At 68.0% G+C, this 57,671-nt stretch carries 43 protein-coding genes (1 of these 43 running past the window's edge); 30 read left to right on the forward strand and 13 right to left on the reverse strand.

From position 1 onward, the window contains the following. The 3 genes from QH195_RS15355 to cutA all read left to right on the forward strand — a co-directional run. On the forward strand, positions 1-345 hold a 345-nt coding region (locus QH195_RS15355; RefSeq protein ID WP_280435864.1), incomplete at its 5' end, for a hypothetical protein. A 1,024-nt stretch (positions 346-1,369) separates the two neighbouring features. Further along, a complete protein-coding gene (locus QH195_RS15360; RefSeq protein WP_280435865.1) occupies positions 1,370-2,182 on the forward strand; it encodes a sigma factor-like helix-turn-helix DNA-binding protein in 813 nt (270 codons plus the stop codon). A gap of 504 nt (positions 2,183-2,686) precedes the next feature. Continuing rightward, positions 2,687-3,010, forward strand: coding sequence for a divalent-cation tolerance protein CutA (cutA, locus tag QH195_RS15365; protein WP_280435866.1), 324 nt, complete (start codon positions 2,687-2,689; stop codon positions 3,008-3,010). 67 nt (positions 3,011-3,077) lie between these two features. Here cutA and QH195_RS15370 read toward each other — a convergent pair whose 3' ends face one another. The 3 genes from QH195_RS15370 to QH195_RS15380 form a co-directional block, all read right to left on the reverse strand. Next, positions 3,078-3,365 (reverse strand): GNAT family N-acetyltransferase, encoded by a 288-nt coding sequence (locus QH195_RS15370; RefSeq protein WP_280426908.1) that lies wholly within the window; start codon positions 3,363-3,365, stop codon positions 3,078-3,080. 80 nt (positions 3,366-3,445) lie between these two features. After that, positions 3,446-4,804 carry an FAD-binding oxidoreductase gene (locus tag QH195_RS15375; protein ID WP_280426907.1) on the reverse strand — a complete coding sequence of 453 codons (1,359 nt, stop codon included), beginning with the start codon at positions 4,802-4,804 and terminating at the stop codon, positions 3,446-3,448. Between the two features lie 151 nt (positions 4,805-4,955). Further along, complete coding sequence (locus QH195_RS15380; RefSeq protein ID WP_280435867.1) at positions 4,956-5,975, reverse strand: NAD(P)/FAD-dependent oxidoreductase; 1,020 nt, start codon at positions 5,973-5,975, stop codon at positions 4,956-4,958. A 185-nt stretch (positions 5,976-6,160) separates the two neighbouring features. Between QH195_RS15380 and QH195_RS15385 the strand changes: the two genes are divergently transcribed. Continuing rightward, on the forward strand, positions 6,161-6,634 hold the full coding sequence (locus QH195_RS15385) for a GtrA family protein (protein WP_280435868.1): 474 nt from the start codon (positions 6,161-6,163) through the stop codon (positions 6,632-6,634). A 69-nt stretch (positions 6,635-6,703) separates the two neighbouring features. Here QH195_RS15385 and QH195_RS15390 read toward each other — a convergent pair whose 3' ends face one another. From QH195_RS15390 to QH195_RS15400, 3 genes are read right to left on the reverse strand one after another with little or no spacing between them, the layout of a single operon-like run. After that, positions 6,704-7,345: a Type 1 glutamine amidotransferase-like domain-containing protein gene (locus QH195_RS15390; protein WP_280435869.1), complete on the reverse strand. Its 642-nt coding sequence runs from the start codon at positions 7,343-7,345 to the stop codon at positions 6,704-6,706. A 1-nt stretch (position 7,346) separates the two neighbouring features. Then, on the reverse strand, positions 7,347-8,183 hold the full coding sequence (locus QH195_RS15395) for a maleylpyruvate isomerase family mycothiol-dependent enzyme (protein ID WP_280435870.1): 837 nt from the start codon (positions 8,181-8,183) through the stop codon (positions 7,347-7,349). Positions 8,184-8,233: 50 nt separating this feature from the next. Further along, on the reverse strand, positions 8,234-8,692 hold the full coding sequence (locus QH195_RS15400; RefSeq protein WP_280435871.1) for an HIT family protein: 459 nt from the start codon (positions 8,690-8,692) through the stop codon (positions 8,234-8,236). Positions 8,693-8,967: 275 nt separating this feature from the next. Here QH195_RS15400 and QH195_RS15405 point away from each other — a divergent pair, with 275 nt between their 5' ends. From QH195_RS15405 to QH195_RS15445, 9 genes are all read left to right on the forward strand, one after another. Then, positions 8,968-10,101 carry a Re/Si-specific NAD(P)(+) transhydrogenase subunit alpha gene (locus QH195_RS15405; protein WP_280435872.1) on the forward strand — a complete coding sequence of 378 codons (1,134 nt, stop codon included), beginning with the start codon at positions 8,968-8,970 and terminating at the stop codon, positions 10,099-10,101. Further along, on the forward strand, positions 10,101-10,421 hold the full coding sequence (locus QH195_RS15410; RefSeq protein ID WP_280426927.1) for an NAD(P) transhydrogenase subunit alpha: 321 nt from the start codon (positions 10,101-10,103) through the stop codon (positions 10,419-10,421). The genes QH195_RS15405 and QH195_RS15410 overlap by 1 nt, the downstream gene beginning before the upstream one ends. A gap of 3 nt (positions 10,422-10,424) precedes the next feature. After that, positions 10,425-11,843, forward strand: a complete 1,419-nt coding sequence (locus QH195_RS15415) for an NAD(P)(+) transhydrogenase (Re/Si-specific) subunit beta (protein WP_280435873.1) — start codon at positions 10,425-10,427, stop codon at positions 11,841-11,843. Positions 11,844-11,929: 86 nt separating this feature from the next. Continuing rightward, the gene (locus QH195_RS15420) at positions 11,930-12,379 is read left to right on the forward strand and encodes a nitroreductase family deazaflavin-dependent oxidoreductase (RefSeq protein ID WP_280426899.1); all 450 of its coding nucleotides are present in this window, start codon (positions 11,930-11,932) and stop codon (positions 12,377-12,379) included. 45 nt (positions 12,380-12,424) lie between these two features. Continuing rightward, positions 12,425-13,564, forward strand: coding sequence for a DUF5925 domain-containing protein (locus tag QH195_RS15425; RefSeq protein ID WP_280435874.1), 1,140 nt, complete (start codon positions 12,425-12,427; stop codon positions 13,562-13,564). Between the two features lie 76 nt (positions 13,565-13,640). Then, on the forward strand, positions 13,641-14,210 hold the full coding sequence (locus QH195_RS15430) for a TetR/AcrR family transcriptional regulator (protein ID WP_280435875.1): 570 nt from the start codon (positions 13,641-13,643) through the stop codon (positions 14,208-14,210). Further along, on the forward strand, positions 14,207-14,734 hold the full coding sequence (locus tag QH195_RS15435; RefSeq protein WP_280435876.1) for a hypothetical protein: 528 nt from the start codon (positions 14,207-14,209) through the stop codon (positions 14,732-14,734). Before QH195_RS15430 ends, QH195_RS15435 begins: the two co-directional genes overlap by 4 nt. 27 nt (positions 14,735-14,761) lie before the next feature. Then, positions 14,762-15,712, forward strand: a complete 951-nt coding sequence (locus QH195_RS15440; protein ID WP_280435877.1) for an AraC family transcriptional regulator — start codon at positions 14,762-14,764, stop codon at positions 15,710-15,712. A gap of 107 nt (positions 15,713-15,819) precedes the next feature. Beyond that, on the forward strand, positions 15,820-16,254 hold the full coding sequence (locus QH195_RS15445; protein ID WP_280435897.1) for an acyl-CoA thioesterase: 435 nt from the start codon (positions 15,820-15,822) through the stop codon (positions 16,252-16,254). A 24-nt stretch (positions 16,255-16,278) separates the two neighbouring features. Here QH195_RS15445 and QH195_RS15450 read toward each other — a convergent pair whose 3' ends face one another. The 3 genes from QH195_RS15450 to QH195_RS15460 all read right to left on the reverse strand — a co-directional run bounded on the left by QH195_RS15450 (position 16,279) and on the right by QH195_RS15460 (position 18,431). Then, positions 16,279-16,719: a hypothetical protein gene (locus tag QH195_RS15450; protein ID WP_280435878.1), complete on the reverse strand. Its 441-nt coding sequence runs from the start codon at positions 16,717-16,719 to the stop codon at positions 16,279-16,281. 282 nt (positions 16,720-17,001) lie between these two features. Further along, positions 17,002-17,841 (reverse strand): SDR family oxidoreductase, encoded by an 840-nt coding sequence (locus QH195_RS15455; protein ID WP_280435879.1) that lies wholly within the window; start codon positions 17,839-17,841, stop codon positions 17,002-17,004. A gap of 95 nt (positions 17,842-17,936) precedes the next feature. Further along, positions 17,937-18,431: an Lrp/AsnC family transcriptional regulator gene (locus QH195_RS15460; RefSeq protein WP_280435880.1), complete on the reverse strand. Its 495-nt coding sequence runs from the start codon at positions 18,429-18,431 to the stop codon at positions 17,937-17,939. Positions 18,432-18,575: 144 nt separating this feature from the next. Between QH195_RS15460 and pdhA the strand changes: the two genes are divergently transcribed. The 4 genes from pdhA (at position 18,576) to QH195_RS15480 (ending at position 23,173) form a co-directional block, all read left to right on the forward strand. Continuing rightward, positions 18,576-19,691 (forward strand): pyruvate dehydrogenase (acetyl-transferring) E1 component subunit alpha, encoded by a 1,116-nt coding sequence (pdhA, locus tag QH195_RS15465; protein ID WP_280435881.1) that lies wholly within the window; start codon positions 18,576-18,578, stop codon positions 19,689-19,691. Further along, positions 19,688-20,662, forward strand: a complete 975-nt coding sequence (locus tag QH195_RS15470) for an alpha-ketoacid dehydrogenase subunit beta (RefSeq protein ID WP_280435882.1) — start codon at positions 19,688-19,690, stop codon at positions 20,660-20,662. Before pdhA ends, QH195_RS15470 begins: the two co-directional genes overlap by 4 nt. Before the next feature lie 39 nt (positions 20,663-20,701). Next, a complete protein-coding gene (locus QH195_RS15475; RefSeq protein WP_280435883.1) occupies positions 20,702-22,252 on the forward strand; it encodes a dihydrolipoamide acetyltransferase family protein in 1,551 nt (516 codons plus the stop codon). Between the two features lie 105 nt (positions 22,253-22,357). Beyond that, positions 22,358-23,173 carry a sulfurtransferase gene (locus QH195_RS15480; protein ID WP_280426885.1) on the forward strand — a complete coding sequence of 272 codons (816 nt, stop codon included), beginning with the start codon at positions 22,358-22,360 and terminating at the stop codon, positions 23,171-23,173. A gap of 86 nt (positions 23,174-23,259) precedes the next feature. On the opposite strand, the gene QH195_RS15485 is transcribed toward QH195_RS15480, so the two are convergent. Both QH195_RS15485 and QH195_RS15490 read right to left on the reverse strand, forming a co-directional pair. After that, positions 23,260-23,919, reverse strand: a complete 660-nt coding sequence (locus tag QH195_RS15485; protein WP_280435898.1) for an HNH endonuclease family protein — start codon at positions 23,917-23,919, stop codon at positions 23,260-23,262. A gap of 119 nt (positions 23,920-24,038) precedes the next feature. Beyond that, the gene (locus tag QH195_RS15490; protein ID WP_280426883.1) at positions 24,039-24,401 is read right to left on the reverse strand and encodes a hypothetical protein; all 363 of its coding nucleotides are present in this window, start codon (positions 24,399-24,401) and stop codon (positions 24,039-24,041) included. A gap of 292 nt (positions 24,402-24,693) precedes the next feature. Between QH195_RS15490 and QH195_RS15495 the strand changes: the two genes are divergently transcribed. Continuing rightward, positions 24,694-27,498 carry a DEAD/DEAH box helicase gene (locus QH195_RS15495; protein ID WP_280435884.1) on the forward strand — a complete coding sequence of 935 codons (2,805 nt, stop codon included), beginning with the start codon at positions 24,694-24,696 and terminating at the stop codon, positions 27,496-27,498. Continuing rightward, positions 27,498-28,262 (forward strand): SWIM zinc finger family protein, encoded by a 765-nt coding sequence (locus tag QH195_RS15500; RefSeq protein ID WP_280435885.1) that lies wholly within the window; start codon positions 27,498-27,500, stop codon positions 28,260-28,262. Before QH195_RS15495 ends, QH195_RS15500 begins: the two co-directional genes overlap by 1 nt. A 362-nt stretch (positions 28,263-28,624) precedes the next feature. On the opposite strand, the gene QH195_RS15505 is transcribed toward QH195_RS15500, so the two are convergent. Then, positions 28,625-29,683 carry an amidohydrolase family protein gene (locus QH195_RS15505; protein WP_280435886.1) on the reverse strand — a complete coding sequence of 353 codons (1,059 nt, stop codon included), beginning with the start codon at positions 29,681-29,683 and terminating at the stop codon, positions 28,625-28,627. Positions 29,684-30,138: 455 nt separating this feature from the next. On the opposite strand from QH195_RS15505, the gene QH195_RS15510 reads away from it, so the two are divergent. The 7 genes from QH195_RS15510 to QH195_RS15540 all read left to right on the forward strand — a co-directional run bounded on the left by QH195_RS15510 (position 30,139) and on the right by QH195_RS15540 (position 49,336). Then, on the forward strand, positions 30,139-31,182 hold the full coding sequence (locus QH195_RS15510; protein ID WP_280435887.1) for a DUF2157 domain-containing protein: 1,044 nt from the start codon (positions 30,139-30,141) through the stop codon (positions 31,180-31,182). Positions 31,183-31,412: 230 nt separating this feature from the next. Further along, complete coding sequence (locus tag QH195_RS15515) at positions 31,413-32,912, forward strand: CoA-acylating methylmalonate-semialdehyde dehydrogenase (protein WP_280426878.1); 1,500 nt, start codon at positions 31,413-31,415, stop codon at positions 32,910-32,912. Between the two features lie 2 nt (positions 32,913-32,914). After that, a complete protein-coding gene (locus QH195_RS15520) occupies positions 32,915-34,069 on the forward strand; it encodes an acyl-CoA dehydrogenase family protein (protein WP_280426877.1) in 1,155 nt (384 codons plus the stop codon). Between the two features lie 109 nt (positions 34,070-34,178). Beyond that, entirely contained in the window at positions 34,179-35,264 is a 1,086-nt protein-coding gene (locus tag QH195_RS15525) for an enoyl-CoA hydratase/isomerase family protein (protein ID WP_280426876.1), read from the forward strand. Then, positions 35,264-36,166, forward strand: a complete 903-nt coding sequence (gene mmsB, locus QH195_RS15530; protein ID WP_280426875.1) for a 3-hydroxyisobutyrate dehydrogenase — start codon at positions 35,264-35,266, stop codon at positions 36,164-36,166. The genes QH195_RS15525 and mmsB overlap by 1 nt, the downstream gene beginning before the upstream one ends. A gap of 352 nt (positions 36,167-36,518) precedes the next feature. Next, positions 36,519-48,761 (forward strand): toxin glutamine deamidase domain-containing protein, encoded by a 12,243-nt coding sequence (locus QH195_RS15535; protein ID WP_280435888.1) that lies wholly within the window; start codon positions 36,519-36,521, stop codon positions 48,759-48,761. Positions 48,762-48,790: 29 nt separating this feature from the next. Beyond that, positions 48,791-49,336: a hypothetical protein gene (locus tag QH195_RS15540; RefSeq protein ID WP_280435889.1), complete on the forward strand. Its 546-nt coding sequence runs from the start codon at positions 48,791-48,793 to the stop codon at positions 49,334-49,336. A 59-nt stretch (positions 49,337-49,395) separates the two neighbouring features. On the opposite strand, the gene QH195_RS15545 is transcribed toward QH195_RS15540, so the two are convergent. Next, the gene (locus tag QH195_RS15545; protein WP_280435890.1) at positions 49,396-50,082 is read right to left on the reverse strand and encodes a hypothetical protein; all 687 of its coding nucleotides are present in this window, start codon (positions 50,080-50,082) and stop codon (positions 49,396-49,398) included. A 286-nt stretch (positions 50,083-50,368) separates the two neighbouring features. On the opposite strand from QH195_RS15545, the gene QH195_RS15550 reads away from it, so the two are divergent. The 4 genes from QH195_RS15550 to QH195_RS15565 form a co-directional block, all read left to right on the forward strand. Next, positions 50,369-54,565 carry a hypothetical protein gene (locus QH195_RS15550; RefSeq protein ID WP_280435891.1) on the forward strand — a complete coding sequence of 1,399 codons (4,197 nt, stop codon included), beginning with the start codon at positions 50,369-50,371 and terminating at the stop codon, positions 54,563-54,565. Between the two features lie 31 nt (positions 54,566-54,596). Continuing rightward, complete coding sequence (locus tag QH195_RS15555) at positions 54,597-54,917, forward strand: hypothetical protein (RefSeq protein ID WP_280435892.1); 321 nt, start codon at positions 54,597-54,599, stop codon at positions 54,915-54,917. Between the two features lie 133 nt (positions 54,918-55,050). Beyond that, positions 55,051-55,530 (forward strand): YbaB/EbfC family nucleoid-associated protein, encoded by a 480-nt coding sequence (locus QH195_RS15560; protein WP_280424559.1) that lies wholly within the window; start codon positions 55,051-55,053, stop codon positions 55,528-55,530. 92 nt (positions 55,531-55,622) lie between these two features. Then, positions 55,623-57,671, forward strand: partial view of a hypothetical protein gene (locus tag QH195_RS15565; RefSeq protein WP_280435893.1) — the 5' portion only. It continues 612 nt past the right edge of the window; only the first 2,049 of its 2,661 coding nucleotides appear in the window; its start codon is at positions 55,623-55,625; the stop codon falls past the right edge of the window.

Below are 57,671 nucleotides of genomic sequence, written 5' to 3' on the forward strand. Positions count from 1 at the left end.
CCCCCCGTCACCCCGGGGGCGGGGCGCAAATTAATCAAATACCCCCCCCCGGCCCGCGGCCGGCCGCCCCGCCGCCGCACTACGGCGCGCAGCGGTCTTGCTCGTACCTCACCGCCCGGCGCGCCGGTGCGTCGGCTGCACGCTACGCCGTCAACGCCAGATCCGAGATGGCTGATAGTTCTGCCCTGCGTCGAATCGCCCAGCGAGGAGACCTCCGATGCGGCACTGGAGCGGCTGGCACAGGAACGTGATCGCCTCTCGGCGCATATCGACGAGCTGATCCGGACCCGGGACGCGCTCGATCAGCTCATGGTCGTGAACCGGGCGCACCGCGCGACTCTGTAGGCCCGCGACGCATCGTTGTGCCGGTTCGGATCGCTCGGAACGATGGTCTCGACGACCGGGTGTGACGAGCGGACGGGATCTCGGTCCGCTCATCGTTCTTCCGGTGGGCCGATCGGGTTCAGCCGGACCGTGGATCGGAAACGAACAACGGTGGCGCGATGCCCACGGGGGCGATGCGGGTGCCCGACCACGGGCATCGGGTGTGGCTATCGCGCGGGTGGTCGCAGATATGGTGATCGCGAACCGGTACCTGAGGTCCGGGGCACAGACCTGGGCAGGATACCGAAACCACTGGACCCGTAAGGTTTCTGCGAGTGAACAGGCGCAGGTGGCGGAGTTTGATCCACGGGCCCCGCCCGCAAACGCAGCGGGAGTGATCAGTGACTTTCGTTCCGGTCCAGGGGCATTCGCCGGGTACGTTTCGCCAGTGGTCGACTATTCGACCGTCTTCGATGGTGGTGCCGTGCAGGCAATGAAGGGTTTCCGGACACCGGAAACGGCCGGGGGTGGCTGTCGTACGCAGCATTCCGCGGTGAATCCAGGGTTCGTTTCCGCAGCGGCACACCGGTTCTTCCACATATGTCATCGGTTGTCCTGTGTGGTCAGTGGGGGTTGCCGGGTGGGGTGGGCAGACACGTTGCACCGTCCGCCGTTTCGTGCGATGGCGCGACGATGCCGGGGGTTGCGTGATGTGGGTGGCCGGGTAGTGCGCGTAACCCGGCGGCGACGCGGGTCAGAATTCCCGGGTCGGTGCATTCGCCGAGTCGCCACAGCCGCAGTGTGGCGGCGATGGCGCGGTTGGCGGGGGCTCTCGAGGGCAAGCGGGGACGATCATGGTTCATCGGGTGACCTCGTATGTTCGTCGGAGCCCGCATACCACGTATCGGTGTACGGGCGATCATGCCGTGATTTATGCTTCCTAAACCGGTGAAACAGGGTGGGCTGCAGAGTGTTTAGTGGGGGTAAACCGAGATATTACGTCGACCCTCTGATGCGGTCAAGTCGGTATCTCTAGACTCAGGGCGTGGGTGGCACAAACGAGTTCGAACAGGTCCGTTCCGAGCCGGATCCGATACGGCGCGGGCGGCGGGCGACCGAGCTGATCACGCTCTACCAGCAGCGGGCCGCCGAACTGGCGCGGCTGCGCAAAGAGGCGATCGAAGAAGCCCACCGAAAAGGACTGAACTACACCGAGATAGCGAAACTACTCGGCATCACCAAAGGCCGGATCAGCCAGATCAAGTCGGGTGCACCACCGGCCGAACGCGCCTTCTTCGGTGTCGGGCCGGTGGCGGTCGGGATTCCCCGGCGAGATACCGCGACGGACGCTACCGGCTTCGACGCGAGCGACCGAGCAGCCCGGCAACTCGTCGAAAAAGTCCTGGCACGCCTGTCTCTGGCCTCATCACGATTCGAGATCGACCCCGATGCCGAGGAAGTGCCGGCCGGGGACACGGTGGTGATCTGCGACCCCGGCTCCGCCCCGGTGGCGCAGGAACTGCTCGCCGCCGACGAGGCGTTGAGCCTCGAAAAGGTCGACGGCGAATGGTGCCTCGTCGACAAGTCCACCGGGCGCCGGTACACCGCGCAGGGGGAGTCGGGAGCCGATATCGGATTTCTCGGCCGCCGCGAGGAGGACGGTCGCGTCATCGTCCAGATCGCGGGTGTGACGAGCGCCGGGTCGCACGGGGTCGCGCATTGGCTGGACAGCAACGTGGCCGAGCTCTACGAACCGGCGGCGCGATCGATCAGCGCGATTGTCGAATGCGATGTCGATACCGATCTGGCGGTCGCCGACAGCCGCGCGGTCGCGGGGCCCTACACGACCAGAGGTTGACCGCTCCCACACCGCGGCAGTCCGGACGACCGGCTCCGGGTTACCCCACCGGGTCGCGAACATCCGAGGCCGCATCACGGGAGAATACACGGTGAGCCGTGTATTCTGGTGCAGTCACGTCAGTGATGCTGGCGGTGGGACGCGGCTACGACGCCCCACCTGGTGGGTTACTATCAGGCCCGCATCCAGCGGACCAGTACGAGTGCCCCGGCGATTACGGCAGCTACGGCAAGGCAGATGCCATAGTCGACCGGGGCCTCACACTTTTTCCGGCGATGTTTCGCCACCCCCACCACCTCCTTCCTGGGCGCGGAGTGAGGACCTGGTCCTCCGCCCCTCGGAAAGAGGTGGGCTCACAGTACATCAGCGCTCCGGCGGGCTGTAAATCGCTGGTGCCAGGCTGTTTTGGCTGGAGTCCGGTTCGGTGCGGCAGTGGGGCAGGGTGCCGTCGTCCAGAGTGGGCTGACCGCGCGGGACCCGCTGCGCTGGTGGATCATGGACCCCGTGAGCGATAGCGATCTTGTGGACGTCACCATCAGCGGACCCGACGAAGAATGGCTGGCGGAGTTCACCCGGCGGCTCGTGACCGACCGGTTGGCGGCGTGCGGGAACATCCACCCGGAAGTCCGGTCGATCTACCGATGGGAGGGTGAGGTGGAGGATGCGCCGGAAGCCCTGGTGGTGCTGCACACCCGGGCATCGCACGTTGCCGCAATCATCGAACGCGCCAACACCGAGCACCCCGACGAGGTTCCGCAGGTTGTCGCCGTGCCGATCGCCGGCGTGAACCCGGCATATGGGGAATGGATACTGGACGAAACCAGCTGATTGATCAGCTGTCGGCACCCGCCCGGCTGTACCGGGCGGGTGCATCGGCCGACCGGGCCGGTACCGCTCAGCGGTGCACGAGATCGGCGTACTCGGGATGCTTGCCGATGTACTCGTCCACGTACCAGCAGGTGGCGGCGACCGAATAGCCTGCTTCCCGGCTCTCGTCGAGCGCGTACTTCACCACCTGGGCGGCCACCCCGCGTCCCCGGAACTCCGGGAAGGTGATCGTGTGGTGGAAGTTGCGAACCTTCGGGCTCTCGGTTTCCGCGTAGTCGGCATAGCCGGCCAGGGACCCGTCGAGATAGATCTCGAATCGGGTATCTGCGGCATTGTGTCGGAGTTCGGTGCTCACCTCTATTGGAACGGCCGCCCGTACCGGGTTTGTTCCGGACGGAGCCGATCCGGCCGCGTGCGCCGGGCGACCAGGGTTGTTCAGAGGACGGCGCCGGGATTGAGGATGCCGTGCGGGTCGAGTGCATCCTTGATCCGGCGGGTCAACGCCATCACATCGGGACCGAGCTGATCCGGTAGCCAGGCCTTCTTCAACCGCCCGACCCCGTGCTCGCCGGTGATGGTGCCGCCGAGGGTGATGGCCAGGTTCATGATCTCGCCGAAGGCGCGATGCGCGCGTTCGGTTTCGTCGGGGTCGTCGGGGTTGTGAACGATCAGCGGATGGGTGTTGCCGTCGCCGGCGTGCGCGATTACCGATACCGTCACATCATTGCGCCGGGCGATCTCGGCGACACCGGTGACGAGGTCACCGAGCCGGGGGAGCGGTACCCCGACATCCTCGAGCAGTAGCCGGCCGATCCGCTCCACCGCCGGGATCGCGAAACGGCGGGCCGCGGTGAACGCCTCGCCCTCCTCGGCGTCGGCGGTTTCGAAGACCTCGGTCGCGCCCGCGGCCCGGCATGCCTCCAGCATCACCCGCGCCTCCTGGGCGGCGTGTTCGCCGGGGGCGTCGGAACGGGCGACCAGCAGCGCCGCGGCGTCGCGATCCAGTCCCATCCGCATTTCGTCCTCCACCGCGTTGATCGCGACCGAGTCCATGAACTCCAGCATGGCGGGCCGCAGGGCGCCGGTGATGCCGAGAATGGCCTCGGTGGCGGCGGTGAGCGTCGCGAACGACGCGACGACCGTGCATTGCGCGGGTTGCGCCGGCAGCAGACGCAGGGTCAGTTCGGTGATCACGCCCAGCGTGCCCTCACTACCGACGAACATCTTGGTCAGCGACAGCCCGGCAGAATCCTTCAATCGCGGCCCGCCCAGCCGCACCGGGGTGCCGTCGGCCAGCACGACCTCCATGCCGAGTATGTAGTCGGTCGTCACACCGTATTTCACACAGCACAGTCCGCCCGCGTTGGTGGCGGCGTTACCGCCGATGGAACAGATCTCGAACGAAGAAGGGTCCGGCGGATACCACAGTCCGTGCTCTGCCGCCGCCCGCTTCACCTCCGCGTTGAGGAGCCCGGGCTGGACGACGGCGGTCCGGGTGACCGGGTCGATCCGGATATCGCGCATCCGCTCGGTACTCAGTACGATCCCGCCGTCCAGCGCCGTCGCCCCACCCGAGAGACCCGAGCCGGCCCCCCGCGGCACCACCGGAACCCGGTGTTCATCGGCCCAGAGCAGGGTTTCGCGCACATCCGCGGTGCCGGTGGCCCGGACGACCGCGATCGGAGTGCCGGCGCCGGGGTCAAGGGCCCGGTCCTGCCGATACCCGGCGACGATATCGGGGTCGGTGATCACGGCGCCGGCGGGCAGCCGGTCGGTCAATGCGCGCAAGTCCACGCTGCCAACGGTAGCGCCCGGACGGGTGGCCCCGTCCGAGCTTCCGGCAGCGAGGTACCCGGCAGCCGCACCCGACCCTCCTGCCGCCGAGCGTGCCTTCCGATCATCTCGGCCGAACTCGGCAAGGGCGGCGTTTCGCGTGATCTCCGATTCAGCGGCCGGTAACGCTTTCCGTCAGGGGGATATCGCCGAGGCTGTCTTCGCCGGAGACCCGGGCGGCCACTGCTGTGCGAACTTCCTCTTCGACCAGGTCCGCATTGATCTGCGCGCCGGCCATCGCGCCCGCCGCGGCCGCGGCGCCGACCTGTGCGGAGATATCGGTGACATTGCCTGCCGCCCATACACCGGGCACTTCGGTACGGCCGGTCGGGTCGGCCGGAACATAGCGGCCCGCCCCGGTCGGATGGTCGATCGCGGGCAGGCCCAGTTCGTCCAGGAAGCCGGCCCGGGCGGCCATACGTGTCCCGACGGCGACCACCTCCCGGGCGACCACGGTGCCGTCGGCGAGACGCAGCCCGGTGATCCCGTCGTTGCCCGTCTCGACAGCGGTGACCTTCCCGGTCACCACGCGGATACCGCGTGCCGCCAGCCGTTCGGCGTCTTCGGCGCCGAGTTCGGGGCCCTCGTGGGTGAAGAACACGATATCGTCGCTGAGCTGGCGGAACAGTTGCACTTGGTGCATCGCCATCGGGCCGGTGGCCAGGAGACCGATCGCGCGATCGCGGACCTCCCAGCCGTGGCAGTAAGGGCAGTGCACGACATCGCGGCCCCAGCGTTCGCGCAATCCGGCGATATCCGGGAGTTCATCGGTCAGTCCGGTGGTGACCAGCAGGCGCCGGGCCCGCACGCTGCGCCCGTCGGCGAGGCCGATCGTGAATCCGTTCTCCGTCCGCGTGGCCCGGGTGATCTCTCCGGACACCACATGCCCGCCGTAGCTACGTACTTCCGCCCGGCCGCGCGCCAGCAATTCCGCCGGCGGCATTCCGTCGCGGGCCAGCAGCCCGTGCACTCCTTCGGCGGGGGCATTGCGGGGTGTGCCCGCGTCGATCACCGCCACTGTGCGCCGGGAGCGCGCCAGCATCAGTGCACCGTTCAGTCCGGCCGCGCCGCCGCCGGCCACCACCACGTCATAGTCGTTGTCCAGCCGGTCGTTCTCCGGTTGCTCGGTCATCTCGACCACCTCCTCGGCACCGACTATCCAGAACAGTGAACGAATCGGCAAGTAAATTTGCTGAAGCGGCAAAGAATGGCTGCTACGCCGAGTGGAACTCCCGCAGGCTCCTGCCGCCGTAGCCATGAGCTCGTGGTTTGCCCCGTGCTCACCTCCCCGTCACCTGTCCCTGCGACGCTGGCCGCGTGCAGGAGCCGGCGACGAAAGCTGAAACGTGGGCGAGCCGGTTCGCCCGGTGGTGTGCGGCGGTGGTCGCGCGCCTGCCCTGGGGGCTGGACCGAATCGTCCCACCGACCTTCCTGGGCTTCGCGTTGATCAACAGCTTCACCTTCGGCGTCGATCTGCTGATCCTGACCGGTATGCGCAGCGGACTCGGCCTCCCGGGCTGGTTGTCGGTGACGGTCGGCTACGTCTGCGCTTTCGCGCTGGCCTTCTACCTCAATCGCACCCTCAACTTCCGGTCCCACGCACCGGCCGGGCGGCAAGCGGTGATCTACACCGTCGTGGTGGTGATCAACTACCTGGCGTTCATCCTGGGTGTGGGGGCGGGGCTCGCGGCGCTGGGTGTGCAGTACCACCTCTCGCGACTGCTGGCGGGTGCGTGCGAAGCCGTGTACATGTACTCCGCCATGCGCTGGGTCGTCTTCCGCCGCAACTGAGCCCGTGCCTCCGGCCGGACGTGGACGCCCCGGCTCGTCCGGTCACCGGCCTGAATCGTGCAGGTCGGATCAGTTCGCGTAGAGGCGTATTTCGTTACCGTCGCGGACGACGACATCGGTGTCGGTGAGCGCCCAGTGCGGGATGCCGTCCGCGCGGAAGCGGGCAGCCAGGGCATTGCCCGTGTGCTCGGGGTCGGTGGGGGAATCGAGGTGCGGGACGATCGGCCGGTCGATCAATCCGAGCCCCGCCCAGACCGGGGCGATTCCGCAGGCCGGCAGTACTTCTCCAGGATCGTCGGAGGCTTCCAGGCCGCGCAGGTGCGGTCCCAGCAGGCAAGCGCCCGCGCTGTAGCCCGCGTACAGCAACGAATCCGCGGCGAGTAGTTCCGGGATCACGGTGTCCGCGCCGCTGCGCGCGAATTGGGCGCGCAGGACGAAGGTGTTACCGCCGCGCACCCACAGGGCCGGGAACCGGGACAGGGTCCGGCGTAATTCAACCGGGCGCCCGGCGTATTCGCGCAGGTCCACCTCCTGCGGTGTGAAACCCAGTTTCCGTAGCGGCACCAGTTCGCTGGTCACCGCCGCCGCGCGGGCACCGGGCCAGGAATCGCAGGCATTGGCGATCACCGCGATCGGGCCCGGGGGACCGGCGAGTTCGGCGAACACGTCGTAGTGTTCGCCGAACCGGTAACTGGCCAGGAACAGTCGCATCTCAGATGGTGAAGGCCAGGTTCCGGGCCAGCTGCCGGCCCAGTTCGCCATCGCCCCGGACATCGATGCGGTCCAGTACCGTTTCGGGGTCGACGCGCCCGCCGCCGAGCCGCACCAGCAGGCCCGAATCCAGCTCCAGTGTCACCGTGGCATCCCGATCGGGCGTGGTCACATAGGCCGCCCGGTCGCCGACCTCGATATGCAGTGTCCGCGCGAGGGGGCCGGTCAACCGGAGGGTGATCAGTGAACCGGCCGGTGCCTTACCGCGTTTCGCGAGTACCCGCGGCAGCGACTGCGCGAACTCCGCGAACGCCACCTCGCCGCGGGTACCGCCCTCGTCGATTCGCTCGCCGAGCGCGTCGGCGATATCGAGTTCGTGCATCCAGCAGTCGAACAAGCGGACCCGCATGAACCGCGCGTAGGGCACCTCGCCGACCGGGGACCGGGACGGCGCCAGCCACGCCTGATCGTCCATGGCGGACAATGCTTTCCGGCGCCGATCGATCACCTCGTGATACATCCGCAGCAGTTCCGCACCGGACCGCGGCCGCAACCGCTGTACCCAGATCTCGTTCAGCACTCCGATGTCGTTGCGGACGTGCGGCAGCGTTTCGACATCGATATCGGTGGCCTGTGCGGCAGGGGCCGGCGGCTCATCGCCCAGCAGCAGCGATTCGGTGCCGATGACATGGCCGATCACATCGAAAACCGTCCAGCCGGGCAGGGGCGACGGTGTCCGCCACCGGTCCTCGTCGAGACCGCCGACCAGCTCGGCCAAGGCATCGAACTGGCCGGACAGCAGCCGGACGAGTTCGGGGCGGTCGGGGAGATCGGACATGGGCGGTGCCTTCCGTGGGCTGGGCGTGGGCAGTTCGGTGCGGAAACGGATCAGCCGGGATCGGTATCGGTTTCGGTGGCCGGGGTGTCGAGGGCGGCCAGACCTGCGCGCAACTCGGCCGCGACCCGCTCGGGTTCGTGCGAGCGGCGCAGTACCAGCCCGGACGCGAAACGGAACTTGTCCCCGTGTTTGCGGGGGAGTACGTGCAGGTGCACGTGGCCGACCGTCTGGAATGCCGCCTTGCCGTCGTTGACCAGCAGATTCGCGCCGTCGGCGGCGAAGGCCGGACCCTGTACCGCCCGCGCGATCCGATGCCCGGCCCGGAACAGTTCGGCACCGGTTTCGGCATCGAGTTCGGACAGATCCGTGGCGTGGCTCTTGGGGATCACCAGGGTATGCCCGCGGGTGATCGGCCGGATATCGAGGAAGGCGCAGACGATGTCGTCCTCGTAGACCCGGTGGGCCGGCGCGGTACCGGCCACGATCCGGCAGAAAACGCATTCGCTCACAGGGTGACTCTACGGCGTACGGCCCGGCCGGACCCGGCGGCCGGGTGGAATTAGCAAACTTTTCAGACCCGTGGGCACGGTTCTGCCGTTAACGGTTCTGATCAGCATTTACCGCTGCGAAGGTTGTGTGCCCTGCCGTGTGGATGTGACGGGCATCTCAGCTAATCTCACTCACGCCGATGTACGGTGGCGAGGATTTCGGGCGGGGTGTTCACGAACACCCCGCCCGGCGCCGTAATCGGCGGCCGGAAACGTAGGAGAGGGAAGACAGACAAGTGGAGACAACGCAGACCGTGAGCGATTCGTCGCCGCGCGGGGCGCGTGTCGGTGTCGTTCGCGAAACCGCCGCGGGCGAGCGGCGGGTCGCCCTGGTGCCGAAGATCATTCCGGCCCTGGTGAAGCAGGGTGTGGAGGTCGTGGTCGAAGCCGGAGCCGGACAGGGCGCGCTCATTCCCGATACCGCCTACACCGACGCCGGTGCCACCATCGGCGATGCCTGGTCGGCCGATGTGATCGTGAAGGTCGCGCCGCCCACCGATGCCGAGGTGGCGAAACTGGCCGCGGGCCAGACGCTGATCGGATTCCTGGCGCCGCGCAATGCCGACAACCAGATCGATGCGCTGAAGAAGAAGCAGGTGCAGGCGTTCGCCGTCGAAGCGATCCCGCGCATCTCGCGGGCGCAGGTGATGGACGCGCTGTCGTCGCAGGCGAATGTCGCCGGATACAAGGCGGTACTGCTGGCGGCTTCGGAATCGACCCGCTTCTTCCCGATGCTGACCACCGCGGCGGGCACCGTGAAACCGGCGACCGTGCTGGTGCTCGGTGTCGGTGTCGCGGGGTTGCAGGCGCTGGCCACGGCCAAACGGCTCGGCGGGCGGACCACCGGCTACGACGTGCGGCCCGAGGTCGCCGACCAGGTGCGTTCGGTCGGCGCGCAGTGGCTCGATCTCGGTATCGACGCCGCCGGCGAGGGCGGATACGCCCGCGAACTCACCGACGAGGAGAAGGCGACACAGCAGCAGGCCCTCGAGGATGCGATCAAGGGCTTCGATGTGGTGATCACGACCGCGCTGGTACCGGGTCGGCCCGCGCCGCGCCTGGTGACCGCCGCCGCGGTCGCCGGGATGAAACCGGGCAGCGTGATCGTGGACCTGGCCGGCGAAACCGGTGGCAACTGTGAACTCACCGAACCCGGCGAAACCGTGGTCAAGCACGAGGTGACGATTTGTTCGCCGCTGAACCTGCCGGCCACCATGCCCGAACACGCCAGTGAGCTGTATTCGAAGAATATTTCGGCGCTGCTGGAACTGATGCTCGCCGACGGCGAACTGAAACCGGACTTCTCCGATCAGGTGCTGGCCGATTCCTGCGTCACCCGTGACGCCGAACCGACAACGAAAGCCGAATGATGTACAGCGAGCTGCTGGCGAATATCGCCATTCTGGTGCTCTCCGGATTCGTGGGTTTCGCGGTGATCTCCAAGGTCCCCAATACCCTGCACACCCCGCTGATGTCGGGAACCAACGCCATCCACGGCATCGTCGTGCTCGGCGCGCTGGTGACCCTCGGACGGATGGAGGACCCCTCCGTCGGGGTGCAGATCATCCTGTTCGTGGCCCTGGTGTTCGGAACGCTGAACGTGGTCGGCGGTTTCGTGGTGACCGACCGGATGCTGGGCATGTTCAAAGGTAAGAAGCCCGGCGCGGGTGCCGAGAAGGCAGGTCAGTGATCCATGGACAATCTGGTCGATATCCTCTACATCCTGTCCTTCGCCCTCTTCATCTACGGCCTGATGGGTCTCACCGGCCCGAAGACCGCGGTCCGGGGTAACTGGATCGCCGCGGCCGGTATGGCCATCGCGGTGATCGCCACACTCATCGCCGTACGCGATACCAGCAACTGGATTCTCATCGTTGCGGGCCTGGTGGTCGGTGTGGCGCTGGGTGTGCCGCCCGCCCTGCGTACCAAGATGACCGCCATGCCGCAGTTGGTGGCGGCGTTCAACGGTGTCGGCGGCGGTACGGTCGCGCTGATCGCGTGGGCCGAATTCGTCGACACCTCCGGGTTCTCCACCTTCCATCACGGTGAGGAACCGACGGTGCACATCATCGTCGGCTCGCTGTTCGCCGCGATCATCGGTTCCATCTCGTTCTGGGGATCGCTCATCGCGTTCGGCAAACTCCAGGAGATCTTGCCCGGTAAACCCATCGGCCTGGGCAAACTGCAGCAGCCGGTGAACCTGCTGCTGCTGCTGGCCGCGGTCGCCGCGGCGGTCGTGATCGGTCTCGGCGCCTCCGACGGTGGTGTCGCGCAGTGGTGGATGGTCGGGCTGCTGCTGGCCGCGGGTGTGCTCGGCCTCATGGTCGTGCTGCCCATCGGCGGCGCCGATATGCCGGTGGTCATCTCGCTGCTGAACGCCCTCACCGGGCTTTCGGCCGCGGCGGCCGGTCTCGCGCTGAACAACACCGCCATGATCGTGGCCGGCATGATCGTCGGCGCGTCCGGCACCATCCTCACCAACCTGATGGCCAAGGCGATGAACCGTTCCATCCCGGCCATCGTCGCCGGTGGATTCGGTGGCGGCGGCACGGTCGCCACTGCCGGTGACGGTGAGCAGAAGCAGGCCAAGGCGACCTCCGCCGCCGACGCCGCGATCCAGATGGCCTACGCCAACCAGGTGATCGTGGTGCCCGGCTACGGTATGGCCGTGGCCCAGGCGCAGCACGCGGTGAAGGAGATGGCGGGACTGCTCGAAGCCAAGGGCGTGGAGGTCAAATACGCCATCCACCCGGTGGCCGGCCGGATGCCCGGGCATATGAACGTGCTGCTCGCCGAGGCCGAGGTGTCCTACGACGCCATGAAGGAAATGGACGATATCAACGGCGAATTCAGTCGTACCGATGTCGCCCTGGTGATCGGCGCCAACGATGTCACCAATCCGGCCGCGCGCGAGGATTCGTCCAGCCCGATCTACGGGATGCCGGTCCTCAATGTCGATCAGGCGAAATCGGTGATCGTGTTGAAGCGTTCGATGAACAGCGGGTTCGCCGGTATCGACAATCCGCTCTTCTACGCCGATCACACCGCCATGCTGTTCGGTGACGCGAAGAAATCGGTGGGTGCGGTCACTGAGGAACTCAAGGCACTGTAAGCGCGGGAATCCGCTCCGGCGGCCCCGGTGCGCGCCCGGCCGCATTGCCGAGCGGGTACCGGGGCCGTTGCTGTTACCGTCGACGCATGGCGGATCTGGGTGTAAAGCTCTTGCGCACTAGGTGGTTCGTCCGGGCTCCGATCTGGGCGTTCCGTGCCCGGCTCGGCTTTCTCTTCGGGGGCCGGCTGCTCCTACTGGAGCACACCGGCCGCACCTCCGGGAGAACCCGGTATGTCGCATTGGAAACGGTGGACCGCCCCGGCCCCGACACGGTGATCATCGCCTCGGGCTTCGGCGAAGGGGCGCAGTGGTACCGGAACTTGCTGGCCGACCCGCGCTGCCGGGTGAGCATCGGCACTCGCCACCGGGTGCCCGCGGTGGCTCGTCCGCTCGAGCCCCAGGAGACGGCCGCGGTGCTGGTGGATTACCGGGTCCGCCATCCGAAGGCCTACCGGAAGTTGAGTGGCATCATCGAGCAGGCCACGGGCCGGGATATCGAGACGGTGCCGATGGTCGAGTTGTCCATCCGGGCCTGAAATTGGGTGGACGGTGCGGTATGTGTGGGCAGATCATGGTCGGCGATGCCCGAACGCAACGAACCACTTCGCCTGATCGAATTCGATCCCGCCACCGCAGACCCCGCCGACGCGCTGCCGTGGTCGGCCGTACTCGATTCCTATTCCACACCGCGGGACCTGCTCGATATGCTCACCCTGAGCCTTTTCGGCCGGGGTGTGCAGCCGTACTACCGCAAGAAACAGCTGGACCGAGTGCGACCGGACGCCCTGCTGCGGCCGCCGGGTTCGCAGATCTCGCGTTCGGTCGTGGAATCGGATTCCCAGTCGATTCTGGTGCTCGGCGAGGGCTGGACCCTGCGCGCCGACCGGTGGGCCGATAAATCGGCCAAGCTGGAAGTGGTCGCGGTGAGTGACGAGCTGGCCGAACGTATCGTGACCGAATCGGTTCGCGATGCCGAACAGCCCACCCCCACCGACCTGACCGCGGTGAAAATGGGCTTCTGGCATCAGGGCGACCGTGGGGCCACTCGGCGCGCGCTGGCCGTCACCACGCCCGAGTGGCCGGAGATCCGGGGTAACTACAGCGAGCCCGTCGCGGGCGCGCTCGACCGGTTGATGGCAATGCGTCCGGCCGATATCCGCGGCAGGTTGCTGCTCCTGCACGGCCCGCCGGGCACGGGGAAGACCACGGCCCTGCGTTCCCTGGCCCGGGCCTGGTCGCCCTGGTGCCAGGCCGACTGCGTGCTCGACCCGGAGATGCTGTTCGCCAAACCCGGCTATCTGATGCGTGCGGCGATGGGCGCCGAAGGCGAGGACGACGAATCGGATCGCTGGCGGCTGCTGATCCTCGAGGACTGCGACGAGTTGATCCACGCCGAGGCCAAATCCTCTTCGGGACAGGGTCTTTCCCGGCTGCTCAACCTCACCGACGGAATGCTGGGGCAGGGTCGTGACGTGCTGGTCGCCATCAGTACCAACGAGGACCTGTCCCGGCTGCACCCCGCTGTGACCCGGCCCGGGAGGTGCCTGGCGCAAGTCGAGATCGGCAAGCTGACCGCCACCGAGGCGCGGACGTGGCTGGACGACACCCCAGCCGATATTCCCGCCGCGGGCGCCACACTCGCCGAACTCGTCGCACTCCGGGACCGTGCCGAAAGTATCGCGGTGCGCACGGAATACACCGAGGGCGGTATGTACCTCTAGTAGCTTCCGGCCGGGCTCGTGGCCGGTGCCGGATACCGGGATTGATTATGACCGACTGGTCAGTCATTATTGGCCTATGCCGAAGCGAGTGGATCAGGACAGCCGGCGCGCCGAGATAGTCGAGGCTGCGGTGCGGGTTTTCGCCCGCAAGGGATTCGCGGCCTCCCGGATCGAGGACGTGGCGGCGGAGGCGGGCGTGGCGAAGGGCAGCGTCTATCTTGTGGTGCGCAGCCGCGACGAACTGTTGACGGCAGCCTTCCAGCATTACCGGGCGCGATCGGCGGAAGTCGTGAACGAGCTCGGTCGAGGGCCCGCTCTGGATCGCCTCGCGCGGCTGATCCGGTCGACCGTCGCGATGCTGGCGACACACCCCGACTATGCGCGAGTACTGCTCGACGTATGGTCGGCGCGCGCACCGATGAATATGGCAGAGGTGTACAGCGAGTACCGGGCTGCTGTCGGAAGTCTCCTGCGGGAGGCCGCGGACGAAGGACAACTGCGGGCGGGAATCGGCGCCGAACACGCTGCCGTGATCGTGGGTGCGATCGAAGGCTGCCTTGTGCAATGGCTGGCCGACGATCGAATCTCGCTGCCCGATCTGACCGAGCCCATCCTTGCGATCTGTGTCGACGGGATCCGTCGATGACTGTCACCGACCGTTTGATCGCACCCGGAGCAACGAGAGCCGAGATCACCCTCGGCTACTGTGCGGGGGCCGGTGGTGCCGCTGCGGCCGGCGCACTCGCGTGGCAGGCAGGCCAAATGTGGCTGGTGGTCGTGGTGACTGCCCTCGTCGGCTTCGACATGTTCGGCGGCGCCGTCGTCAACGCGACCGCTTCGGCCACGCGCTGGTACCACCGGCAGGGCCGGCCGGCACACGGTCATCTCCTGTTCGTTGTCGTCCACATCCAGCCATTCGTGCTTGCGCTCGCGGTGCCCGGGTACGGGTGGACTGCGGCGGCGGTGACCTATGGCCTGGCTCTGGTGTCGGCTGTCGCGGTGATCCGATCGCCGTGGGCGATCCGCACACCTGTGGCGTTCGTCGCGGTTGTCGCCGGAATACTGGTGACCACCACGCTGGTGACGGTCCCGCCTTTCCTGATGTGGTTTGCGCCGGTGCTGCTGATCAAACTACTGCTCGGGCACCTCCTTCCTCATCCTGTTCGGTGAACAACGCGCCGCGGTTATCGTTGATGGATGGATGCATTGGCGGCGCTGCTCGAAGGCCCACGGGCCCGGGGCGCGTTCGTACTGCGGTCGAAGCTCAGCCCACCGTGGTCACTGCGGATCCAGGACGAATCACCGCTGACGCTCGTGGCGGTGGTCCGGGGGTGGGCGTGGGTGCTCACCGCCGACGGCGAGCAGCGTCGAGTCGAGGCCGGTGACGTCGCGGTGATCCGGGGACCGCAGCCCTATACCGTCGCCGACGATCCCGCGACCGAACCTCAGATCCTGATCAATCCGGGGCAGGTCACCACGACTCTGGACGGTGAAGTGCTCTGCGAGACCATGAGTCTCGGGGTACGGCAATGGGGTAACGATTCGGACGGGGAAACGGTGTTCGTCACCGGCTCCTACGAATACGTCGGCGCGGTGAGCAGGCGCCTACTGCGTGCACTACCGCCCATGCTGGTACTGCCGCGCGGACGTTCCGACGATCGGCTGCTCGACCTGCTGACCGACGAAACCGTCAAGGATCTGCCCGCCCAAGGCGTGGTGCTGGACCGCCTACTGGACCTGCTGCTCATCTCGACCCTGCGCTCCTGGTTCTCCGGCACCGAGGCAGCACCGTGGTACCACGCCTACGGCGACCCGCTGGTGGGGAAGGCGCTGCGGCTACTGCAGCACAACCCCGCCCATCCTTGGACCGTCGCTGCGCTGGCTCAGGAAGTCGGGGCGTCGCGGGCAGCGCTGGCCCGCCGGTTCACCGAGCTGGTCGGGGAACCACCCATGGCCTTCCTCACCGAATGGCGTCTCGATCTGGCCGCCGACCTGTTGCAGGGCACCGAGGACACGGTCGAGGCGATCGCCCGTCGAGTCGGATACGGCAGCGCGTTCGCCTTGAGCACGGCGTTCAAACGACACTTCGGCGTCAGTCCGCGGGAACACCGGGCCGGCAGCACGGGGGCGGTCTCCTCGGCCAGTTGATTCGGATCCGCGTAGCGGTGCGGGCCTGGGCGGCGCAGTGTCGCGCCTTCGACCGCAGCGTCGTCTCGGCGGCACTGCCCGCCGACCGACCCGGTATCGTCGCCCGGGTGACGACGCAGTATCCGGTGCTCTGGCCGGTGCCCACTCGATGGGCCGACAACGACCACTACGGGCACGTGAACAACGTGACCTATTACGCGTACTTCGATACCGCGGTCAATGCGTGGTTGATGGACGCGACGGGCACCGACATCCGTGAACTGCCCGCGATCGGGATCGTCGCGGAGACGTCCTGCCGGTTCCACGCCTCGCTCAGCTTTCCGGACAAGCTGCAGGTCGGTCTGCGAATCTCCCGCCTCGGCCGCTCCAGCATCACCTACGACCTGGCGATCTTCCGGGAAGCCGGACAGGACCTGGAACTCGCTGCCACCGGCACCTTCGTCCATGTCTATGTGGACGAGACGACCCGGAAACCGGTCGAGATCCCCGAGGTCATCCGCACCGCTGCGCGGACACTGGTCACCGAGGACCCGGGAACCTAACGCGCGCCGTGCGGTTTCGCGGGTTCAGGTGCGGCGGACATCGCAGCGACGTACGGCTACGATATCGGGCACACCATCCCGCCCCTGCCCGTGTCCGGACAACAGATCGCGCCAACCGGGCCACGCGCCGTCGCTACCGCGGATCTCCACCAGTCCGAAGATCAACTCGCCGATGCTCGAATGCACAGTTTTCGGCAGCAGAATCCGGTTACCTACGATGACGACAACGGGTATCAGCATCGCCGACGAGCCGACGCCCGGTGAGAGCCCCAACTTCGCCACCAGTATGAGCAGTACCACGAGAGCTGCGAAGAAAGAGCCGAACTGCAGGACGAAGTCGATCAACCCGGCAAACGTACTGCGTAGATTCCGTGGCGACGGGTATCGCGTATCCCCGTCGGTCCCGTGATGTCTCGACAGGAAATCCGGCGAATTGGTCAACCCGAAGGCATCCCCCGAACTCATCCATCGATGATGGCACAATTCGTCGCAATCGAGCACATTTGCGGCCACGGTAGGACCGTGGCCGGACCACTCACCGATCCGGACCCACGAATGTGGAACGAAGCCAACAGAATTGACCGGTCCTGCCGCCAGGGATACGCGCACTCTTGAATCGTCGGCCGACCGACCTCGAACGACCGGTGGGCCGCACGCGGGCCTGCGGCGAAGTGCGGAGTCTTCCTGCCGCACACAGCTGAAGGCCGCGTGTCGGATCTGGTGCTCTGACTGCGGCGGGTTGCCGGTTCAGGAGTCCGGATTCTCGAGGGCATGCTGGAAGCGGCGCATGCCGCGGATCCAGCGGTCGTAGTCCGATCCTTTGTTCCGGTACATCTGGAGGACCTCGGGGTGCGGGAGGATGAGGAACTCACCGGCCGCCACGCCGGTCAGAACCGTGTCGGCGACCTCTTCGGGACTGAGTACCGCGCCCGCGGATTTCACAGCGGTGATCGCCAACCGGCCCGCTTCGGCGTTGTTCTCCGGGATCATCCCTTCCCGGAGCAGTGCCGTATCCACTCCCATCGGGCAAACGCAGCTGACACCGATTCCCTTGTCGCCGTAGGTGATCGACAGCCATTCCGCAAAGCCGACGGCGGCGTGTTTGGAGACCGAGTACGGTGCGGAGCCGAGTTGGGTGAGCAGGCCCGCCGCGGAAGCGGTGCTGACGAAGTAGCCGCTGCCGCGTTCGAGCCAGCCGGGGACGAGCAGGCGCGCGGCGCGGATATGTGCCAGGGTGTTGACCTCGAGGGCGGCCGACCATTGCGCGTCGGTGCTGTCCAGGCCCGCGCCGCCGCCGATACCGGCGTTCGCGAAATAGAAGTCGACCGGGCCGAAGGCGGATTCCGCCGCTGTGATCAGCTGCCCGATCACCTCGGGATCGGCGGCGTCACCGCCCGCGGATACCGCGGCGTCCCCGATATCGTCCGCGACCTTCGCCGCGGTGGCGGGGTCGAGATCGGCGACGACGACCTTCGCGCCGTGCTCGGCCAGCCGGCGGGCCAGTGCCGCGCCGATGCCCGAACCGCCGCCGGTGACAATGGCGGTGCGGTCCGCGAAGGTGTCCGTTACTGTGCCTGGGGTCTCCATATCGGCACCCTATCCCGTATTGCGACACAAGACTATATATGTCGCTTAATCCATGCTCGGCGGCAGTTCGGAGTGGGTAACGCCGTGCCGGCTCGTCAATCGGGTTCGGCCAGGCGTTCCAGTAGCGGTGCGGTGCGTGGGCCCACCAGTTCCTGCATCACCAGGGCCATATTGGTGCGCACCACGCCGGGGACCTTCAATATCTGACCGGTGATCCGATAGAGGTCGTCGGCGTCGCGGGCGACCACCCGGACGGTGAGGTCGGTGGGGCCGGTCATACCGCAGACCTCGGTCACCTCCGGAATTTCCGCCAGTTCGCCGACCACCGCATCGAGGCGGTGCTGATCCACCACGACCGCCACGAAGGCGGAGAGTCGATAGCCCAGGGCGCGCGGCTGCACCCGGAGTTCGAAACTGCCCAGGACCCCCGCGGCTTCCCAGCGGGCGAGCCGGGCTTGCACCGTATTGCGGGAGAGTCCGAGCCGGGCGGCCAGTTCCACACCGGTGGCCCGGGGGCTGGCGGTCAGCTCGAGTAGTAGCCGCGCGTCCGTGGCGTCCAGTACCGGGCTGGTGGTTTCTCGACTGGTCATAAAGCGCAGTATGACAGCAGAACCGCCCCCTATTCTGCGCACACTGCTCAGTTTCCGGATCGAGACTTGCGCAGTTCGCCTAAGCGTGGATGCTGTGTGTTGTAGGCCACATCAGCGCGTGACCCGCGTGAGGAGGCGAGGCCGATGCCCGGCACAACCGAGTATCCGGTGCAACTGATCCAGCCCGACGGCGCTCGGGTGCACAACCCGGAATATCAGGCCTTGGTCGCCGATATCGGGCCGGATGAACTATGGCAGCTCTACGAAGATCTGGTGGTGAGCCGCCGGATCGATACCGAGGCCGTCGCCCTGGCCCGGCAGGGGCAGCTCGGTCTGTGGGCGCCCGGCGAAGGGCAGGAAGCCGCACAGGTCGGTTCGGCACACGCGCTGCAGCCCGACGACTATGTGTTCAGCAGCTACCGCGAAGCGGCGGTCGCGTACTGCCGCGGAGTGGACCCGGGCGTCATCACCACGATGTGGCGCGGGGTCGCACACTCGTCGTGGGATCCGGAAGAGATCAATATGACCAATCCGGCGATCGTGGTGGGCGCACAGGGTCTGCACGCCACCGGATACGCCTATGCCGCCCACCTCGACGGGGCGGAGATCGCCACCATTGCCTATTTCGGTGACGGCGCCACCAGTCAGGGCGATATTGCCGAGGCCCTCACCTTCGCTTCCACCTGGAGTGCCCCGGTGGTGTTCTTCTGCCAGAACAACCATTGGGCGATCAGCGAACCCGTTCATCTGCAGAGCGCGACCCCGATCGCGCAGCGGGCGGTCGGGCACGGGATCCCGGCGAGCCGGGTGGACGGTAACGATGTGCTGGCCGTACTGGCCGTCACCCGCCGGGCGGCCGCCCGTGCCCGCACCGGGGGTGGGCCCTCCTTCGTCGAGGCCATCACCTACCGAATGGGTCCGCACACCACCGCCGACGACCCCACCCGCTACCGCACCGCCGCGGAAACCGGGGAATGGGCCCGCCGCGACCCGATCCTGCGGATGCGGCGGCTACTCGACCGCGAGGGCCTGTTCGATCCGGCGACACAGCAGCGGGTGGACGACCGCGCGGACGAGGTGGCGCACCGGATCCGGTCGGCCACGCTGACCATGCCCGATCCCGACCCGCTGGAACTGTTCGACCACGTCTACGCGACCCCGCATCCTGTCGTCGCGGCCCAGCGCCGGGACTACGCCGACTACCTGGCCGCCGGCGATTACGTCGCGCCCACCCGGCGCGAGGAAGGAGTCCGCTCATGATCACCACATTCGCCGCGGCGCTCAACGCCGGGTTGCGTACCGCGCTGGAGGACGACCCCAAGGTGGTGCTGATGGGTGAGGACATCGGCCGGCTGGGTGGTGTGTTCCGGGTGACCGATACGCTGCAGAAGGATTTCGGCGACCGCCGCGTGATCGATACGCCCCTGGCCGAATCCGGCATCGTGGGCACGGCGTTCGGGATGGCGTTGCGCGGTTATCGGCCGGTGTGCGAAATCCAGTTCGACGGTTTCGTCTACCCCGCCTTCGATCAGATCGTCTCGCAGGTGGCCAAGATCCACTACCGGACGCGGGGAAGGGTGGCCGCTCCGCTGACCATCCGCATCCCCTTCGGGGGCGGGATCGGTTCGGTGGAGCATCATTCCGAATCGCCGGAGGCGTATTTCGCGCATACCGCGGGTCTGCGGGTGGTTTCGCCGAGTAACCCGGCGGACGCCTACACGATGATCCGCCAGGCGATCGCACTCGACGATCCGGTGATCTTCTTCGAACCCAAACGCCGCTACTGGGACAAGGCCGAATTCGACCCCGCGGCAATCGATTCGCTTCCCCTGGACCGGGCGCGGGTCTGCGTACCGGGTTCGGATGCCACACTGGTCGCGTACGGGGGTACGGTCGCCACCGCGTTGGCCGCGGCGGAAATCGCTACGGAAGAGGGCCTTTCGCTCGAGGTGATCGATCTGCGCAGTCTGGCGCCGCTGGATATCGACACCATCGCCGAATCGGTGGACCGGACCGGCCGGCTGATCGTGGTGCACGAAGCGCCGGTCACCGGCGGAATCGGCGGGGAGATCGCGGCCCGGATCACCGAACGCTGTTTCTATCGCCTCGAGGCCCCGGTCCGGCGGGTCGGCGGATTCGATATTCCCTACCCTCCGGCTAAGCTCGAAAAGCATCACCTGCCCGACCCGGACCGCATCCTGGCGGCGGTCGACAGCACACTTGCCGCCTGAGTGCCCCGCCACCCTGACGCCCAGCCGGAGGTGCCCACCGTGGACGATGCCGCAACCGCCGAATCCGGTGAGATCCTGGAATTCCGGCTGCCCGACCTCGGCGAGGGACTCACCGACGCCGAACTACAGAACTGGACCGTCGCGGTGGGCGACGAGGTCGAACTGAACCAGACCATCGCCGAGGTGGAAACGGCGAAGGCGGTGGTCGCGCTGCCCTCGCCGTTCGCCGGCACCGTGGTGGAACTGCTCGCCGAACCGGGTTCGACGGTCGAGGTGGGGGCGCCGTTGCTGCGTATCCGCACCACCGCGCCCGCGCCGGGTGGGAACGGCCGTACCTCGGTACTCGTCGGCTATGGGCCGGAGACCGGGAATCAACCGTCGCGCCGGCGTCGGATGCGTGCCGCGGCGTCCGCGCCGCCGGCGGAGACGAAGCCCGCCGGGGTCGATTACGAGGGCGGCGTCATCGGCGCGGATCCGGGCGCCGCGACCGGGGACGAGACAGCCGCGGCGCGTGCGGAAGGGGTAGAACACGCGGAGGATCTTGCCGGCCCCGGGGCATACTCCGGCGGTCGTTCGCCGGCCGAGAACGAACGGGGTACGCGGCCCGATGAGCCAGGTGGGAGCCGCATCACGGCGGCACCGCCCGGTGCACAACACGGTGGGGACCTTCTCGGCGCGGGGCTCGGCGGTGGCCGGGTCGCCGCCACTCCCGGTGCGCGAAAGCTGGCGCGGGAGCTGGGGATCGACCTCTGGCATGTGGCCGGTTCGGGGCCGGAAGGCGCGGTCACCGTCGCGGACGTTCGCGGTGCGGTGCCGGTATCGGAACCCCAACCGCGCGAGCACACCGCCGAGGAGGTCCCGCGTATCGAGCAGCGGGCCGACGGGTCGGCTCGGGAGGTGCGCACACCGATCTCCGGTATCCGGAAGCGGACCGCGGCCGCCATGGTCGCCAGCGCCCGCACGATCCCGCAGGCGTCGACCTCCAGCTCGGTCGATATCACGGCGTCGCTGGAACTGCTCGATCATCTGCGCGCCACCAAGACCTTCGAGGGACTGACTCCCACACCGCTGGCCTTGGTCGCGAAATCGGTTCTCGCCGCGCTGGCCGAGTACCCCGGAATCAACACCTACTGGGACGAGGCGAAATCGGAGATCGTCACCAGGTACTACGTCAACCTGGGTATCGCGGTGGCCACCGAACGCGGACTGCTCGTACCCAACATCAAAGACGCGCAGACGCTGAGCCTGCGGGAACTGTGCCGCGAGATCGGCTGGCTGGCGCAGACCGCCCGCGACGGCCGGGCGGGCCTGTCCGATCTGCGGGGCGGGACATTCACCATTTCCAACGTCGGCGTGTTCGGGGTCGAGTCGGGAACACCGCTGGTCAACCCGGGCGAGGCCGCGATTCTGTGTGTCGGCGCGGTGGCCTCGCGGCCATGGGTCTTCCGCGGTGAGCTGGCCGTGCGCTCGGTGGTCACACTGACGCTGAGTTTCGACCACCGCATGATCGATGGTGAACTGGCGGCCCGGTTCCTGGCCACGGTCGCCGGCGCGCTGGAAGATCCGCTGACTCTGCTCGCGCGTATCTGAGCAGCCTCGCCGACAGGTGAATTTTCGGGTAGTCGCGTGGACTTCGCCCGCCACGCGCGCGTACGGTGACGAAATCTGTTCCAGACTCTTGGACGAGGAGCTGCGGTGCACGCGGTACTGATCTCGGCTGAAGAACTCCGGGAATCGACGGAAGAAAACCTGCGCCTGCTGGACGTCCGCTGGCAGCTGGGTGACCCCGAGGGGCCACAGCAGTACCAGAACGGCCACATCCCGGGCGCGGTGTTCGTGGACCTCGATACCGAACTCGCCGCCTTACCCACCCCGGCCCTGGGCCGGCACCCGCTGCCGGACCCCGAGCAGCTCCAGAAATGCGCGCGCAGCTGGGGTCTGTGCGCGGGGGATCCGGTCGTGGTCTACGACGCACTCGGCGGTATGTCGGCCGCGCGGGCGTGGTGGCTGCTGCGCTGGGCCGGGATCACCGATGTGCGCATCCTCGACGGCGGGCTGCCCGCATGGCTGCGCAGTGGTGGTGAGCTGGCGACCGGGGTGGAACCGGACCCCGAACTCGGCGATATCGAACTCCGGCCGGGCCGGCTACCGGTGATCGACGCCGATGCCGCCGCCCGCTGGGAGGGCGTGCTGATCGATGCCCGCGCCGCCGAACGGTATCGCGGCGAACAAGAACCGGTGGACCCCCGCGCCGGGCACATTCCCGGCGCGATCAGCGTCCCGACCAGCGAGAACCTCGACGAGGACGGCTGCTTCCTGCCGCCGGAACTGCTGCGCCGGCGATACCGGGATCTCGGCGACGAGCCGGTCGCGGTGTACTGCGGATCGGGAATCACCGCCGCGCATGCCATCGCGGCGCTGGCGGTGGTGGGTGTGGAGGCGGCCCTGTATCCGGGGTCGTGGTCGCAGTGGGCGCACGATTCCAAACGGCCCGTGGCGACGGGTGCCTGACCAGGGCGATGCCCAACGGCAGTGCCGCCGGGGATGCCCGAATATCGGTTCGCTCTGCGGGCGAAGGTGTCTCGCGGAATCGCATATCAGCCGCACCGTGCCGCGATATCGCGCAATACCGTGTGGTCTGCCCCGGTGACCGGGAGCTGATAGCGCACGGCGACGGTGAGGTATCTGCCCGCGTAGTAACAGTGCCCCGGGCGCGACGGTGGCAACCACTCGGCGGGTGTGCTGTCGCTTTTATCGGTATTGGTCGCGCGGTCGGTGACCTGCAAGTTGTAGTCGATATCGTTCGCGAAGCGGATGCGCTGCGCGGATGGCCACGCGGCGGCTCCCATATCCCAGGCGGCAGCCAGCGGATAGATATGGTCGACGGGCAGCTGCCGGGCGTTCTCCTTGCTGAACACCATCCGGTTACCGGTGTACGGATCCGCCAGGATGCCGGACTCGACGACGCAGCCCCCGGTGCCCGGCCGGTATGCGATATCCACCAGTTGACGGGCGAGCACATTGTTGCGGGTATCGCATCCGTCGTGACCGCCCGGGCCGTCGTGATCATCGGACCAGGCGGGCCCGAAAACGCAACCCTGCCCGGCCCCGCAGTCACGCTCGTACCCGGCGATGTCCGGGCGTTCGGAAACCACCCGGACCACGGCGAGGAGCTGTTCCAACTGGGCGCGCCCGGGACTCCCGGGTGCCGGCCGAAGACCCGGCGGGACCGCGCAGGCGGCGACCAGGCCGAACATGCAGGCGGTGAGCAATGCGGAAACCGTGTGAATCTTCCCCCATGTCGTCACGGTCACCGGTATACCCGAGGCCACCGACAGTTTCCGCCGGCGCCCGATGGATCAGCGCAGGCGCGGGATCACAGCCAGGCGCGGGCCAGCAGGTCGTCGTTGTCGACCCCGCTGCTACGCGGTGGGAAACGCGTGGCGGCCAGGGATTCGATATGTACTCCGTCGTGGCCGATCACCCAGGAACCGCCGCTGTCCAGACATTCGGCGATCTTGGCGAAGGCCGTGAGCAGGAAGGTGATGGCCTCCTCGGGCCGTTCGGTGTGGGCGAGCCGCTGCGATTCGCCGGGCCGGGACAGATCCAGCCAGATACCGCACTGGCCGTCCAACCGCATGCCGACGATCTTGCCGGCATCCACGAAGGTGAACTTCCGCCGCTCCCATGGTGTGGTCGGCGTGTAGCTCTGCTCGAGAACCTGGAGCAGAATTGTCATGCTGCTGCCCTCCGCTGTTCGATGACGCCGCTGTGTGCTGTGGGGACCGCTGCTTCCGGGCCGGTGTGCGCCGCCTGCCGCGTGCCGTCGCCGGTGCAGGACAGCTCGCCCGGCGTGGGCTCCGCCCGGCGGGCGTGGATGGCGGATAACAGCGGTGACCAGCGGATATTTCCCAGTATGTGCCGTCGTGGCGGATAAATCCAGAAATGGCCCGGCGTGCCGGGGCGGGCGCCGGGCGGGTGCAGGCGGGGACGGTTCACGGCGTGTCGGACCCGGCTGATTGGATGGGAACATGCTGCACGGACTGTGGTCGCCCGGAGCCGGGCTGCTGCTGTGGCGTGCCCCGGGCGAGGAGGGCGAGCCGGTCGGGGGCCTGCTCGGCTCGGTACTGGCGGAGTCGCGGTTCCGGCACCGTGCCGAAGTGCTCCTGGTGGACCAGACCGAGGCCAGGCGGGAAACCGTCCGGGCTCATGCGCTCGCGCCCGCCGCCGCGGCCGCGGCGTTGCGGCAGCGGTTGCCGTCCGCGGCCGTCGCCGGTGATCTGCGGTTCCTCGCGCACCTCGCGCTCGGCTTGGAACGGTGGATACGTGCCGGTGCGGTGGTTCCGGAACTGCGGCGCGAGGACGGCCAGTGGTGGGCGCGCTGGCGGCCGGCCGGGGGATCCGGTCAGCGCGCGTGGCTCGCCGAGCTCGCGGCGCTGGCACCACCGGCGCTGCGCGTCGCGGGCGAGCCGGCCGATGTGCTCGGCGATATGGTCACCGAGCTCACCGATCCGATGGTGCGCGAACTACTCGCCGCGGACACCCACCCACATCCACTGGTTCACGCGTTGTCCGCGGACGTGCCGGTGGAGACGGGCAGCCATCAGGCGGCCGAGGTACTGCGGCGATGGCGGGAGACGCGGTCGTCCGACGAACCGGAACTGGTGTTGCGGCTGCGCGAGCCGGACGGCGAATTCGCCGAAGTACCCGGGGATTCCGCGTTGTGGCGGCTGGAGGTCTGCCTGCGTGCCGACGGCGTCGCACCGCGGCCGATCCCGGTGCCGGGAATCGCGGACGAGGTACGGACCGGCCTGGAATGGCTGGGGAAAGCCCAGCGCGCCTACCCCCGGCTCCGCGATGTCCCCGCCGATTCACACAGCCTCGACCTGTTGCTGCCCACCGAAGTGGTGGCCGATCTGGTCGCGCACGGAGCGCAGGCGCTGTCTGCCGCCGGGATCCCGCTGCTGTTGCCGCGGGCGTGGAATATCACCGAACCGACCCTGCGGCTGCGGGTGAGCGGCGCCGCGGTGCCCGCCGCCGAGAGCACGGTCGGCCTGGACGGGCTGGTGTCCTACCGCTGGGAACTGGCCCTCGGCGATACCGTGCTCTCCGAGCCGGAGATGCGGCAGCTGATCACCGTGCAATCGGATCTGGTGCGGTTACGCGGGGAATGGGTGCAGGCCGATCACGGTGTCCTCGCCGCCGCCGCGAAATTCGTCGCGTTGCACACCGGCGACAACGAGATCACCCTCGCCGATCTGATCGGGGAGATCGCCGCGAGCCAGGTCGGGCGGGTACCGCTCACCGAAGTCACCGCCGAGGGGTGGCCCGCGGATCTCTTCGATCCCGGCCGCGCGCAGGAACCGGTGGTCACACCGGCCCGGCTGAAGGCACAGTTGCGCCCGTACCAGGAACGGGGGCTGGCCTGGCTGGCCACGATGAACCGGCTGAACTGCGGGGCCATCCTCGCCGACGATATGGGGCTCGGGAAAACGATCCAGGTGCTCGCGCTGCTGCTGCACGAACGCGAAGGCGATACCACGCCGCGGCCGACGGTGCTGGTGTCCCCGATGTCGGTGGTGGGCAACTGGCAGCGTGAAGCCGCCCGCTTCGCCCCGGACCTGCGGGTTCTGGTGCACCACGGGCCGGGCCGGGCCCAGGGCGGCGATCTGGATACCGCCGTGGCCGGAGCCGATCTGGTGATCACCACCTACGCACTGCTCGCCCGCGATATCGCCGACCTGTCCCGGCAGCAGTGGGAGCGCGTGGTTCTCGACGAAGCGCAGCACGTCAAGAACGCCGCCACCCGGCAGGCGCGGGCGGCGCGGGCGTTACCGGCCCGGCATCGGCTCGCGCTCACCGGTACTCCGGTGGAGAACCGGCTGGAGGAACTGCGCTCTCTTTTCGATTTCGCGGTCCCGAAGTTACTGGGTAGCCCGCAGACCTTCCGTGCCCGGTTCGCCGTGCCGATCGAACGGGAGAACGATCTGAACGCCGTCACCCGGCTGCGCGCCGTCACCTCGCCGTTCCTGTTGCGCCGGGTGAAAACCGACCCGGCGGTGATCGATGATCTTCCGGAGAAGTTCGAGATGACCGTCCGGGCCAATCTCACCGCCGAACAGGCCGCGCTGTACCAGGCCGTTGTCGAGGATATGCTCGAAAAACTGCGTGACGCCAAGGGAATGGCCCGGAAAGGGGCCGTACTCGGTGCTCTCACCAGGTTGAAACAGGTGTGCAACCATCCCGCCCACTTCCTCGGCGATTCCTCCGCCGTACTGCGCCGGGGCGCGCATCGCTCCGGCAAACTCGCGCTGATGGAGGATGTACTCGATGCGGTGCTGGCCGAAGGGGAGAAGGCGCTGCTGTTCACCCAGTTCCGGGAATTCGGTGAGCTCATCGTCCCGTACCTCACCGAGCGTTTCGGCAGCTCGATCCCGTTCCTGCACGGCGGGGTCGCCAAGAAACGCCGTGACGGCATGGTGGAGGAATTCCAGCGGTCCGACGGGCCGCCGCTCATGCTGCTCTCGCTCAAGGCGGGCGGAACGGGACTGAACTTGACCGCCGCGAATCATGTGGTGCATCTCGACCGCTGGTGGAACCCCGCGGTGGAGAACCAGGCCACCGATCGCGCATTCCGGATCGGGCAGCAGCGCACAGTGCAGGTGCGGAAACTGGTCTGCGTCGACACGATCGAGGAGCGGATCGACGAAATGATCACCGGTAAACGCGAACTCGCCGATCTCGCCATCGGAGTGGGGGAGAACTGGATCACCGAACTGGGTGACGACGATCTGGTCCGCCTGTTCAGCCTGGGTGCCGAGGCGGTGGGCGAGTAGTGGCCGATTTCGCCGAGTACGGGAAACGCCGACCGGTGTCCGGCGGGGTCTCGACCCGCAACCGTCGCGGCGGATTCGCCCGCAACTTCTGGGGCAAGGCGCTGCTCGAGGTGATGGAACGGCTCGCCGACCCCGGCCGGCTCGCGCGCGGTCGCACCTACGCGCGGGCGGGGCAGGTGGTGAGTTATCGCATCGAACCGGGGCTCGTGACCGCCGAGGTGCAGGGTAGTCAGCCGCGCCCGTTCACCACCACCTGCGAGATCCGCCGGTTGCGGCCCGAGGAAGTGGAACTGGTGGTGGAGCTGATCCGGTCCGCGCCGGGGATGCTGGCGCGAATCGTATCCGGGGATCTGCCCCGCGAACTCGCCCCGCATCTGGTCCCGGAAACCGCCGCCGATATCGACTTCGGCTGTAGCTGTCCCGACCCGGGGTGGCCGTGCAAACATGCGATCGCGGTCGTCTGCCTGCTGGCCGAACGGCTGGACGAACATCCCCGCGATCTGCTCGCCGTGCGTGGGCTGAGTATCGATCGGCTGATCGGCGGCGTCGAAACCACCATCGAGCAGGTGGACGAAACCGCCGACCCCTACGGCAACGCACTCGAACTGCCCGAGCTACCCGTACCGCGCGGCGGACCCGCGCTGGACGAGCTGGATCCGGCCCTGCTGCGGCGGGCGCTGCGGATGCTCTGTGCCGACGAGACCACTGCGGCCGCCGCGAACCGTGCCCTGATCACGATGTATTCGTCCATCACCCAGAGATAGAGTTCGCTGATATCCGATTGCCATCGAGGCCGAGCCAACGCCGGTCGCGATGCTCTCTACACCACGATCGACACGGACGATGTGGGCAACGCAGCAGCGCCGGGCCGGCAGCGCGGTGATGCGACGGCACGAGGAGACCGCGCCGGCGGCAGAGCATCGAGATAGTTGCCCTGGGCTCCGAGCGCTCCCGGGTCGTCGGCCTCTGAGCAGGAACCGGTAAAGGCCGCGGGACGGTGGAATCCCATCCGCGCCTCTCCGGATACCCGATCCGCGGCTGCCGGAGTGCCCGGTCCCAGGCCGCTGGTCGACCACAGCGCCCGGTGCCGATGCGGTGGACAATCGCTCCCGGCTGTTGCCGCGGCTCAATCCAGCCGGTAGACCCGCTGTGCGTTGGTGCGGAAGACCTTCTCCAGCGGCGCGGAGTCACCGAGGTGCTCGGCCAGGACGGTCGCGACAGCCTCCGCGCTGCCGGGGATCGAAGTGATCGGCCGGTCGACGGGGAAGTTGGATCCCCAGATGAGGCGGTCGGTGCCGAAGGTGTCGGCGGCGTGCCGCAGCAGCGGGCCGATCCGGTCGGTGAGTTCGGGTACCGGTGTCGGGGTGCCGGCGCGCGGTACCGGATGCCCGAGGATCGGCATCATCAGGCCGCTGACCTTCGCCACGACATTCGGGGATTCGGCCAGATCGGCGATATCGGTGCGCCAGCGTTCGAGGATGCCGGCGCGTGCATCGGTATCGCGGCCGGTGTGCTTGCCGACCGGGCCGAACAGACCGGCGGGGGTGCCCAGGTGGTTCAGGATGATCGTCGCCTCCGGGTAGCGCTGGGCGAGCGCGGTCACCTCCGGGATCTGATGCGAGTACACCCAGGCCTCGAAGGCGAGGCCGCGCTCGGCGACGGCGGCGAAACCGTCGAGGAACGCCCGGCTGCGCAGCACATTCGGACCGTCGGCGAAACTGCGGATCCCGGTATCCGGGTGGTGGGCGACCCTACTGCGGATACCGCGCACCAGTGGCGAGGCCGACAGGTGGGCTTCGAGAAGTTCGGCGAACCCCGGATCGGCGGGTGAACCGCCACCGCTGACCGCCGCGAGGGCGGGGGTGTCCACACCGAACGGCAGGGCGGTGACCCAGCGGGTTTCCTCGGCTTTCGGCCCGGCCCACTCGACCTCGATATGCACCACCGATTCGACCCGTAGCGCCCCGGTGTCGGCCCGGTAGTCGGCGGGCAGGTACGGACCCAGATATGCCGATGGATCCCCGATGAACTCGCGGTCCCGCCGAGGTGCCAGCCGTACGGCCAGCCCGAGGGGCAGCGGGAGGGTGCGCAGCAGTTTCGCCGTACGGCTGAACTCGCGCGGGTTGCCGAAAGGGTCCCACTGATGGATATGTGCGTCGATGATCCGGATATCGCCGATGTCCATAGCGCTGCCGGCACCTTCCTGCGATGGTCGTCGGTTCGCGGGCCCGAGCGTAGCGCGTGACCAGCGCCGGTGGGCAGGTTTGATCTCGCGCCGCGAAAGTCGGGGTGCGGGGCGGCATACTGGGTGCTGTGGCCGAACAGGATTCGGCGCCGGAAGCGTCGCAGCAGGGTTCCCGGGCCGTAGCCGGTCACGGCCGGGCATCCACGGACACCACCGCAGGCAAGTCCGGGCCCGGACCCCGGGCAGGCGGGCAGCCGGCTGTCTCCGGCTCCGGTGAATCCGGGGCCACGGGAGAAGCGGGCCGGGCCGAAATCCGCGGTGGTGCGTCACCGGTCGCAGCCGCGGGCAGCAAGGCTCTCTCGAGGCGCGGCGCGCGGGGTGCGGACGTGGCGCCCGCCGCCGGTGACGGCACCGATACCGGTCGTGGACGATCGAAGCCTGGAACGGATAGCGGAATGACATCCGACGGTAACGGCAGCGACAACCCGGTCGCAGAGGCCGCCGCGGTACCGGCCGAGCCGGTAGCCGAGCGGGCCCCGGCGGCCCTGGTCGACCTGGTACGCCGGGGCGTTCTGGACGAAACCCAGCTGGGTGCGGTGGTGACGGCGCTGGCGAAGGAGGAGCCGCGGACCACGCCGGCGCGGTTGCTCGCCGAGATCGCGGCCTACGCCGGGGCCGGCTTGCTGCTGAGTGGTCTCGTACTGGTCCTCGCCGAATCCTGGGACGATATGGCGAAGCTCGGCCGATTCGTTTTGTTCGTGCTGGTCGCGGCGGGTTTGGCGGTGGCCGGTGTGGCGACGGCGGGCGGATGGCCGGTGCTCTTCCGGCCGGCGTGGCGCCGGTCCGCCGGCCATACCACCCGCACTCGACTGGCGGCCGTGTTCTTCGCGCTGGCGGCGGTGAGTATCGCGGCCGCGGCCGGGTCGATTCTGGACGACGGGAACGACACCACCGATCTCACCTGGGTGTATGCCGCCGCGGCGGGGCTCGTGGCCGCGGTTGCGGGATACGCCGCACTGCCGTCGTTGCTCGGATTGCTGCTGTGCGCCGGGTTCAGCGCGGCCTCGGTCACGGGGTTGCTGGACGAAGTACTGGGGGTCGACGACCTGGCCGGGCTCGGGTTGCTCGTTCTCGGTTTCGGCTGGCTCGGCGTGACCCGGTTCGGTGCCGTTCTCGAGCGGTGGGCAGGCTATGCGGCCGGGGTGGTGCTGGCGGTCGCCGGGGCTCAGACCGTCGATATGTTCGAGCGGATGTGGCCGGCGTATGTGCTCACGGCGGTGGTCGCGGTGGTGTGTTTCGCCCTCTACGCCACTGATCGCTCCTGGGTGCTGAGTCTCGGTGGCGCGGCCGCGCTGACGATGGCGGCGGTGGAGGCAGTCGTGGACTGGACGGGAGAGTCGGCGGGGGCGTCCGGGGCGATTCTGGTGGTCGGCGCGGTGGTGCTCGGGATCGGTAGCTTTCTGCTGACCAGATCGGCGAAGAAGTCCGCCGCGGGATAGTTCCGCCGGGCGCGGCCCGTGGATAGGCTTCGACCGACCACACCGGCCGGATGGCGGAGCGGGTGTTTGCGCAGTTGGCGGATATCTTGCGGGGAAGTCTGGTTTGCCGGACGGCCCGGGTGTATCGTTTTGCTTGGACGTCCAACTATTGGACGCCCGCAAGAATGATCTTCGTGTGACGGACGGCCGCAGAGCCGCGCCCGCCACCCCCGACACGAGGCAGGAATCGCATGGTTCGAGAACTCACACATTTCATCGGCGGGCAGCAGGTCCCCGGCGCGTCCGGCCGGTTCGGCGATGTCTACGACCCCAACCTCGGCGAGGTGCAGGCCCGGGTGCCGCTGGCGAGCAAATCCGAGGTCGAGCAGGCCATCGCGAATGCCGAAGCCGCGCAGCCGGGCTGGGCCGCGATGAACCCGCAGCGCCGGGCGCGGATCCTGATGAAGTTCCTGACTCTGGTGAACGACGAGATGGATTCGCTCGCCGCGCTGCTGTCCAGCGAGCACGGTAAGACCATCCCCGACGCCAAGGGCGATATCCAGCGCGGGCTCGAGGTCATCGAATTCGCCGTCGGTATCCCGCACCTGCTCAAGGGCGAATACACCGAGAGTGCCGGCACCGGGATCGACGTGTACTCGATGCGCCAGCCGCTGGGTGTGGTCGCCGGGATCACCCCGTTCAACTTCCCCGCGATGATTCCGCTGTGGAAGGCCGGCCCGGCGCTGGCCTGCGGTAACGCCTTCGTGCTCAAGCCCTCCGAACGCGACCCCTCGGTCCCGCTGCGGCTCGCCGAACTGTTCCTCGAGGCCGGATTGCCCGAGGGTGTGTTCAATGTGGTCAACGGCGACAAAGAAGCCGTCGACACCATCCTGCACGACCCCCGGATCAAGGCCGTCGGCTTCGTCGGCTCCACCCCGATCGCGCAGTACATCTACGAAACCGCCACGGCCAACGGCAAACGCGCCCAGTGCTTCGGCGGAGCGAAGAACCATGCCGTCGTCATGCCGGACGCCGACCTCGACGATGTCGCCGACCAGCTGATCGGCGCCGGTTACGGTTCGGCCGGCGAGCGCTGCATGGCGATCTCGGTGGCCGTACCGGTCGGTGAGGAGACCGCGAACCGGCTGGTCGAGAAGCTCACCGAACGGGTGCACAAGCTCAATGTCGGTAAGTCCGACGATCCCGGCGCGGATTACGGGCCGCTGGTGGGTCTCGACGGTGTGGACCGGGTGAAGAAGTACATCCAGCAGGGCATCGACGAGGGCGCCGAACTGGTGGTCGACGGACGCGGGCTCACTGTGGAGGGCGCTGAGAACGGCTACTTCGTCGGCGCGACCCTGTTCGACCGGGTCGGTAAGGAGATGTCGATCTACACCGACGAGATTTTCGGCCCGGTACTGAGCGTGGTGCGCGCGGGCGACTACCAGGAGGCGCTGGCGCTGGCCAACGACCACGAATACGGCAACGGCGTCGCCATCTTCACCCGCGACGGCGATACCGCTCGTGATTTCGCGGCCAAGGTGCAGGTGGGCATGGTCGGGATCAATGTTCCGATCCCCGTGCCGATCGCGTACTACACCTTCGGCGGCTGGAAGCGCTCCGGGTTCGGCGATCTGAACCAGCACGGCCCCGATTCCATCCGCTTCTACACCAAGACCAAGACGGTGACGCAGCGCTGGCCGGCCGGGCTCAAGGAAAGCAACAGCTTCGTCATCCCGACGATGGAATGACCATGTTCACTCTCGACGCCGACGAGCGGGCCATCCGCGACACCGCCCGGGAGTTCGCCGACGAATACCTGGCCCCGCATGCCGTGGAATGGGACCAGCAGAAGCATTTCCCGGTGGACGTCCTGCGGAAATCGGGTGCGGTCGGGCTGGGCGGTATCTATGTGCGCGAGGAGTTCGGCGGGTCCGGGTTGCGCCGGTTGGACGCGGTGCGGATCTTCGAAGAACTCGCCACCGGCTGCCCGGCCGTGGCCGCCTATATCTCCATCCACAACATGGCGACCTGGATGATCGACGCCTACGGTGACGACGAACAGCGCCGCCGGTGGCTGCCCGGGCTCACCGCGATGGACCTGTTGGCCAGCTATGCGCTCACCGAACCGGGGGTGGGGTCGGATGCCGCGGCCATCACCACCCGGGCGGTGCGCGACGGTGACGACTACATCGTCAACGGCGCCAAACAGTTCATTTCGGCTGCCGGCAGCAACGATGTGTACGTGATGATGGTCCGCACCCAGGACACCGGGGCACGCGGCATCTCGACCCTGGTGATCCCGGCCGACACCCCCGGCCTGGAGGTCGGCCCGAACGAGAAGAAGATGGGCTGGAACGCCCAGCCCACCCGGCAGGTGATCCTCACCGACGCCCGCGTTCCGGTGGCCAACCGGCTCGGTGCCGAGGGGGACGGCTTCCGGATCGCCATGAACGGGCTCAACGGCGGCCGGCTGAATATCGCGGCGTGCTCGATGGGCGGGGCGCAGGCCGCGCTCGACAAAACCGTGCCCTACCTGGCCCAGCGCACCGCGTTCGGCGCACCATTGTTGAACAACCAGGCGCTGCAGTTCGAACTGGCCGATATGCGGACCAAACTGGAAGCCGCCCGGACTCTGCTGTGGCGGGCCGCGGCGGCCTTGGATGCGGACGCGCCGGACAAGGTCGAACTGTGTGCGATGGCCAAACGATTCGCCACCGACTCCGGATTCGAGGTCGCCAACGCCGCCCTGCAACTGCACGGCGGTTACGGTTACCTGGCCGAATACGGTCTGGAGAAGATCGTCCGGGACCTGCGGGTGCATCAGATCCTGGAGGGCACCAACGAGATCATGCGCCTGGTCGTGGCCCGGTCGATGACGGCGTCCGCGGTGGGCCGCCCGGCATGATCGGTCAGCGCCCGGAGGCGGTAGCGGAGTGTAACCACGGAGGGCGCCCGATCATGCCAGATAGACACAGCGAACGCACCGGGTGGCCGGTGCGCGCGGAAGGAACTGTATGAGCGACGAACCCGAAGTCCTGGTCGAACAGCGTGACGGCCTGGGACTTCTCACCCTGAACCGGCCCAAGGCCATCAACGCGCTGAACCATGCGATGACGCTCACCATCACCGAGCAGTTGCGGGCCTGGGCCACCGACGATTCGGTGCGTACCGTCGCGATCACCGGTGCGGGTGAGCGGGGACTGTGTGCGGGGGGCGATATCGTCGCGATCCATCACGACGCCAAGGAACAGCAGGCGGCCGGGCACGTCGGGTCGGCGGCGGATTCGGCGACCGGCAAGTTCTGGCGCGACGAGTACATTCTCAACGCGCTCATCGGCCGCTATCCGAAACCGTATGTCGCGGTGATGGACGGAATCGTGATGGGCGGTGGGGTCGGGCTGTCCGCGCACGGCAGCCACCGGATCGTCACCGAGAAGTCGACCATCGGGATGCCCGAGGTCGGGATCGGCTTCATCCCCGATGTCGGCGGCACCTACCTGCTCTCCCGGGCGCCGGGCGAACTGGGTACCCATATCGCGCTCACCACGGCGCGGATGAAGGCCGGTGACGCGATCGCCACCGGCTTCGCGGACTACTACGTTCCCGCCGAACAGATTCCGGCTCTGCTCACGACACTGCAGACCGAATCCGCGGACATCGCGATCGCCAAATATGCGGCCGAGGCGCCGGAATCGGCGTTGCTCGGGCAGCGGGACTGGATCGACTCCTGCTACGGCGCGGAGACGGTCGCCGAGATCGTCGCCCATCTGCAGGAGCACGCCGATACCGAGGCGAATGCGGCGGCAACCGCGATACTCGGTAAATCGCCGGTGGCGCTGCAGGTCACCCTGCGGTCGCTGCGGTCGGCCCGCACGGCCACGAGCCTGGAGGCGGTGCTGAACGAGGAGTACCGCGTTTCGATCGCCTCGCTGGCCTCGCACGATCTGGTCGAGGGGATCCGCGCGCAGGTGGTCGACAAGGACCGCAACCCGCAATGGTCGCCCGCCACTCTGACCGATGTCACCACCGACCAGGTCGACGCGTACTTCGCCGAACTGGGCGCGCGGGAACTGGGTTTGACGACTCCGGAGGACAAGTAATGAGTAAGACGATCGGTTTCCTCGGCCTCGGCCACATGGGCGGTCCGATGGCCGCGAACCTGGTGCGGGCCGGGTACGAAGTACACGCGTACGACCCGTCGGCCGCGGCACAGGAACAGGCCCGCAAAGACGGTGTGGCGCTGGTGGATACCGGGGTCGCCGCCGCCACCGACCGCGATATCGTCATCACGATGCTCACCAACGGCAAGCTGGTGCGTGACGTGTACGCCGAACTGCTGCCGGTGGCACGGCCGAACACCTTGTTCGTGGACTGCTCGACCATCGACGTCGCCGATGCGAAGGCGGCCGCGGAGGCGGCGACGGCGGCCGGGCACCGCGCGCTGGACGCGCCGGTCTCCGGGGGCGTTTCGGGTGCGGCCGCCGGCACACTCACCTTCATGGTCGGCGGGGCGGAAGCCGATTTCGCCGAGGCGCTGCCGGTACTCGAGGTGATGGGCGCCAAGGTCGTCCACTGCGGTGCGTCCGGGGTCGGGCAGGCCGCCAAGATCTGCAACAACATGCTGCTGGGGATCTCCATGATCGGGCTGTCCGAGGCGCTGGTCCTGGGGGAGAAGCTGGGGCTGAGCCACCAGGCGTTCTTCGATGTGGTTTCCCAGGCCTCCGGGCAGAGCTGGGCGCTCACCACCTACTGTCCGGTGCCGGGGCCGGTGCCGACCAGTCCGGCGAACAACGATTACCAGCCGGGGTTCGCGACAGCACTGATGAACAAGGATCTGGGCCTGGCCGTGGAAGCCCTGCGGGCCAACGGGGTGCAGGGTCGCATCGGCGAGTTGGCAGCGGAGATCTACCGCGAGTTCAACGAGACCTCCGGGGGCCGGGACTTCTCGGCGATCATCACCGAGGTGCGGGAACGCAGCGGCGGGTCGCCGGCCGCCGGCTGAAGCTCGCTGGCACGGTCGCGTGGTGTGCTCCGGCGCACCGCGTGACCGGGCCGATCGAGCACGCCGGCACGCGTCCGGCACGCTGAAAGTCCTTCACGATTCGGGCCTCGGGCCATGGAAGGTAACGTTCGCCCGACTCGGCCGAGACGTGTATGTCTCGGGTGGATCGTCGCGATGTGAAGTGATACTGCCTCGGGGCGCGCCGTGTGCCGATCGGCCCGGAGGCGTTGTTCTTCCCCGAATTATCCTGTGCGACATCGTGTGTTCACCCGTCTCCGTTGTAATCGGGCTATCGGATTCCCGATGAGGAGGTTGCGGTGCGAAGCCCGGCAGCAGCCGCCGCCATACCACCGTGAGTCTGTATCTGCCGCCGGAGATGCGGTGGCTCGGCTGGATCGCCGGCGCGGAATGGCCGGACGGCGACGAGGACAACGCCTGGGCTGTCTCCGATGTGTGGAAAGAGGCCGCCGCAGAACTACTCGCGCTGATCGCCGCTGTCGATGAGGCCAAAGCGGCGACCATGGCCGCCTATTCGGACGGTGCCGCGCGGGCCGAGATGGGTGCGTTGTACGACCAGATGCGCAGCGGCGAATCCTCGATCGAGGCGCTCGCGAAGTACATGCAGCAAACCTCGGACTCCACCTTCGATATGGGTACCGAGCTGCAGGCCGAGAAGATCACCATTATTGTCACGCTCTGCTGGCTGGCCATCGAAATCGCACTGGCCTGGCTTTTCCCGCCGACGGCCCCCGCCGTCGAGGCCGCGGCGGTCGGTACGAGCCGGGCGATTCTGCAATCGGTGCGGACGGCGACCCAGAAAGCCATCCAGCAGTTGGCCGCCAAGCTGGGTGCCCCCACCGTGAAACGAAGCTTCTGGCGGAGTTTGCTGGCCGGGAAACCGGCACTGCCCACCGCCAAGGGGTGGGGCGTGGTCGGTAGCGAGGTGATCCAGGGCGCCGCCGAGGAAGCGCTGATCAGCGGCGCCGTCCAGGCGGGCCAGGTCGCCGACGACAAGCGCCGGGAAATGGATTGGTCGGAAATCGGCTACAGCGCGGCGGCCGGCGGTTTCGCTGAACCGATCGGCGGGGCGGTGGCCAAGGGGCTGAACAAAGGTTTCGCCGGCGGTTTCGGATTCAACAAGAATCTCGGCGGCCAACTCGATAATTGGTGGGGGCGGGCCGGGCAGAACACGGTGGTCGGGGCCGTATCGGACGGGCTCGCAGGGATCGCCGGAAGTCTTTTCGTCGCCGGGATATCCGGGCAGAGCGTATCGGACACCCTCACCGGAGTAGGGGTCGCCGGTGGTTTCATCCAGGGCGGGATCGTCGGTCTGGCGGACCCGTCGACCTTCGGCCGATCGGGGTTCGCCGGCTCGGCCGCCGGCGACTGGGGCGCCGGCGGGGGAAACCTGTTCGGGCGCAGCGGCGGAGAAGGTGGATTCGACAACGGTTCCGGTGACGGATCCGGAACGGGTGACCAGGTCGGGCAGTCACCCCCGCCGGGCAGCGGAACTCCGGGCGACGGCGACTCGCCCCGGACGCGCGGCGGTAACTCCGAACGCGCGGGTGAGTCCGAGGCACAACGACCGGGTGGATCACGCGGTGGTCCTGCGGATTCGCCGGAATCCTCGCGGGCCGGGCCGCCGGGGTTCACGCAGCCACAGAGCTTCGCCGGCGCGGAGCAGGTACCGGCGGATGGGCCGCAAGTCTCGAATCGGTGGCCGGGCTCCGGCTTCGCGGGCAGCGACTCGGATTCGACGGGTACCGGGCCGTTCTCGTCGCCCGGGGATACGAGTTCGGGGCTTACACCTTCCGGCGGACAGTCACCGCCGAGCGAACCCGATACAGGTGGCGGGCCGTCACACGCCTCGGAGGCACTTGCCGGCAACGGGGCAGCCCCCGGTGCCTTGCGTAATAGTTCGGCCGGGCCGCAAGGGGATACGGCCTCCTTGCCGGGCGCCGGTGATGAAAGCGGTGCGGCCGGCGCGAGTGGGGGTGCGGGCTCCGCGTCGGGCGGCGGCGGTGTTGCGGACGGCGATGGTCATGGCGGGTCGGCCGGTGGCGAAGGTGGTGTCGGCGGATCGAACGGTGCCGGCGGTACAGCCGGCGAATCGCCGTCCGCGGGGGTGGGGACACAGGCCGGGGAATCGGCTTCGGTGGCCGGTGAGCAAGCCCCGGATACGACAACGGACCAGGATTTCCACCAGAACCAGCCGGGCGGACCGGGTGGTCCCGAGGGCCACGATCAGCCGGGTACGGGCGCACAGCAGTCGGATGAGCCGGGCTCGCGTCCGGGTGCTACCGCGACCCCCGGGGACACGGGTGACCGAGTCGGGGGCGCTTCGGTCCCTGCCGCGCAGTCGTTCCAGGCCGGTGGGCCGCCGGTCCCCGGGGCATCCGGCCCGGCTCCTACTTCCGGCGCGATCCAGAATCCTGGAGCGGGTCAAACACCCGCTGTGACACAGAACCCGGGTCCGGCGTCGGCTGCCGGTGGCCCCCCGCCGAATTCCCGCCCCACACAAGTTGCCGGACCGGGGCAGTCCTCCGGACCCGCGCCGTCCGGTCGCACGGAAACGCCTACCGGCCAGTCGAGTCCCGCCGTGCGTCCGGGAATCACCACCGGGCTATTTGATCCCGCTGCTGGCGCGCCGGAAGTCCAGGGGAACCGCCCGATAACGGAATCGGGAACCACGCCGCCGGCGTCGACCGGCGTACCCGGCCGGCCCGAGTATCCGATGAGTGATTCACCGGACACGGACAGTGATATCGAATGGGCGGACCTGGTCGGCGGGGATCTCCCGGACGACCTGGAATCGAGGTGGACACCGCAGGCTTTCGAGGCCATGATCTCGATGAACGCGGCCGGGATCACCGCGTCGCCGACCGGCCTCGGGGCCGGATCAACCGGTTCGGTGCCCGCGGGCCCGGGCTCACTCCCGGGCACCCCGGCGCCTGCAACCACGACCCAACTCGGCCCGCATCCGAGTCCCCCTGCACAGACCCCGAACTCCCCGGGTTCGCCCGCGCCGAACTCGAGTTCACCGCATACGCCGAATCCGGTTTCGGGCTCAGCGCAGCCCGGTACGACTTCGCCGAATCAGCCGCAAGCCGGATCGGGCCAGCCGCAAGCCGGACCGGCTCAGTCGCACTCCGGGCCGGCCCAGCTACCGGCCGGGACGGCTCAGCCACAGGCTGGACCGGCTCAGTCGCAGCCCGGGCCGAATCAGAGCGGCGCGCAGTCGGCCGCCGAGGGCGACCCGGGTCGGCCCAAACGGGGGCATTCCGAGACCGGGCCGAGCCCGGAACCGCCGCTCAAGCGGGCGCGCGCCGGAGAACCGGCGCCGGGCAGCCCGCAGCCGGACGGATCGGAAACCGGCTCGGAAGACGCGCAGCCGGTGCCGGTATTCGTCCCGGTCGACAACAGGCCGCAGCACCAGTCGCCCGCACCGCAGAGTCCGCGGACTCCCCGGCCGCCGCGTGATTCCGAGGCGGAGCTGTCCGCGGACGAGGAATCGGACTGGGAGGGCTGGACGGATCCGGAATCGGAAGCGGACACCGCGCCGGAGCCGCCGCTGTTCGGCCGGCCGGAACCGCCGATGGTGCTGGGTAACCCCAGGCAATCCCGGGTGTACGGGCCGGGTCTGCTGGCGCCCCTCGAAGATCCGCAGCTGCAGCAGGACCTCGAGGGCGCGTTGCGTGGTGCGGACGGGAACTTCGTGCGGTATGCCGATCCGCGGACGCACCCGGCCGGCGGGACTCCATACGGCCGGTTGATCAACCCCGGTATGTCGGGTAGCGCCTCTCGCGGCAACAACTGTGCCGAGGCCGCGCTGGCCGGGCTGGCCAGTTTTTATGGGGTGCCGATGGTCGCCGCCCCCCGCTTTCCGGATGTGGTGAACGGTGTCATCGACCGACGTGGCGGCGAGCGGGGAAGTCCGCAGCGGGTTTTCCAGATGCTGCGCACCGGGCAGGAGAGCTACGAAGACGGCCGGCCGGTCCCGGAGCAGTACACCGCGATGGACAACTGGGTACGACACCTCGGCCCGGGTTCGGCTGCCTACGTGACCAGCATGTGGAAACAGATCGATCCCGCCACCGGCCGGCCGTTTCCGGACGACGGCTCGGTGATCTTCGAAGCGCACACCACGCTGATCGTTTACCCCGAAGGTGCCGAGGGACCGGTCTGGTGGGACCCGCAGTCGGGGGAGATGACCCTGGGACCGTCACCGGATATGGTCGACCGCAGTGCGGGGGTCGCATTCATTCCGATTCCGGGGAATCGGGTCATCGCCGCTGATCCGGACCCCGCTGCCGGGCCGGCGGCTCCGGTTCCGTACCAGCCGCCGGCTGGGCCGGTGGTGGTGCCGGCGGCACAGTCGGCCGATCGGTCGCCGTTGCAGTTGCCGGATCCGGCGACGAGCCGCACGTTCGGCCCGGGCAATTCGAATCCGGATCTGCATCCCGGCCTGCAGCAGGTGCTCGAGAGCGCGCTACGGGACGGCTCCGGCGGTTTCGTAACGGGTGCTCATCCGGGTACTCATCCCTCGGCCGCGGCGCCGTACGGGTTGCTGGTCAATGGCGGTGGCCCGGATGTCCCCGGACGCCGGTCCAATAATTTCGATGCCGCGCTATCGGCGCTTTCGTCGTTCCTCGGCACACCGCGGGTCGCCGCGGCCCGGTATCCCGACAGTGCCGCCGGTCCCGGTGACAGGGCCGCGGAAGCCGACAGTGCCCGGCGGGCGGCGCGGTGGGCCGGCGGCAACCTGCACCGGTTCCCGGCCGAACAGCCGATGACGCAGCAGTTCGCGAATCTGCACACCTGGGTGCACCATCTCGGACCGGGTTCGGCCGCATTGGTTTTCAGTGCTGTCCCGGAGCGGGACCCGGCGACCGGGTCGATTCTGCGTGACCCGCAGGGTGAACCGGTGATCCGGGTCCATCCCACAGTTGTCGTCTACCCTCCGGCCGCCTCCGGTCCGGTGTGGTGGAACGCGGTGACCGGCGAGACCTGGGACCACCCGCCCGCCGACCTGGTCGCGATAACCGGCAGGCTGCGTTTCATCCCGATCCCGGCCGGCAGCACCGTCGTGGAATCCGCTCCGCTCCCGGCCGGTTCGGCCGCCCAACCTCCACCACAGGACTCCGCCGACGGGCGTGATCCACAGGGTATTCCGGACCCGACCGGTCCTCCGTACCATCTGCGAGAACGAACCCGCCGATTCCTCGAGAGATCCGGCCGGCCCACCTCGACGGGTACCCCGCCGCACGCGGCATCACCGGCAATCGAGTACACCCCGATTCCAGAGGTTGTCCAGGCTCCGGAGAGCGCGACCCAACCCATTGCCGCCCAGCCGTCACCCGCCGAAGCGGTGCCGTCCGGAACCGAGGCGTTTGTGCCGGAGCGGGAACTCGCGGAATTGCCGCAGACGCAGACGCTGCCGTCCGAACGGGAGTTGTCGTCGCGGGAACCGGCTCCCGCTCCCGCCGGGGCACCGGTGCCGGATCTCACCGCAGCGGCGGAACTGCCGGCGTCCGAGGTGGTTCCGGACGGGAGGACGGCGACGCACCCGGGAACACTCCCGGTGTCGGCGCAGACCGGGCCGGTGCGGTCCCCGGAACTCGACGAGGGCTATATCGGGGCCGACGGGTACCGGCAGTTCTCGTCCGACGAGGCGGGCGACCGGTACGGCGAGAACCACCTGGGGGGTGAATTCCGCCGGCTCTCGCCCGAGCAGCAGACCGCGGTCCGCAAGTATGTCGCCGAATCGTTCACGGTGAACAATGTGCTGCGCGACGGCGCTCCGGACCGGGAACCGTTCTTCGCCCGCGTGCGCGCTTCCGCGCCGGCTCTGGCCACGCTCTACGAACTGACCGGCGGCGCGCTACCGACCCGTGCCGACCTGGAGCGCATCAGGCAGAATCCGGAGCTCACCCCGGGGCAGCGGACAGCGGTCGACACCGCGCTCGCCGAGCCGGACCTCGATTCCTACGTGGAGCAGCTGACCGCCGATCAGGACACGCTGTCCCGGCTGACCGCCTACCTCGGTACCGAGCCGTCGCAGGCAGCGTTCGACCAGCGGATCACCGACCTGAACGCCGCGCTGGAACGGCCGATCCCGGGCGGTCCCGTGCGGGCGGTTCGCGGGGTCAACGATCTCTCGTTCATGGTCACCGCCGACGACACCCCACTGGGCGGGCGGGATCCGCGATTGCTGGCCGGTACCACGCAGCAGGAACCGGCGTATCTGTCCACCTCTCTCGGCGTGGTTCCGGCTTTCCCGGGCGTCGTCCGGATCGAACTCGATCTACCGGAGGGTGCGCACGGGCTGTGGCTGGGACGCAACGGTCGATACGGCTATGAGCGGGAACTGCTGCTACCCCGGGGAACCAGATACCGGATCACCGAGGTCGTTGCGGACCCGGCCGGTGACTACGGCAATATTCGGCCGAAATATCTGATCCGCGCGACGGTACTGCCGCCGGAATCTGCGGCGGGCCTGTCTTCGGGGGATCAGCGCGCGGATTCGCGGCGTCCGCCGATCGCCGGCGACCGGCCGGCGGATCCGCCGGTGGATGAGGACTCCGACGGGTTGATTCCGGTGCGATCACAGACCGCGGAGTCGAGTGGGTTGATCCCGGTGGTGTCGCGGGGTCCGGTGGAGCCCGAGTCGAGTGGTCCGGTTCCGGCCGGCTCCACGGCAACCGAGGAAGGTTCGACCGGTCTGATCCCGGCGGAATTGTCGCGGCCCGAACCCTCCCGGCAGTATGTCCAGGATCCGGAGCACGAGCTGCCCGGTGAGGATTGGCGGTACCGGCCGCCGGCGAACAGGCTGCCGCACGAACTGTCCGCGGGAAACGAGCGATACGAGCTCTCCGGTGGGGATTCACGGCACGAGCTACCCGGGAGCGAGCTGCGCCACGAGCTGCCCGGAGACGGCTTGCGGCACGAGCTCCCCGCGGGTGAACAGCGGCAGGAACTTCCCGGGCCGGAATCGGTTACCGATGAATCGCCCCCGGATGGGAACCGCGGCGGTGGTGACCGGCCGCCGACACCGGCCGAACTCGGCCCTCGCTCCGGCGAACCGGACGATACTCCGGTCGAAGCTCCGCCGGCCGATGCTCCGGCCACGAAGAGACCGCGGCTGGAGGAGCCGACAACGGATTCGTCCGCTCCCGAGTCGGGCCCCGCAGAGTCGACCTCTGCCGAGACGAGTACGGAGGAGCCGGATCCGGCCGAGCGGCCTCCGGGTTCGCAGCAGGATATCGTTCCGCGGCCGCGGTTGGATCGCCCGTGGCCACCGCTGGTGCTCTCGAACGGTACCGATGCCCGCGCCTACGGGCCCGGATGGCTGGCCCCGCTGGAGGATCCGGCAGCGCAGACACGACTCGAGAACACCATGCGCGATACCGGCGGCGATTTCGTCCGGTACGCCGACCCGCGCAGCTTCCCGGCAAACGCGACCCCCTGGGGTGAGCTGATCAATCCCGGGGGTACGGCGGCGCCCGGTCGGAACAAGAATTGCCTCGAATGTGCGTTGACGGGTCTGATGACCTTCCTGGGCCGGCCGCAGGTAGCGCTGCCCAGGTTCACTCGGATCGTCGATGGCGTGGCCGATTCCGGCGGATCCGACGGCCTGGACCAGACTCGGCTCTACGAGATGCTCGGCAACCAGCCCAACGATTTCGACGACGGTACCCGCACGATCACCGAACAGTTCCTCGCCATCCACGAGTACATCAAGAATCTGGGGCCGGGTTCGGCGGCCTACGTCCCTTTCCACTGGCAGCCGATAGATCCCCGGACCGGACGTGGGATGCACCGGAACGGTCGTCCGGTGCTGAGTGGGCACGCGACCCTGGTCGTCTACCCGGTGGGCGCGAAAGGCCCGGTGTGGTGGGATCCGCAGGGCAATATCGCCACGGACAAACCCTCGCTCCGATTGGTCCACAGCACACGGTGGGTCGGTTTCGTTCCGGTCCCGCCGGGCCGATCGGTGCAGGAGAGTTTCGCCTCCGCCGGGCCGATGCGGCCACAACCGGCCGCCCTGGTTCCGGTTCCGGTTCCGGACGCGGTGCTCGCGCCGGAGCACGACCGGCCGGAGCCACCGCAGCGACTACCCGACCCCGCCGCCGGGCGCCGAGTCGGTCCGGGCGAATTGCGTGCGGTCGAACATCCCGGATTCCAGAAGGCGCTCGAGAACGCCCTGCGCGCCGACGACGGCAGCTTTGTGGTCGGTGCGGACCCGCATACCTATCCGCGGCCGGAGCGTCCGTACGGGAAACTGGTCAATCCCGGTGGCGGCGCGCTCAAAGGCCGCGGCACCAATCGGTTCGATGCCGCCCTCTCGGGACTGGCGACATTCCTCGGTAAACCGGAGGTCGCCGCGCCGCGGCAGACCGATCCGGCCGCGCCCGGGAACGATCGTGCGGACGAACGGAACGGTCCGGCCCGGGCGGTGCAGTGGCTGGGCAGCGAGCCCACGGGTTTCGACACCTCTCTTCCGATGGACGAGCAGTACACGGCGCTGCACAAATGGGTGGGGTTCCTCGGACCCGGTTCGGCGGCCCTGGTGCTCAGTACGAAACCCGAGGTGGATCCGCGGACCGGCGGGCCGGTGCGGACCCCGGACGGCGAAACCGTGGCGGGGGAGCCCGAACCTTCGCTGGTCGTGTACCCGCGCAACGGCTCCGGCCCCGTCTGGTGGGATCCGCTCACCGGGAAGACCTCGGTGGCGCCACCGCAATCTCTGGTCGGTGAAACCACCGCGCTGACGTTTGTCTCCATACCGCCGGGGCGGACGATCGGCCCGGTGTCGAGCGCCACCGCGGACCCCTTCAGTACCGACAACTCAGCAGGAGTGACAGATGGAGCCGCCGCTACAGACCGAGGACCAGGTGCGCACGCACCTGCGGGAGGCGCTCCCGGGCGCCAACCGGTACCTGATCGGCCGGATGCCGGTGGGCGCCTGGCTGCTCCAACCGGTGCCGACCCCGGAGGAGGAGGCGACGGGCGCGGCGATCGGGATGTCGTGCCTGGTGGTGAACGCGGACACGGGAGTGATCCTGGAGTATCCGAGCTGGGCGGGTTCGATGGTGATGGACGACTACACCGAAGCGGTGACGAACGACCGGAAACCGTCGGCCCGGCAGATCTATCCTCGGCAGACCCGGATCGAACTACTCCGGATGGCGGAGAATCCGGATCGGATCGAATACCGCGTCGACGTCCGCTCGGAGCTGAAACCACCCGAGCAGTTCTCGATGGTGATCGACAAGAAAACGCGGCTACCGCAGCCGACGACCAGCGACGCGATGGTGGGCGCGGCCTGGGCGGGGTGGCGGCAGGAACAGGACGGGGCGTGGCCGGAGATGGGAGCGACGGAGTACTGAATCCGGCGGGGCCGCCGCCGACGACGGCGCAGTACACCCCGGAGCAGTTGGCTCTGATTCCGCAGCCCGCGCACGATCGCAATCCCGCGCGCTGGGGCCGGCCGGAAACGGCCGCATATCAGGCAGATCTGGAGGCCGCCGTCGGCGACGGCAAGGGCGGTTTCGTGCAGTTCGCCCACCCCGCGACGACTGCGGTGCCGGGCGGTAAACCGTTGATCGAACTGATCAACGGTCCCGGTCCCTCGGCTCGCGGCCGGGACGACAATTGCGAGGACTGCGTCCTGTCGTTGCTGGCGACCTTCCTCGGTAAACCGCAGGTCGCCGCCCCCGCCATCGGCCCGCACGAACGCGATATGGGAAACCGCGGGCAGGCGCGGGCCGAGCGGTTACTGGGTTCCCAGCTGGTGCGCTACGCCGACGGCCATCGGACGATCGAGGAGCAATACCGGTTGGCGCACGACCGGATCGCCGCCCTGGGGCCCGGCTCGATGGCGTTCGTCGTCGCTGTCTGGCACGAGCGTGACAACAACGGGGACAAGGTCTACGACAAGCGCGGAGAGCCCCGGTTCGCCGGGTCTCATTCGTTCGCCGTGGTGTTCCCGGCCGGCGCGGACGGGCCGGTGTGGTGTGACCCGCAGGTGGGTCGCACCGCGGATGCGCCGATAGCCAGGTATGTCCGCGATACGGCGCTGGTCGGGTTCGTTATTTCCACCCCGCAACGGGTGCTCGCGGCTGCGGAAACGCGAACGAATCTGGAGTCGGCGCTCAGCGACGGAAACGGTGGTTTCGTCAAATACGCGGACCCGCGGTTGTATCGGAAACTGGTGACGGACAACCACTTCGGAACCGAAGGCCGTATCAGCATGTACCGTGCCGGTATCGCGGGTACCGCCACTTTTCTGGGCTGCCCGCGCTTCGCCCCGCCGGCCTGGAACGATATCGAAGCGGACGGCGGGCCGCGGACACTGCATCGGCTGCACGAAGAAGGCCGCACCGAAGTAGAGCATTTCTTCCAGAAGAGTATGCGTACGCTCGACGACGGCCGGCGCACGATAACGCGCCAACTCGACCTCATCTACCAGCGGGTCCTCGATCTGGGGCCCGAATCGGTGGCGCTGGTCGAGGTGACGCATCGGCGGGGCGCCGACGTGGTCGCCGACGAATGTCTGCTGCTGGTCTATCCGGCCGGCCCGTCGTCGGCACCGGTGTGGTGGAATCCGGCGAAGGGCGCGACCTACCGGCACGCGAGCGTGACGATGCTTCTCGACGAACCCGCGACGGACAGCATCCTGTACGTCACAGCCGCGGCCGGTGATCTGGTCGCCGGAAACCTCGCAGCGTTGCTGGCGGCGCCCGCACAATACGGGTTCTCCGGAACCGTCGGCACGGATCCGCAGACCTGGGCCGCCGACGCCTCATCGAGTGGATCGGCCGATACCGCGGATACGTCACAGGCCCACCCCGCGACCGGCCCGGTTTCGAACCGGCTACTCGCACCCGCGCAGTCGATCGCGATATCGGAGTCCGCGCTCGAACGCGTATCCGGCCGCTGGGGGGAACTCGAAAACTTCCAGTACCAGCTCGATCTCGAGACCGCGATCAGCGACGACGACGACAACTTCGTCGCCTTCCGGCATCCGGGCGACGCGTCGGTCCCCGGTGGATATCCGTACATCGAGCTGATCAACGGTCCGGGTATGGCCGCGCCCGGCCGTAACGAGAACTGTGAGGATTGTGTCGCCGCACTGCTGTCCACCTTCCTGGGTAAGCCGCAGGTCGCGCTCCCCGCGATCGGTCCGCCGGGACGCGACCGGGGCAGCCACGGGATCATGAAGGCCGAGCGTTTGCTGGGGTCGCAGGTGATGTCCTTCGGATGGGAAGGACAGCCGATCGCGGAGCAGTACCGCGCGGCGCACGATCGCATCGCCGAACTCGGCCCGGGCACGATGGCGGACGTTTCCATCCAATGGCAGGACACCGATGAACAGGGGCGCAAGCGGTACAACCCGGATGGGACGCCGGCGCGCGGGGACCAGCACGCCATGGCGGTGGTGTTCCCGGAAGGTGCGGCCGGGCCGGTCTGGTGCGACCCCCAGAGCGGCAGGACCTATGACTTTCCGACGCCGACGATGATCGATGCCACCCTCGGCGTCGCCTTTGTCATCTCGACACCGGAGCGGGCGGTGCAGGCCGCCGAGCACCGGGCGCAACTGGCGGCCGCCCTCGACGACGGTGCCGGCGGATTCGCCGCGTTCCGGCATCCGGGTTCGTACAAGCAGCTGATCGCGTACAACCGATTCGACCCCGCGCGGTGTCAGCACAGTATCTACCGGGTGGGTGTCGCCGCCGCGGCGACCTTCCTCGGCAGGCCGCGGTTCGCGCCGCCGAGCTGGAACGACCTCAATACCGGCGGCCGGCCCAGCGTGCCGCAGGTACTCGACACCGGCGGCCGTAGAGACGTGGAGGAATTCTTCCAGGGGCCGCTTCGGTCCCTCCAGCCTGCCGACGCCCCGATGGCCGAGCAACTCGGCTTCCTGCACCAGCTGATCCAGCAGCCCCAGTTCGGCACGGGCTCTGTGGTATTCGTCGAATTGACGCATCGATACCAGTTGCCCGGTATCGGTTCGCACGAGGTCGCGGATCAGTGTCTGCTGCTGGTATACCCGGAGGCCGGGCCGCAGCCTGCCGAGCCGGTGTGGTGGGACCCGCTGGTCGGGTCGGTCTACCAGCACGATGCCCTTATCGCGACCGTCGCTATCGATGCCGTCGGCATGATGTTCGCCGCCGCCACATCCGACACTCTGATCAACGGCAATTTCACGCCCACGCCCAGCGGTTCGGCCGGAAGCAGTCCGCACGGACCGCCGGTTTCCCGGTCGGCGGCGCGGACCGGCGGCATCGCGCATCCGCCGCCGGCACTGCCGGAAGCGCCGGTGGCCGAGGCAATCGACGGCCAGGAGAGGCCGGTGGATACGCGATCGCCGCGCTACCGAGGCCATGGCCGCATACAGCGTCGCCGCCCGATCGAATGGGTGCTTCCCACCGGTTTCCGGGCGCCGGGCGCCCCGCAATCATGGCTTCCGGCCGGTTCTGTTCCGGCGGGAACGGGTCACGAGCACGGTAGTTCCGCGGACGAACCCGGCGCGGGCGAACTGCCGGAGGTGGATATCCCGTTCACGTTGGGCATGGATCCGGGCGCCGAATGAGTGGGTCACGTATGGATGAAAGGACTGGTATGGCACCCCGGTTGGAAACCCCGCAGGAAGTGCGCCGCTATCTGGCCGAGATCTTCGGGTCGGAGCGGGAATACTCGATCTTCCCCACCGAATTCGCGTGGGTGGTCCGGCCGGTTCGCACCGCGGCGGAGAGTGCCGACGGTCTCGGACACGGGGCGGGCAACTACGTGGTCGACCGCGCGACCGGGGTGATCACCACGGCCGGCAGCCTGGCCCCGGCGATGATCGCGGAAGACTACGACGCCGGGATTCGTGCGGGCCGGCCCATAGCGGGCTACCGGATCTATCCGCCGACCTGGGATATCCGAGCCGAACTCGTCGAGGACGGACCGGACCGGGTGCGTTACCGGGTTCGGGGACGCTCATTGCAGGAACCACCGGCGGGACCGCCGATCGACCATATGCTGACCATCGATCGGCAAACGCTCGACTACCGGACCGATGTGGGGGAGATCCATCCGGTGGTCACCAATATGGTGATCTGGGCCTTCGAACGGTATCGGCAGACCGGAACCTGGCCCGCGGCAGCGGAATTGCGGGCATAATACCGAAAGCGTCCGGTCTGCCGGAATGAGTGCGCCGGTGATGGGTGTAGTGCGACCGCTCAGTCGAAACGGTAGTTGTATGTCGCGAAACGTTGTTTATCGCTTCCGGCATCCTCCCAGGTGAAACCGTAGGTGCCGAAATGTTCCAAGCGGATGCGAGTATCGGCGTACAGCGCGAATCCGCTCCGCCGCGCCCGTTCACAGAAGGCGAAATCCTCGCCGAGGTACCAGTGATCGTCACCGTCCTCGGGTAGCAGCATCGGCAGGAAATACGGGACGATCGGCCGGTCGAATCGCAGATTGCACACCGGAAGCTGCTCGTGATCGCGGATCTTTTCGTAGACATCGCGCCGGGTGTGCAGGAAGCCGGTTGCGGCATAGTGCAGTTCGGTGAGCCCGCCGCCCTCACCGAAGACGAAGCTCTCCGATTCGGGCAGTTTGTAGCAGGCGATCGCGCGCGAGTTCTTCTTCGCGTACACACCGCTGACCACCGGAAGGTCGTGTTCGCGCAGCATATCCACCGCGTCCGGGTGGAATCCGATATCCGAATCGATCCACATCAACTCCTCGAACCCTTCGGCCAGGGCATCGGTGGCCAGCTGGCTCCGCGCCTGGTCGATCGCCGAAGAGCCGAATCGCCGCCACACCGGATAGCCCCGCCGTTCCAGTTTCCGCAGGGCCTCCTCGCAACCGCTCTCGATATGGTGAGCAACCGGCACCAGGACGACACAACGCGACGGATCCATTTCCGATCTCACCTCTCGACACAACCACGATCGGACAAACCGTACCGCCGGTCATCCGGCCGAGTCCTTGCGCGGCTCGTCGGTTACGCCGTGGACCGCTCGAATTCAGCTGCCCGGCAGCACCTGTTAACCGAAGCGCCCGCGGGGAGCCGGGGGTTGCGGTTGTGGAAGCGCCCGCGGCCGCGAATTTGCCTGGGCGCCACCGGGAATTCAGTGACACCCGCCAGAATCGATTCGGCCTACACGACCCTGGTCCGCGATCCCGAGCCGTCGGAGCTGCGCCGCTATGAGTTTGTACCTTCCCCCCGAGCTCCGCTGGCTCGGCTGGATCGCGGGTGCACAGTGGCCGGACGGTGACGAGGACAAAGCCTGGGAGGTCGCCTCGGCCTGGCAGGACGCGAGCAAGGAGCTCTTCGACCTGCTCGCCAGGATCGACGCCGCCGAACAGGCCACCATGGAGGCCTACCCCGAGGGCGATGCCCGCACGGAAATGGGTGCGCGCTACGACATGCTCCGCAGCGGCGACCAATCGCTGGAGCAACTCGCCACCTCGATGGAAGCTCAGTACGGTTCCACCTTCGATATGGGCACCGAGTTGCAGGCCCTCAAACTCACCATCATCGTCACCCTGTGCTGGCTGGCCCTGGAGATCGCCTGGGCCTGGTTGTTTCCGCCGACTGCGCCCGCGGTGGAGGCCGCCGCGATCGCCTCGACCCGGTCCTATCTCAAGATCATTCAGGATTTCGTGCAGAAGACCATCCAGAACATCGCCCGGCGGGCCGGCGCGCCGAATACGAAGCGCCATTTCTGGAAGGAGCTCGTGAAAGGCAATCCCGGCTGGCCTACCGCGAAGGGCTGGGGCGTGTACGGTGCCCGGGCGGCGGAAGGTGCCATCGTCCCGATGGCGATCAACGGCAGTATCCAGGCCGGGCAGATCGCCGACGGCAAACGACGCTCGTTCAACGGGCAGGAGTTCGGCCTCTCGGCACTCGGCGGCGCCGCCGGAGCCATCCCGGCCCGCGAGTTCGGACGGTATCTGGGTGAAGCCATCGAGAAGGTCGCGGGCAAGTATCTGAACAACCTCGCCGGCCGCACGGCCAACGGAATGTTCATCGGCGCCATGTCCGACGGATTCGGCGCGGTGTTCGGTAACGCGGCCACCGCCGCGGTGACCGGCGACCCCGGGGCGTTCACCAACGCCCCCGGCTGGGTCGGCAACTTCGCGCAGGGCGCCCTGGTGGGTGGTGCCCGTGGTGCTTCGGCCTTCAACAGCTATGTGCCGAAAACAACCGATGGCTTCACCGATATGTCGGCGTTCCGGAAAGACCATTGGCTGCGTGGCAATGCGTGGTTCCTCCCCAAATCCGAGGCGGGGTTGTTCGGGGGCGGATCCGAGAACAAATCCGTGGTCACGGCCGGCGGCGATACTCCGAACACCCACACCGACACGACCAACACCTCCACGAACTCGACGGGTACGAACGCCGACACCACGAACACGACGACTGCTGCGAACACGACCACCGCGGGCAACAACACGACGACTGCTGCGAACACCACCACCGGTAACACCTCGACCGCCGGTCCCGGCACCACCAACGCCGGCCCCGGCACCACGAACACCGGTGGTGGGGCCGGCGGTACTGGTGGTCAGCACGGAAGCGTCCAGAACTTCGGCGGTAACAGCGAGAACTTCGGTGCGGCCGCTACGCAGTCCGGCGGTCAGCAGGCGGCGCCGAACTGGTCGAACACCATGCCGCAGAGCGCCTGGTTCCAATCGGCGGGGGAGTCGTCGAATTTCGGCGGAAACAACTTCGGGTCCGGCACGGCGGGTGGCACGAACTGGTCACCGACGCCCGAAGGATTCGGGCCTGCCGCGACGCGGCCCGACGAGTTCGGCGCGGCCTACACCGATGCCACCGGCCGGGCATGGGATACCCAGCAGGGGAATTTCGTAGGCCCCCCGGTGGGCAGATTCTGGGATTCGGGCAGCGATTACGAGGCCCCGGTGTTCCGGTGGGCCGATTCGGATGCGGGAAGTTTTATCGAACGTCCGGTGTCGCCGATGACGGATTCGGATGCGGGAAGTTTCATCGAGCGTCCGGTATCTCCTTTGGACCAGGGCGGGATCGATTCGGCCGCCGGCGTCGTATCAGGGCCTCCTGGGCTCGGGGTGAACAGCAATGGTCCCGCTCCCATAGCGCAACCCGCTCCCGTCTCACCACAGAATCCCTCGGCACAGCAGTTCCCGGCGCAGCAAGCGGCGCCACCGGGCACGTCGCAACAGTCGCCCGCGGCCGCCGGCGCCTCGTCATCCGCCCCGCAGCAGTCGCACCAGCAATCGCCGCCGAATTCCTCGCAACCCGTGCCCCGCGGTGGGGCAGGGCCACTCGGGTCCCCGGCGCCGGGCGACGGGTCGATCTCCGCCTCGCGGCAACAAGCACCGCCACAGCCACTGGGCCGGCCGCCGGTGGGGCAGGAGACTCCGCAGGTTCCGGAGCGTTCCCCTTTGCGCCCGCCGCCTCCGCCGCAGCATGCGCCAGCCCCTCCGCCGGGACAAGGTGCGCCGCCGCAGGTTCCGGAGCGTTCCGCGCTCCGTCCGCCGGTGGGTCAGGAGGCGCCGCCGGTTCCGGAGCGTTCCGCTCTGCGCCCGCCGCCGGGGCAGCCAGTTGTACAGAGCGCTCCGCCTCCGCCGGATCGTCCCGCTCCGCCTCCGCCGGATCGGAGTGCGCCGCCACCGATTCCGGAGCGTTCACCGCTACGACCGCCCGGTGACGGTGCGCCGCGGGTTCCGGAGCGTTCACCCTTGCGTCCGCCGCCCGGGCAGCCGGTTGTGCAGGGCTCTCCACCTCCGCCGGATCGGCCGGCGCCGCCTCCGCCACAGCATGCGCCGCCTCCGCCGCCGGGGCAGGGCGGACCGCCGCCGGTTCCGGAACGTTCGCCGCTACGTCCGGCACCTGCTCCGCCGGACGGCGGGGGACCGGTGGTGAATCGGCGGCCGGAAGACCCCGACTGGCTGACCCCCTCGCGGGCGGCGCCCGCCCCGCCGGTCCGGCAGCCGCCTCCACCACCGGACCCGGCCGGCTCCGATGACGGGTCACGGCCGGTATCCCCGCGCCCCGAACCGGATCCGGACACCGGACCGCAGCGGTTGCTGCGCCCGGATCGGGACGAGCAGATCGCGCATCGGCAGTGGCTGCGTGAGCAAGTGGCGCGAATACAGCAGCACGAAACAGAGCTGCAGGTGCAGGCACAGCGCCGGCGGGACCTGGAGGCGTTGCGGTCGCTCCACGAGCATCAGGACCGGCAGTCGCCGTGGCAACGGGAGCTGCAACGGCAGGAAGGGCTGGAGAGTATCCAGCGCCAACAGGTGCAGCGGCAGGAACAGCAGGTGGATCTGCTGCAATCGCTGCACGATCAGCACACGACAGGGCCGGACCGGGCGCGAGTACAGGAACAGCTGGACCGGCAGCGGGAAGAGCTGAACCGCCAACGGGAGGCCCTGGAGCGGCAACAGGAGCATCTCGACCGGTTGCGCGAGCAGGGGCAGCGGGAACAGTGGCTGGAATCGCAACTCCACCTTCTGCGGGAAACAGCGGCGCACGCCCCGCCCCGCGAGCGGCCGGCGATAGCGGCGCAGGCGAACCGGCTACAGCGCGAGCTGGACGGGATACGGCAGGATCAGCGTGATCGGATGCCACCTGAGCACCTGCGCCATGAGCAGCAGCTGCAACGGGAGCGGGAGCAGCGCCAGACCGCGATGGACGATCTGCGGCACCAGATCGCTCAGACGCTCCAGCAGCAGTGGAACCGGGTACCGGCCGGGCAGTTGGGGGACGGCGATCGGACTCGACCGCCGCAGATGTGGCAGGTGCTGGGCGTGCAACAGAATTCGGTGGAGCACTACCAGGCCGCCCGTGCGTGGTTCGACGAGAACCGGGACCACCATTTCATCGGTGAGGGCAAGGATGTGCGCGGGAAACCGCGACCGCAGCGCTGGCCGATGAAGGTGCCCTACCCGATACCCGAGTTCCGGGCACCGGATGTCGCGGGCGACGACTGGCTGCCCGAGAATGCGGTGCCGCCGGGTGTCGATCCGGGCGAACAGCCGCCCGACGACCCGCCGGAGCCTCCGGGGATCCACCCCGAGGCGAAGGTCGATCCCGGGGCGACGATCGGGTCCGGCGCACAGGTGGAGGCCGGTGCGGTCGTGGGCGACGGTGCGCGGATCGGCGAAGGCGCCGTCGTTCATTCGGGTGCCTCGGTGGAAAGCGACGCCGTCATCGGCGCCGGAACGATCCTCGAGCGGGGTGTGGTGGTGCATACGGGTGCCCAGGTCGGCAAGGACGTGGTGCTGGGCGAGGGTGCGGTGATTCCGGCCGGGGCGGTGGTGCCGGACGGCACGGTGGTGCCGCCCGGGGAAGTGTTCGGCGGCGCGCAACCGGGCAGCGCCTCGGTCGATGTGCCGTTCACATTGAAATGATCCGGCGAGAGCCGGTGGTGAGGAGGAGATCATGGCCGATCGTGTCGAGGTGGATCCGGCGGCGCTGGCGCATGCCGCGGACCTGACCCAGGACCTGTCGGAGTCGGTGCTGGGAGTCGGGAAACGGCTGCGCGACCGGCTGGACGGGATCGAGAACGATTCGACAAAGCAGCCGTGGGGGGACGATTCGATGGGGAAGAACTTCATCAACGGCAAGAACAACGACGGGTACGGCGTCTCGAAGCCGAACCTGTTGGACGGAGTCGACGGTATCGGCGGAACTTTCGGCGCCTTCGCCACGGGGCAGCGCGACGCGGTCGATCAGCTCAACGATATGGACAGCCGATTCTGATAGCACGGCAGCCGACAGCGAACCGAATTTGCATGCACGCCACCGGGAATTCAATGTCGTGCGCTGTAATCGCCGGGGGTGCGCTCTGGTGTGGAGTGCCGCCTCCCGGACCGGAAGGGACTGAGGTAGCACCGTGGTGAACGAACGCCTGCAAGAAGATATGGCGACGATGCTGTCCGGCCTGAGCCATCAGATGCGTGGTATCGCCGAGGTTCAGAAGAAGCGTTCGCTGCTGACCGCCACGGTTCTCGCCGAGGAGAAACGGATCGAGGTGACGGTGAACGCCGACGGTGTGCTCATCGACACCAAGTTCGCCGACGATGTTCTCGATCTGACCATGGAAGAGATCGCCGCGGCCATCACCAAGGCCGTGCAGGACGCGGCGGCCCAGGTGCAGCAGAAGGCGCGCGAGCTGATGGATCCACTGCTGGCGCACCGGAACTCGATGCCGAAGCTGTCCGAGATGATCGAGGGCGCGCCGGATCTCGGTGGCTTGATTCCACAGCCGCCGCAAACGCCGACGGTATCGCCGGACTCGCCCGACTGGCCCGGTAACCGGCCGGACGAACCGGATGACTCGGCCCCTCGATCGGTGGTTGCGGACCGGGACTGACGTTCCACGCGCGACGACGGAGCCCGGGGCGGCGCGCGGTGCACAGCGGGTACGGGCGCGGCGGCACTTCCGATAGGCAAAGGTGAATTCATATGCCCCTCGATCCGGGACTCATCACAGGTCTGACGAGTCAGGTCACCGGCGGGACCCTGCAGTTCGTTCCGGACGACGCGTTGAAGAGCGCGAAAGCGGCGGCAGATCTGCACGATGATCTGCTGGGGATGGCGGATGCCGTGGCGCAGGTGGGATTGAACGATCTGGCACCGTTCGGCACCCTCAACTCCGGCCGGGAGCTGGCCACCGTATTCAGCAAGAAGGCGACCCGGCTCAGCACCGTTCTCAACGAACACGCCAAGATCGTCCGGGAAATGGGCGATCTCTTCAAGGCTGCCGGCCGAGCCTATGAGAACGCCGAAACGAATTCCTCGAGCACCTTCAAAAGCCTCGGCGAGCTGACCTTCCCGGACAAGCCCCAGTCCTACAAGCCCAGTACCGACGGCACCGATCTGGGTGACGGTTCGCCCTCGTGGGGGCGTATCTGGGATGATATCGACACCACCGAATTCCCTTCCACGATCAAAGATTTCCCGAACAAGGATCCCGGTTCCGTGGTGACGGTCGAGGCCAAGGATTCGGTGACCTTCAAGGAGATGTACGACCTCGGGCAGGCTATCCAGGCCCAGCCGGTGATGGACGCCTCGGCTACCTGGAAGTCCTTCGGCAACGATCTCGATACGAAGCTGTCCAAGTTCATCGACGATATCGCGGCGCTGAACCGGTCCTGGGTCGGTTCGGGTGCACAGGGTGCGGCCGATGCGGTCACCTCGTACCAGGAGAACATGGATCCGCTGTTCACCTCGATACTCCAGGTCAGCAAACTGCTCGAGTACACGGCGAACTGGCTGCACTACACCAAGCAGGTCATGCCGCCGGATATGGACTCGAAAGCCGGCTGCGACGACCTCACCGACAACTACCGTGACGCCCTGGAGAAGACCTACCTCACGGGTATGAAGAACACGGCGGAGAGTATGCCGCTGCTGGACGGCCCGGTCACGAAGGATGCCGGCAGCGGCAAGGGTGATGGTTCGGGCACGGGCACGGGCACAGGGACTGGCACTGGCACTGGCACGGGGACGGGCACCGGTACAGGGACGGGCACCGGTACAGGGACGGGCACCGGTACAGGGACTGGCACTGGCACCGGGACGGGCACCGGTACAGGGACTGGCACTGGCACCGGTACGGGTACGGGAACCGGCACGGGTACAGGCACCGGCAGCTACCAGGACGGCTACGACGACGGCTACGAACAGGGATACGAAGACGCGCAGGACCAGCTGGGTGGTAGCGGCTCGGGGTACGGGTCCGGATCGGGTTCCGACTACGGATCGGGTGGCAACTCCGGCTACGGCGGGTCGTCCGGTGGTGGTCAGGGCTCCGGGTCCGGTGGCTCCGGCTCTTCCGGACTCGGCGGTTCACGTGCCGGGCTGGGCTCCGGCGGTTCGGGTTCGGGCCCATCGATCCCCAATTTGTCCGCGGGTCAGTCGAGCCCGACCGGGTCCTCCGGGAAATCCGGCGGCGGTGGTTCGACAGGCGGCGGCGGAACCGGGTCGCAAGGCGGCGGGGGAACCGGGTCGCAGATTCCCTCGATACCCGAGATCCCCTCGGCCGAGGATTTCATGGGCGATTCGTCGGGGTCGGGTCCCGGCGGTAACAGCAGCAGCCTCGGTCCTGGCCAGAGCGATTACGGTTCCTCCGGTGGCAGGCCGGGTGGCTCCGGTTCCTCCGGCGGCGGCAGCGAGCACGGTTCCTCCGGCGGCGGACCGGGCGGCGGTTCCGGTTCCTCCGGCAGCAAGATGCCGAAGAACCCCACGGCCGCGGATATTCTCAGCAAACTCACCGGCATCCCGGAGTCCCAGCTCCCGGAATCGCTGAAGAACCGCAAGATCACGGCGTCCGACGGTTCCGGCGAGCCCAGTCTGGCCGACGCCCTGTCCCAGCTCACCGGTATACCGCTGGACGAAATGCCGGAAGAGCTGAAGAACACGCCGTTGTCTTCCCTCTACGACGAGAATTCGCCGTACGGCTCGGCGGATACGTTGTTCGGCGAGGATTCGCCGGTCGGTGATCTGCTCGAC

This window comes from Nocardia carnea (assembly GCF_029868855.1).
Taxonomy (GTDB): domain Bacteria; phylum Actinomycetota; class Actinomycetes; order Mycobacteriales; family Mycobacteriaceae; genus Nocardia; species Nocardia carnea_A.

Excerpts from the sequence above, each read along its gene's own strand:
- QH195_RS15380 (WP_280435867.1), bottom strand. The coding sequence starts at position 5,975 with ATGACCGAGCAACCGGAGAACGACCGGCTGGACAACGACTATGACGTG.
- QH195_RS15390 (WP_280435869.1), bottom strand. The coding sequence starts at position 7,345 with ATGCGACTGTTCCTGGCCAGTTACCGGTTCGGCGAACACTACGACGTG.
- QH195_RS15395 (WP_280435870.1), bottom strand. The coding sequence starts at position 8,183 with ATGTCCGATCTCCCCGACCGCCCCGAACTCGTCCGGCTGCTGTCCGGC.
- QH195_RS15410 (WP_280426927.1), top strand. The coding sequence starts at position 10,101 with ATGTACAGCGAGCTGCTGGCGAATATCGCCATTCTGGTGCTCTCCGGA.
- QH195_RS15415 (WP_280435873.1), top strand. The coding sequence starts at position 10,425 with ATGGACAATCTGGTCGATATCCTCTACATCCTGTCCTTCGCCCTCTTC.
- QH195_RS15420 (WP_280426899.1), top strand. The coding sequence starts at position 11,930 with ATGGCGGATCTGGGTGTAAAGCTCTTGCGCACTAGGTGGTTCGTCCGG.
- QH195_RS15425 (WP_280435874.1), top strand. The coding sequence starts at position 12,425 with ATGCCCGAACGCAACGAACCACTTCGCCTGATCGAATTCGATCCCGCC.
- QH195_RS15430 (WP_280435875.1), top strand. The coding sequence starts at position 13,641 with ATGCCGAAGCGAGTGGATCAGGACAGCCGGCGCGCCGAGATAGTCGAG.
- QH195_RS15435 (WP_280435876.1), top strand. The coding sequence starts at position 14,207 with ATGACTGTCACCGACCGTTTGATCGCACCCGGAGCAACGAGAGCCGAG.
- QH195_RS15440 (WP_280435877.1), top strand. The coding sequence starts at position 14,762 with ATGGATGCATTGGCGGCGCTGCTCGAAGGCCCACGGGCCCGGGGCGCG.
- QH195_RS15450 (WP_280435878.1), bottom strand. The coding sequence starts at position 16,719 with ATGAGTTCGGGGGATGCCTTCGGGTTGACCAATTCGCCGGATTTCCTG.
- QH195_RS15455 (WP_280435879.1), bottom strand. The coding sequence starts at position 17,841 with ATGGAGACCCCAGGCACAGTAACGGACACCTTCGCGGACCGCACCGCC.
- QH195_RS15460 (WP_280435880.1), bottom strand. The coding sequence starts at position 18,431 with ATGACCAGTCGAGAAACCACCAGCCCGGTACTGGACGCCACGGACGCG.
- pdhA (WP_280435881.1), top strand. The coding sequence starts at position 18,576 with ATGCCCGGCACAACCGAGTATCCGGTGCAACTGATCCAGCCCGACGGC.
- QH195_RS15470 (WP_280435882.1), top strand. The coding sequence starts at position 19,688 with ATGATCACCACATTCGCCGCGGCGCTCAACGCCGGGTTGCGTACCGCG.
- QH195_RS15485 (WP_280435898.1), bottom strand. The coding sequence starts at position 23,919 with ATGTTCGGCCTGGTCGCCGCCTGCGCGGTCCCGCCGGGTCTTCGGCCG.
- QH195_RS15490 (WP_280426883.1), bottom strand. The coding sequence starts at position 24,401 with ATGACAATTCTGCTCCAGGTTCTCGAGCAGAGCTACACGCCGACCACA.
- QH195_RS15495 (WP_280435884.1), top strand. The coding sequence starts at position 24,694 with ATGCTGCACGGACTGTGGTCGCCCGGAGCCGGGCTGCTGCTGTGGCGT.
- QH195_RS15505 (WP_280435886.1), bottom strand. The coding sequence starts at position 29,683 with ATGGACATCGGCGATATCCGGATCATCGACGCACATATCCATCAGTGG.
- QH195_RS15510 (WP_280435887.1), top strand. The coding sequence starts at position 30,139 with ATGACATCCGACGGTAACGGCAGCGACAACCCGGTCGCAGAGGCCGCC.
- QH195_RS15515 (WP_280426878.1), top strand. The coding sequence starts at position 31,413 with ATGGTTCGAGAACTCACACATTTCATCGGCGGGCAGCAGGTCCCCGGC.
- QH195_RS15520 (WP_280426877.1), top strand. The coding sequence starts at position 32,915 with ATGTTCACTCTCGACGCCGACGAGCGGGCCATCCGCGACACCGCCCGG.
- QH195_RS15525 (WP_280426876.1), top strand. The coding sequence starts at position 34,179 with ATGAGCGACGAACCCGAAGTCCTGGTCGAACAGCGTGACGGCCTGGGA.
- mmsB (WP_280426875.1), top strand. The coding sequence starts at position 35,264 with ATGAGTAAGACGATCGGTTTCCTCGGCCTCGGCCACATGGGCGGTCCG.
- QH195_RS15540 (WP_280435889.1), top strand. The coding sequence starts at position 48,791 with ATGGCACCCCGGTTGGAAACCCCGCAGGAAGTGCGCCGCTATCTGGCC.
- QH195_RS15545 (WP_280435890.1), bottom strand. The coding sequence starts at position 50,082 with ATGGATCCGTCGCGTTGTGTCGTCCTGGTGCCGGTTGCTCACCATATC.
- QH195_RS15550 (WP_280435891.1), top strand. The coding sequence starts at position 50,369 with ATGAGTTTGTACCTTCCCCCCGAGCTCCGCTGGCTCGGCTGGATCGCG.
- QH195_RS15555 (WP_280435892.1), top strand. The coding sequence starts at position 54,597 with ATGGCCGATCGTGTCGAGGTGGATCCGGCGGCGCTGGCGCATGCCGCG.